The organism is Mesorhizobium sp. B2-8-9, from assembly GCF_006439475.1.
Lineage (GTDB): Bacteria > Pseudomonadota > Alphaproteobacteria > Rhizobiales > Rhizobiaceae > Mesorhizobium.
Map to the genome: position 1 here is coordinate 55,191 of NZ_VFTQ01000007.1, position 56,072 is coordinate 111,262.

53 protein-coding genes and 1 riboswitch (1 of these 54 only partly in view) are annotated in these 56,072 nt (G+C 64.1%); of the genes, 20 read left to right on the plus strand and 33 right to left on the minus strand.

Features of this window, described 5'->3' with window-relative positions:
* The 4 genes from FJ423_RS10985 to FJ423_RS11000 form a co-directional block, all read left to right on the plus strand.
* A protein-coding gene (locus FJ423_RS10985) for a helicase-related protein (RefSeq protein ID WP_140841925.1) crosses the window boundary here: on the plus strand, positions 1-2,669 show its 3' portion. Its footprint begins 631 nt before the window's first position; only the last 2,669 of its 3,300 coding nucleotides appear in the window; its start codon lies off the left edge, out of view; the stop codon is at positions 2,667-2,669.
* Positions 2,670-2,820: 151 nt separating this feature from the next.
* Positions 2,821-3,207 (plus strand): RNA-binding S4 domain-containing protein, encoded by a 387-nt coding sequence (locus FJ423_RS10990; protein ID WP_140841598.1) that lies wholly within the window; start codon positions 2,821-2,823, stop codon positions 3,205-3,207.
* 201 nt (positions 3,208-3,408) lie between these two features.
* Entirely contained in the window at positions 3,409-3,747 is a 339-nt protein-coding gene (gene fdxA / locus FJ423_RS10995) for a ferredoxin FdxA (RefSeq protein WP_095767304.1), read from the plus strand.
* 373 nt (positions 3,748-4,120) lie between these two features.
* Entirely contained in the window at positions 4,121-4,702 is a 582-nt protein-coding gene (locus FJ423_RS11000; RefSeq protein ID WP_040991750.1) for a CarD family transcriptional regulator, read from the plus strand.
* Between the two features lie 67 nt (positions 4,703-4,769).
* Here the strand turns inward: FJ423_RS11000 and FJ423_RS11005 are convergent, their stop codons facing one another.
* The 3 genes from FJ423_RS11005 to FJ423_RS11015 form a co-directional block, all read right to left on the minus strand.
* Positions 4,770-5,546, minus strand: a complete 777-nt coding sequence (locus FJ423_RS11005; protein ID WP_140841600.1) for an amino acid ABC transporter ATP-binding protein — start codon at positions 5,544-5,546, stop codon at positions 4,770-4,772.
* Entirely contained in the window at positions 5,543-6,223 is a 681-nt protein-coding gene (locus FJ423_RS11010) for an ABC transporter permease subunit (RefSeq protein WP_140841602.1), read from the minus strand. The genes FJ423_RS11005 and FJ423_RS11010 overlap by 4 nt, the downstream gene beginning before the upstream one ends.
* Before the next feature lie 160 nt (positions 6,224-6,383).
* Complete coding sequence (locus tag FJ423_RS11015) at positions 6,384-7,157, minus strand: amino acid ABC transporter substrate-binding protein (RefSeq protein WP_095767302.1); 774 nt, start codon at positions 7,155-7,157, stop codon at positions 6,384-6,386.
* A gap of 303 nt (positions 7,158-7,460) precedes the next feature.
* Here FJ423_RS11015 and FJ423_RS11020 point away from each other — a divergent pair, with 303 nt between their 5' ends.
* Both FJ423_RS11020 and FJ423_RS11025 read left to right on the plus strand, forming a co-directional pair.
* Positions 7,461-8,324 (plus strand): RNA polymerase factor sigma-32, encoded by an 864-nt coding sequence (locus tag FJ423_RS11020; RefSeq protein WP_140841604.1) that lies wholly within the window; start codon positions 7,461-7,463, stop codon positions 8,322-8,324.
* A 167-nt stretch (positions 8,325-8,491) separates the two neighbouring features.
* Entirely contained in the window at positions 8,492-10,594 is a 2,103-nt protein-coding gene (locus FJ423_RS11025) for a caspase family protein (protein ID WP_181174774.1), read from the plus strand.
* Between the two features lie 171 nt (positions 10,595-10,765).
* On the opposite strand, the gene FJ423_RS11035 is transcribed toward FJ423_RS11025, so the two are convergent.
* From FJ423_RS11035 to thiB, 4 genes are all read right to left on the minus strand, one after another.
* Positions 10,766-12,232, minus strand: a complete 1,467-nt coding sequence (locus tag FJ423_RS11035; RefSeq protein WP_140841608.1) for a M48 family metalloprotease — start codon at positions 12,230-12,232, stop codon at positions 10,766-10,768.
* A 153-nt stretch (positions 12,233-12,385) separates the two neighbouring features.
* Positions 12,386-13,174 (minus strand): thiamine ABC transporter ATP-binding protein, encoded by a 789-nt coding sequence (gene thiQ, locus FJ423_RS11040; protein WP_140841610.1) that lies wholly within the window; start codon positions 13,172-13,174, stop codon positions 12,386-12,388.
* Positions 13,171-14,781 carry a thiamine/thiamine pyrophosphate ABC transporter permease gene (gene thiP, locus FJ423_RS11045; RefSeq protein ID WP_246680139.1) on the minus strand — a complete coding sequence of 537 codons (1,611 nt, stop codon included), beginning with the start codon at positions 14,779-14,781 and terminating at the stop codon, positions 13,171-13,173. Before thiP ends, thiQ begins: the two co-directional genes overlap by 4 nt.
* A 244-nt stretch (positions 14,782-15,025) precedes the next feature.
* The gene (gene thiB, locus FJ423_RS11055; protein ID WP_140841614.1) at positions 15,026-16,036 is read right to left on the minus strand and encodes a thiamine ABC transporter substrate binding subunit; all 1,011 of its coding nucleotides are present in this window, start codon (positions 16,034-16,036) and stop codon (positions 15,026-15,028) included.
* A gap of 45 nt (positions 16,037-16,081) precedes the next feature.
* Positions 16,082-16,187, minus strand: a riboswitch (TPP riboswitch).
* A 135-nt stretch (positions 16,188-16,322) separates the two neighbouring features.
* Here thiB and FJ423_RS11060 point away from each other — a divergent pair.
* From FJ423_RS11060 to FJ423_RS11075, 4 genes are read left to right on the plus strand one after another with little or no spacing between them, the layout of a single operon-like run.
* The gene (locus FJ423_RS11060) at positions 16,323-16,967 is read left to right on the plus strand and encodes a thiamine diphosphokinase (protein WP_140841616.1); all 645 of its coding nucleotides are present in this window, start codon (positions 16,323-16,325) and stop codon (positions 16,965-16,967) included.
* A gap of 1 nt (position 16,968) precedes the next feature.
* Positions 16,969-18,783, plus strand: coding sequence for an ABC-F family ATP-binding cassette domain-containing protein (locus tag FJ423_RS11065; RefSeq protein ID WP_140841618.1), 1,815 nt, complete (start codon positions 16,969-16,971; stop codon positions 18,781-18,783).
* Positions 18,784-18,838: 55 nt separating this feature from the next.
* Complete coding sequence (locus tag FJ423_RS11070; RefSeq protein WP_095767295.1) at positions 18,839-19,081, plus strand: type II toxin-antitoxin system CcdA family antitoxin; 243 nt, start codon at positions 18,839-18,841, stop codon at positions 19,079-19,081.
* Positions 19,081-19,380, plus strand: a complete 300-nt coding sequence (locus FJ423_RS11075; RefSeq protein WP_140841620.1) for a CcdB family protein — start codon at positions 19,081-19,083, stop codon at positions 19,378-19,380. Before FJ423_RS11070 ends, FJ423_RS11075 begins: the two co-directional genes overlap by 1 nt.
* Positions 19,381-19,406: 26 nt before the next feature.
* Here FJ423_RS11075 and FJ423_RS11080 read toward each other — a convergent pair whose 3' ends face one another.
* Positions 19,407-21,239: a hypothetical protein gene (locus FJ423_RS11080; RefSeq protein WP_140841622.1), complete on the minus strand. Its 1,833-nt coding sequence runs from the start codon at positions 21,237-21,239 to the stop codon at positions 19,407-19,409.
* Positions 21,240-21,308: 69 nt separating this feature from the next.
* Positions 21,309-22,607: an adenylosuccinate synthase gene (locus tag FJ423_RS11085; protein ID WP_140841624.1), complete on the minus strand. Its 1,299-nt coding sequence runs from the start codon at positions 22,605-22,607 to the stop codon at positions 21,309-21,311.
* Positions 22,608-22,929: 322 nt separating this feature from the next.
* Between FJ423_RS11085 and FJ423_RS11090 the strand changes: the two genes are divergently transcribed.
* On the plus strand, positions 22,930-23,829 hold the full coding sequence (locus FJ423_RS11090; protein WP_140841626.1) for a DMT family transporter: 900 nt from the start codon (positions 22,930-22,932) through the stop codon (positions 23,827-23,829).
* A 94-nt stretch (positions 23,830-23,923) separates the two neighbouring features.
* Here the strand turns inward: FJ423_RS11090 and serA are convergent, their stop codons facing one another.
* From serA to glmM, 5 genes are all read right to left on the minus strand, one after another.
* Entirely contained in the window at positions 23,924-25,525 is a 1,602-nt protein-coding gene (serA, locus tag FJ423_RS11095; RefSeq protein ID WP_140841628.1) for a phosphoglycerate dehydrogenase, read from the minus strand.
* Positions 25,526-25,589: 64 nt separating this feature from the next.
* Positions 25,590-26,765: a phosphoserine transaminase gene (locus FJ423_RS11100; RefSeq protein ID WP_140841630.1), complete on the minus strand. Its 1,176-nt coding sequence runs from the start codon at positions 26,763-26,765 to the stop codon at positions 25,590-25,592.
* A 194-nt stretch (positions 26,766-26,959) separates the two neighbouring features.
* Positions 26,960-27,745 (minus strand): outer membrane protein, encoded by a 786-nt coding sequence (locus FJ423_RS11105; protein ID WP_140841632.1) that lies wholly within the window; start codon positions 27,743-27,745, stop codon positions 26,960-26,962.
* A gap of 201 nt (positions 27,746-27,946) precedes the next feature.
* Entirely contained in the window at positions 27,947-28,762 is an 816-nt protein-coding gene (locus FJ423_RS11110; RefSeq protein WP_140841634.1) for an outer membrane protein, read from the minus strand.
* 219 nt (positions 28,763-28,981) lie between these two features.
* Positions 28,982-30,334: a phosphoglucosamine mutase gene (glmM, locus tag FJ423_RS11115; protein ID WP_140841636.1), complete on the minus strand. Its 1,353-nt coding sequence runs from the start codon at positions 30,332-30,334 to the stop codon at positions 28,982-28,984.
* Positions 30,335-30,702: 368 nt separating this feature from the next.
* On the opposite strand from glmM, the gene FJ423_RS11120 reads away from it, so the two are divergent.
* Both FJ423_RS11120 and FJ423_RS11125 read left to right on the plus strand, forming a co-directional pair.
* On the plus strand, positions 30,703-31,566 hold the full coding sequence (locus tag FJ423_RS11120; RefSeq protein WP_140841638.1) for a hypothetical protein: 864 nt from the start codon (positions 30,703-30,705) through the stop codon (positions 31,564-31,566).
* A gap of 241 nt (positions 31,567-31,807) precedes the next feature.
* The gene (locus FJ423_RS11125; protein ID WP_140841640.1) at positions 31,808-32,266 is read left to right on the plus strand and encodes a hypothetical protein; all 459 of its coding nucleotides are present in this window, start codon (positions 31,808-31,810) and stop codon (positions 32,264-32,266) included.
* A gap of 186 nt (positions 32,267-32,452) precedes the next feature.
* Here FJ423_RS11125 and ftsH read toward each other — a convergent pair whose 3' ends face one another.
* The 10 genes from ftsH to ybgC all read right to left on the minus strand — a co-directional run bounded on the left by ftsH (position 32,453) and on the right by ybgC (position 42,896).
* On the minus strand, positions 32,453-34,387 hold the full coding sequence (ftsH, locus tag FJ423_RS11130; protein WP_095767284.1) for an ATP-dependent zinc metalloprotease FtsH: 1,935 nt from the start codon (positions 34,385-34,387) through the stop codon (positions 32,453-32,455).
* A gap of 122 nt (positions 34,388-34,509) precedes the next feature.
* Positions 34,510-35,868, minus strand: a complete 1,359-nt coding sequence (gene tilS, locus FJ423_RS11135; RefSeq protein ID WP_140841642.1) for a tRNA lysidine(34) synthetase TilS — start codon at positions 35,866-35,868, stop codon at positions 34,510-34,512.
* Entirely contained in the window at positions 35,862-37,016 is a 1,155-nt protein-coding gene (gene ybgF, locus FJ423_RS11140) for a tol-pal system protein YbgF (RefSeq protein ID WP_095767282.1), read from the minus strand. Before ybgF ends, tilS begins: the two co-directional genes overlap by 7 nt.
* Positions 37,017-37,248: 232 nt before the next feature.
* On the minus strand, positions 37,249-37,755 hold the full coding sequence (gene pal, locus FJ423_RS11145) for a peptidoglycan-associated lipoprotein Pal (RefSeq protein WP_095767281.1): 507 nt from the start codon (positions 37,753-37,755) through the stop codon (positions 37,249-37,251).
* Positions 37,756-37,997: 242 nt separating this feature from the next.
* Positions 37,998-38,375: a four helix bundle protein gene (locus FJ423_RS11150; RefSeq protein WP_140841666.1), complete on the minus strand. Its 378-nt coding sequence runs from the start codon at positions 38,373-38,375 to the stop codon at positions 37,998-38,000.
* A 36-nt stretch (positions 38,376-38,411) separates the two neighbouring features.
* On the minus strand, positions 38,412-39,704 hold the full coding sequence (gene tolB, locus FJ423_RS11155; RefSeq protein WP_224528395.1) for a Tol-Pal system beta propeller repeat protein TolB: 1,293 nt from the start codon (positions 39,702-39,704) through the stop codon (positions 38,412-38,414).
* A 68-nt stretch (positions 39,705-39,772) separates the two neighbouring features.
* Positions 39,773-40,927 (minus strand): energy transducer TonB, encoded by a 1,155-nt coding sequence (locus FJ423_RS11160; protein ID WP_140841668.1) that lies wholly within the window; start codon positions 40,925-40,927, stop codon positions 39,773-39,775.
* 7 nt (positions 40,928-40,934) lie between these two features.
* On the minus strand, positions 40,935-41,390 hold the full coding sequence (gene tolR, locus FJ423_RS11165) for a protein TolR (RefSeq protein ID WP_140841670.1): 456 nt from the start codon (positions 41,388-41,390) through the stop codon (positions 40,935-40,937).
* 15 nt (positions 41,391-41,405) lie between these two features.
* The gene (gene tolQ, locus FJ423_RS11170; RefSeq protein WP_095767277.1) at positions 41,406-42,116 is read right to left on the minus strand and encodes a protein TolQ; all 711 of its coding nucleotides are present in this window, start codon (positions 42,114-42,116) and stop codon (positions 41,406-41,408) included.
* 306 nt (positions 42,117-42,422) lie between these two features.
* Positions 42,423-42,896: a tol-pal system-associated acyl-CoA thioesterase gene (gene ybgC / locus FJ423_RS11175; protein WP_095767276.1), complete on the minus strand. Its 474-nt coding sequence runs from the start codon at positions 42,894-42,896 to the stop codon at positions 42,423-42,425.
* 131 nt (positions 42,897-43,027) lie between these two features.
* Between ybgC and FJ423_RS11180 the strand changes: the two genes are divergently transcribed.
* On the plus strand, positions 43,028-44,278 hold the full coding sequence (locus FJ423_RS11180) for a cellulase family glycosylhydrolase (RefSeq protein ID WP_140841673.1): 1,251 nt from the start codon (positions 43,028-43,030) through the stop codon (positions 44,276-44,278).
* A gap of 24 nt (positions 44,279-44,302) precedes the next feature.
* Here FJ423_RS11180 and FJ423_RS11185 read toward each other — a convergent pair whose 3' ends face one another.
* The 7 genes from FJ423_RS11185 to FJ423_RS11215 form a co-directional block, all read right to left on the minus strand.
* On the minus strand, positions 44,303-45,205 hold the full coding sequence (locus tag FJ423_RS11185; protein ID WP_140841675.1) for a metallophosphoesterase: 903 nt from the start codon (positions 45,203-45,205) through the stop codon (positions 44,303-44,305).
* Between the two features lie 133 nt (positions 45,206-45,338).
* Positions 45,339-46,376, minus strand: a complete 1,038-nt coding sequence (gene ruvB, locus FJ423_RS11190) for a Holliday junction branch migration DNA helicase RuvB (RefSeq protein WP_140841677.1) — start codon at positions 46,374-46,376, stop codon at positions 45,339-45,341.
* A 43-nt stretch (positions 46,377-46,419) separates the two neighbouring features.
* On the minus strand, positions 46,420-47,040 hold the full coding sequence (gene ruvA, locus FJ423_RS11195; RefSeq protein WP_140841679.1) for a Holliday junction branch migration protein RuvA: 621 nt from the start codon (positions 47,038-47,040) through the stop codon (positions 46,420-46,422).
* Positions 47,041-47,050: 10 nt separating this feature from the next.
* On the minus strand, positions 47,051-47,470 hold the full coding sequence (locus tag FJ423_RS11200; RefSeq protein ID WP_082980671.1) for a type II toxin-antitoxin system VapC family toxin: 420 nt from the start codon (positions 47,468-47,470) through the stop codon (positions 47,051-47,053).
* The gene (locus FJ423_RS11205; protein ID WP_140841681.1) at positions 47,448-47,717 is read right to left on the minus strand and encodes an AbrB/MazE/SpoVT family DNA-binding domain-containing protein; all 270 of its coding nucleotides are present in this window, start codon (positions 47,715-47,717) and stop codon (positions 47,448-47,450) included. The genes FJ423_RS11200 and FJ423_RS11205 overlap by 23 nt, the downstream gene beginning before the upstream one ends.
* 56 nt (positions 47,718-47,773) lie before the next feature.
* A complete protein-coding gene (ruvC, locus tag FJ423_RS11210) occupies positions 47,774-48,286 on the minus strand; it encodes a crossover junction endodeoxyribonuclease RuvC (RefSeq protein WP_140841683.1) in 513 nt (170 codons plus the stop codon).
* 105 nt (positions 48,287-48,391) lie between these two features.
* The gene (locus FJ423_RS11215; protein ID WP_140841685.1) at positions 48,392-49,456 is read right to left on the minus strand and encodes a glycosyltransferase family 2 protein; all 1,065 of its coding nucleotides are present in this window, start codon (positions 49,454-49,456) and stop codon (positions 48,392-48,394) included.
* Here FJ423_RS11215 and FJ423_RS11220 point away from each other — a divergent pair.
* Positions 49,444-49,662, plus strand: a complete 219-nt coding sequence (locus tag FJ423_RS11220) for a hypothetical protein (protein ID WP_140841688.1) — start codon at positions 49,444-49,446, stop codon at positions 49,660-49,662. The genes FJ423_RS11215 and FJ423_RS11220 overlap by 13 nt on opposite strands.
* Before the next feature lie 81 nt (positions 49,663-49,743).
* Here the strand turns inward: FJ423_RS11220 and FJ423_RS11225 are convergent, their stop codons facing one another.
* Positions 49,744-50,274 carry a DUF1465 family protein gene (locus FJ423_RS11225; protein WP_140841690.1) on the minus strand — a complete coding sequence of 177 codons (531 nt, stop codon included), beginning with the start codon at positions 50,272-50,274 and terminating at the stop codon, positions 49,744-49,746.
* Positions 50,275-50,851: 577 nt separating this feature from the next.
* On the opposite strand from FJ423_RS11225, the gene FJ423_RS11230 reads away from it, so the two are divergent.
* Positions 50,852-51,403 carry a DUF2269 family protein gene (locus FJ423_RS11230; RefSeq protein ID WP_140841692.1) on the plus strand — a complete coding sequence of 184 codons (552 nt, stop codon included), beginning with the start codon at positions 50,852-50,854 and terminating at the stop codon, positions 51,401-51,403.
* 160 nt (positions 51,404-51,563) lie between these two features.
* Here FJ423_RS11230 and FJ423_RS11235 read toward each other — a convergent pair whose 3' ends face one another.
* A complete protein-coding gene (locus FJ423_RS11235) occupies positions 51,564-52,334 on the minus strand; it encodes a sulfite exporter TauE/SafE family protein (protein ID WP_140841694.1) in 771 nt (256 codons plus the stop codon).
* 229 nt (positions 52,335-52,563) lie between these two features.
* Here FJ423_RS11235 and FJ423_RS11240 point away from each other — a divergent pair, with 229 nt between their 5' ends.
* The 4 genes from FJ423_RS11240 to FJ423_RS11255 all read left to right on the plus strand — a co-directional run bounded on the left by FJ423_RS11240 (position 52,564) and on the right by FJ423_RS11255 (position 55,912).
* A complete protein-coding gene (locus FJ423_RS11240) occupies positions 52,564-53,211 on the plus strand; it encodes a thiamine phosphate synthase (protein ID WP_140841696.1) in 648 nt (215 codons plus the stop codon).
* A 1-nt stretch (position 53,212) separates the two neighbouring features.
* Positions 53,213-54,391 carry a tetratricopeptide repeat protein gene (locus FJ423_RS11245; RefSeq protein ID WP_246680140.1) on the plus strand — a complete coding sequence of 393 codons (1,179 nt, stop codon included), beginning with the start codon at positions 53,213-53,215 and terminating at the stop codon, positions 54,389-54,391.
* A gap of 130 nt (positions 54,392-54,521) precedes the next feature.
* Entirely contained in the window at positions 54,522-55,088 is a 567-nt protein-coding gene (gene efp / locus FJ423_RS11250) for an elongation factor P (protein ID WP_095767538.1), read from the plus strand.
* 23 nt (positions 55,089-55,111) lie between these two features.
* Positions 55,112-55,912: an inositol monophosphatase family protein gene (locus tag FJ423_RS11255; RefSeq protein WP_140841698.1), complete on the plus strand. Its 801-nt coding sequence runs from the start codon at positions 55,112-55,114 to the stop codon at positions 55,910-55,912.
* The last annotated feature ends 160 nt before the right edge of the window (positions 55,913-56,072 follow it).

Below are 56,072 nucleotides of genomic sequence, written 5' to 3' on the forward strand. Positions count from 1 at the left end.
GCACCCGAAATGCCCAGGTGGAGATCTTCCAGTCCGGCGATGTCGACTATCTCGTCGCCACCGACGCCATCGGCATGGGCCTGAACCTCGATCTCGATCACGTCGCCTTCGCTCAGAACCGCAAGTTCGACGGCTATCAATACCGCAACCTGACCGCCGCCGAGCTTGGCCAGATCGCCGGCCGCGCCGGCCGGCACCTGCGCGACGGAACGTTCGGCGTCACCGGCCAGGTCGACCCGTTCGACGAGGATCTGGTCGCCAAGATCGAGGGACACGATTTCGATCCGGTGAAGGTGCTGCAGTGGCGCACCGCCGATTTCGACTTTTCCAGCCTCGATGCGCTGAAGCGCTCGATCGAGACCAATGCGCCTGTCGAAGGGCTGACCCGCGCGTTGCCGGCGGTGGATGCGCAGGCGCTGGAGCAGCTGTCGCGCGACGGCGACATCCGCGGCTTGGCCACCGGCAAGGAGCGCGTGGCGCTGCTTTGGGAAGCCTGCGCGCTCCCCGACTATCGCAAGATCGCGCCGGCACAGCATGCCGATCTTATCGCCTCCATCTATATGGACCTTGCGCGTCACGGCCATGTCGATGAGAATTACATGGCCGAGCAAGTGCGGCGCGCCGACACGACGGAAGGCGATATCGACACGCTGTCGCACCGGATCGCGCAGATCCGCACCTGGACTTTCGTCTCCAACCGCCCCGGCTGGCTGGCCGATCAGCTACACTGGCAGGAAAAGACGCGCGAAATCGAAGACAGATTGTCGGATGCGCTGCATGAGCGGTTGACGAAACGCTTCGTAGACCGCAGGACTTCCGTCCTCATGCGGCGCCTTAGAGAAAATACCATGCCTGAAGCCGAAATCAGCCCGTCCGGAACCGTCCTCGTCGAAGGCCATCATGTCGGCGAGTTGCAGGGATTCCGCTTCACCGCCGACCAGAGCGCCGGCGGCGAGGACGCCAAGGCGGTGCGCACCGCCGCCCAGAAGGCGCTCGCGGCCGAGTTCGAGGCGCGCGCCGAGCGCTTTGCCGCCTGCGCCAATGGCGACCTGGCATTGGGCTCGGACGGTGTCCTGCGCTGGATCGGCGCGCCGATCGGCACGCTGGTCGCCGCCGATGAGGCGCTGAAGCCGCGCCTGGTTCTGCTTGCCGACGAGCAGCTGACCGGCCCCGCCCGCGACAAGGTCGCGGCGCGCGCCGAGCGTTTCGTCAATTTCCAGATCGAAACGCTTTTGAAGCCGCTGGTCGACCTGAAGAATGCCGACCAGCTCGCCGGCATCGCGCGCGGCGTCGCCTTCCAGCTGGTCGAGCATTTCGGCCTGATCAATCGCCGCGACATCGCGGAGGAGATGAAGTCGCTCGACCAGGAAGGCCGCGCAGCGCTTCGCCGCCTCGGCGTCCGCTTCGGCGCCTACCACGTCTTCGTGCCGGCGCTGATCAAGCCGGCGCCGGCTGGCCTGGTGACGTTGCTGTGGGCGCTGAAGAACGACGGCAAGGACAAGCCCGGCTTCGGCGATGTGGTGCATGCGCTGGCTTCCGGCCGCACCTCGGTCGTTATCGACCCGACCTTCGACAAGACCTTCTACAAGCTCGCCGGCTACCGTAATCTCGGCCGCCGCGCCGTGCGCGTCGATATCCTCGAGCGGCTTGCCGACCTCATCCGCCCGGCGACCAACTGGAAGCCCGGCCTCGGCCAGCGTCCGGACGGCGCCTATGACGGTCACGCCTTCATGGTGACGCCGCCGATGATGTCGATCCTCGGCGCCACGGCCGACGACATGGAGGAGATCCTGAAAGGTCTCGGCTATCGCTCGGAGGCCAAGCCGGCTGCCGAGGTTAAGGCGAAGCTCGACGCGCTGGACGACGCCGCCCGCGAAGCGGCCGCGGCCAAGCTCGCCGCGGATAATGCCGCGCGGGAGGCAGAGGCACAAGCTGCGGCAACTGATACGGTCGCGGAGGTAACGGTCGAGGGCTCGGAGCCGGCTGCCGCCGAAGCTCCGGCTGAAGCCGCCGCGGACGTGGCGGTGGACGCTGCCACGGCAGAGCCGGCAGAAGCTGCGGCCGCGGTTACGGAAGAGGCTGCAGCGGTGGAAGACGCCGCAGCGGTGGACATTGCGGCAGCGCCCGAGTCGGCCGAAAGCGCCGACGCTCTTACCTCCCCCCACCACCAGGTGGAGGATAGTGCCGGCGGCGAGGCGCCAGCCGAAGCCGAGGAACCAAAACCTGTACTCCTGTGGCGCCAGGCGCGTTTCGACCATCAGCGTCCGCGCCATCGCCACGACAACCGTCGCGACAATCGCCCGCGCGGCGCCCAGCCCGCACGCGAGACAGGCGCCGCAAGCGGTCAGCCCGGCGATCGGCCCGCCCAGGAAGGCGGCCGCGAGCAGCGCGAAGGCGCCGGCAAGCCGCGCTTCGACCGCTCGAAGTTCAAGCCGAGGTCCGAGACGGGCGACCGGCGTGAGGGCGCTGAACGGCGCGAAGGCAAGCCGCAAGGCGAACGCCGCGAAGGCCGGCCGGACTGGAAGGGCGGCAGGCAGGACGGCAAGGGCAACGTCCCGGGCGGCAAGCCAGCCTTCCAGGGCAAGCCGCGCGAGGAACGCCCGCAGCGCTTCGATCCGGATTCGCCCTTCGCCAAGCTCGCCGCCTTGCGCGACCAACTGAAGAAATAGGTTCGAGCATGATCCCGAAAAGTGGGACCCGGTTTTCGGGCGAGATCATGCTCCATCAAAGAACCAGCATGATCTCGAACCGAAGGACCGCGTCAGCGAAAAGTGGGAACCGGTTTTCGGATAAGATCATGCTCCACCAAAGCTAGCCGCGATGGTTGGAGAAGGCCGCCAGCGCATCGACAAATGGCTGTTCTTCTCGCGCGCGGTGAAGTCGCGGTCCTTGGCGGCAAAGGTCGTCGTCGCGGGACGCGTCCGCATCAATCGCGACAAAGCAGCGCAGGCCTCGGATCTGGTCAAGCCCGGCGACGTGCTCACCATCATGCTCGAGCGCCGTATCCTCGTCTGGAAGGTGCTGAACTGTGGCGCCAGGCGCGGCCCGGCCGACGAGGCGCGGCTGCTTTACGAGGATCTGTCGCCGGCGCCGACACCCAAAGGCGAGGCGGTTCCGGACGCCGTTCCAGCCTTGCGCGAGGCCGGCAGCGGCCGCCCGACCAAACGCGAGCGGCGGCAGACCGACCGGCTGCTCGGCGACGACTGAGATATAGCCGGGCCGCGGCACGGCTGCAGCAATTCCAGGAAAACTGCGCAACGGTTGGGCTGGAGGACTTGGCCGAAGCTTTCCGGCTGGAATTCCATTCCGCGACACCGGCTCCGCCTGCAATCCCTGCCCTTGCATGCGGCGGGCAAAGGCGTTACCTCAGCCGAAAACCCAGCAAAATGGGACGTTCCGGAGCCTGCAATGACCTATGTCGTGACCGACAATTGCATCAAATGCAAATATATGGACTGCATCGAGGTCTGTCCGGTCGACTGTTTCTACGAGGGCGAGAACATGCTCGTCATCCATCCTGACGAGTGCATCGACTGCGGCGTCTGCGAGCCCGAATGCCCGGCCGACGCGATCAAGCCGGACACCGAGGGCGGCCTCGACAAATGGTTGCAGATCAATTCCGAATACGCCGAGAAGTGGCCCAATATCACCGCTAAGAAGGAGCCGCCGGCGGACGCCAAGACCTTCGACGGCGAGACCGGCAAGTTCGAGAAATATTTCTCGGCGGAGCCCGGCGAAGGCGATTGATATAGCGGCCGGGAATACCGGCATGACGCGGCGTAACCGGACCGATACAATTGCTGTCTTGACGGGCAGCGCTGCCGCTTGGCGTTAGCGAATGCAGCAAAACCTTGATTCTTCCGACTTTTTGTGTTACATCAACGAAACATGCCGGTGACACAACGTCGATTTATGGCGCTAACGCCCCAAATCACTGAAAGGTGAGCTTTTAGATCCGGACCAGAGCGATCTGGGGCAGGCGGTCGCATTCGTGCGATATGCCGGCCCTTGGCTTTTCCGGTGGGTTCATCCTGTTGCGCGGCTAACGGTCGGCTTTGCCGACCTCGTGGGTTCGAGCCGGCATGATGCCGGCTGCACAACTTAAGGAGTTCAGGGCGTAATGGCAACGATCACCCCGCAGAAGAAGTCCAACGCGGCTCGTCACGGGTTCAAGACCGGCGAATTCATCGTCTATCCGGCGCATGGCGTCGGCCAGATCGTGGCGATCGACGAGCAGGAAGTTGCGGGTCACAAGCTGGAACTGTTCGTCATCGATTTCCAGAAGGACAAGATGCGGCTGAAGGTGCCAGTCGCCAAGGCGACCTCGATCGGCATGCGCAAGCTGTCGGAAGAGGATTATGTCGACCGCGCGCTGAAGGTCGTGCAAGGCCGCGCCCGCATAAAGCGCACCATGTGGTCGCGCCGCGCCCAGGAATATGACGCCAAGATCAACTCGGGCGACCTGATCTCGATCTCGGAAGTTGTGCGCGACCTCTACCGCGCCGACAACCAGCCGGAGCAGTCCTATTCCGAGCGCCAGCTCTACGAAGCCGCGCTCGACCGCATGGCCCGCGAGATCGCCGCGGTGAACCGTATGTCGGAGACCGAGGCGGTGCGCCTCATCGAGGTCAACCTCAACAAGGGTCCGAAGCGCGGCGCCAAGGCCGACAACGAGGAAGCCGAGCAGGAAGAAGCTGCCTGAGCTTTTTCGCTTTTAAGTTTACGAAGAACCCGGCCTCGCGCCGGGTTTTTTGTTTCTGGTACCAATTCTACACCCCGCTGCCGCCTTCCCTCTGCGCCTCCTCTTGCCTGAGCGAGGCGATGAAGCGCTTGGTTCGCTCGCGCTCCGGATTGTCGAACACGACCGAAGCCGGGCCTTTCTCGACGATCGAGCCGGCGTCCAGAAACACCACCTCCTGCGCGATCTTGGAGGCGAGCCTGAGATCATGCGTGGCCATCACCATGGTCGTGCCTTCGCGTGCGAGCTGTCCGAGCACGTCTACCACTTCCTGCGCCAGTTCCGGATCGAGCGCAGAGGTAGGCTCGTCGCAGAGCAGCACGCGCGGCGACGGCGCCAGCGCCCGGGCGATCGCCACGCGCTGCTGCTGGCCGCCGGACAGCGTCGCCGGCCAGTCATCGGCCTTGTGAGCCATGCCGACCTTTTCGAGCAGCGCCATCGCCCGCTCGCGCGCCCTCGGCTCAGGCCATTTCAGCACCGTCACCAGCCCTTCCATGACATTCTCGATCGCTGTGCGATGCGGGAAAAGCTGAAAATTCTGGAACACCATGCCGGTCTGCAGGCGGATGCGCTGAATATCCTTGGCCGGCACCTTGCCACCCGGATGGAACGCAAGCGTCTCGTCGCCGATGCGCAGGGACCCGGACGTCGGGATTTCCAACAGGTTGATGCAGCGTAAGAGCGTGCTTTTGCCGCCGCCGGAAGGGCCGACCAGCGCAGTCACGCTGCCCTCGTCGAGGGTGACGGTCACGCCCTTCAGCACAAGATTGTCGCCGAAGCGCTTTTCGATGTTGCTGAGGCCGATCATGCGTTGGCCTCCAGGAACCCGCCATAGCGGTTTAGCCGCACTTCCAGCCGCGCCTGCAGCGCCGACAGAACCGAGCTCAACGCGAGATAGAGCGCGGCCGCCTCGACATAGAGGATCAGCGGCTCATAGGTGGTGGCGACGATGCGCTGCGCGGCCTGGAACATCTCGGGCACCGTGATCGCCGCCGCCAGCGAGGTATCCTTGACCAGCGAGATGAAGGTGTTGGAAAGCGGCGGCACGGCAACGCGGCCCGCCTGTGGCAGGATGGTGCGCCGCATCGCCTGGCTCCAGGTCATGCCGATCGAATAGGAAGCTTCCCATTGCCCCTTCGGCACCGAGCCGATGACGGCCCGGATGATCTCAGACGTATAGGCGCCGATGTTGAGCGTGAAGCCGATCAGCGCGGCGGGAAAGGCATCGAGCAGAATGCCGACCGACGGCAGGCCGTAGAAGATCAGGAACAACTGCACGAGCAGCGGCGTGCCGCGAAAAATCCAGACATAGAAGCGCACCATCGCGACCAGCGGCTTCGGGCCGAACAGCCGGATCAGCGCCGTCACCAGTCCGGCGATGAGCCCAAGCGCGAAGGACAGGAGCGTCAGCGGCACGGTGAAGATCAGCGCCGCCCACAACAGCGTCGGCAACGATTCCAGCATCAATTGCAGCCAGTGCGGCACGAAGCGCTTCTCCCTTCCAGATACGGCGGCGCGTCCCCCGTATGGACCGACTATCATGCAAAAACCGGCGGGCCGTCAAAGACGACCCCGATGAATGCCGTGCAAAAACAGCGGGCCGTCGAAGACGGCCCGCCGGTATCCGAGCAAGGGGACGATTGCCTTACTTCGAAACGTCCTGGCCGAAATACTTGTCGGCGATCTTCTGGTAGGTGCCGTCGGCCTTGATGTCGGCCAGCGCCTTGTTGATGGCCGCGACCAGCTCCGGATCGCCCTTGCGCACGATGACACCGGAATAATCGGCATTCTCTTCCTGCGCCGCGATCTTCACATTGGCGTCCGGCTTGTGCTTCTTGAAATCGAGGAAGGACAGGCTGTCATTGATCGTGGCGTCGGCGCGGCCGGTGAGCAGAAGCTGGATCGACTGGTCGAACCCGTCGGTGCCGACGAGCTCGGCGCCGTTCTTCTCGGCGAGCTTGCCGAAATTGGAGGTCAGCGACTGCGCCGACTTCTTGCCCTTGAGATCGGCGAAGGTCTTGATGTCGGTGTTGTCGCCACGCACGATCAGCACCGCCTTCGAGGCGATGTAGGGATCGGAGAAATCATACTTGGCCTTGCGCGCATCGGTGATGCCGACCTCGTTGATGACGGCGTCGTAGCGGTTGGCATCGAGGCCGGCGATCAGGCCGTCCCACTTGCCTTCAAGGAACTGAACCTTGACGCCGAGCTTGTCGCCGATGGCCTTGGCGATCTCGACGTCGAAGCCGACCAGCGCGTTGGACTCATCGTGATAGGTGAAGGGCGCATAGGTGCCCTCAGTGCCTACCTTGAGCACCCCGGCCTGCTTGATCTGGTCGAGATTGGCGCCGGCATAGCCGGCGGTGATCGCCAGAACCTGCAGCGTTCCGGCGAGAAGAAGCGGTTTGAGCCATTTCATTTTTCTGTGATCCCGTTTTGACCGGTGTCCCGGCGCGACTGTGCGAGCCGGAAACTGGCAGATAGAAGGCTGCAAAATAAGGAACCAGATTTCAAAAATCGGCTCTGCCAGAAATTTGATTCTCTAAACCGCCGAGAATTCACCAGAAGGCTTTCCCGGCAGATAACAGAATGCTTCCGTCGGCACCATCTACCCCCTCGGGCGGCGGAACCATCCATGCGCCTGACACGTTGCATGGCTGTTGTAGGGCGCGGCGGCATCTTTTCAACCGCTATACGCGCAATCGTCGCAAAAGGAGCCGGCATGATCGAAGACGCGGCAGGACGGACATTGGTCCGGGCGGCAATGAAGGCTCCATACCTCGAGCGCGACGAGGAGCATGTTCTTGCGCTTCGTTGGAAGGAAGAGAACGACCAGCATGCGCTGCACAGGATCACTGTCGCCCATATGCGCCTTGTGATCTCCATGGCCTCGAAATTCCGCCATTACGGCCTGCCGCTCGGCGATCTCATTCAGGAGGGGCATGTCGGCCTGCTCGAGGCGGCCGCCCGTTTCGAACCCGCGCGCGAAGTACGCTTCTCGACCTATGCCACCTGGTGGATCCGCGCCTCGATGCAGGATTACATCCTGCGCAACTGGTCGATCGTACGCGGCGGCACCAGTTCCGCGCAGAAGGCGCTGTTCTTCAATCTCAGGCGTCTGCGCGCGCGCCTCGCCAACGGCACCGAGCCGCTCTCCAACGCCTCGCTCTACCGCGAGGTCTCGGCGGCGCTGGGCGTGCCGGAGGCGGACGTGGCGATGATGGATTCGCGCCTGTCTTCCCCCGACAGCTCGCTCAACGCGCCTTTGGCCGACGAGAACGGCGCTGCCGAGCGGATGGATTTCCTGGTCTCCGAAGACCCGCTTCCCGACGAAATCGTCGGCGAGAGGATCGACGTCCAGCGCCGCGCTATCTGGCTGCGGAGCGCGCTCGGCGCGCTCAACGCCCGGGAGCTTCGCATCATCGAGGAGCGCAGGCTGAGCGATGACGGCGCCACGCTGGAATCGCTTGGCGAACAGCTCGGCATCTCCAAGGAGCGCGTCCGCCAGATCGAGGCGCGCGCCATGGAAAAGCTGAAGCTGGCGCTGGTGAAGCAAAATCCTGAATTCCTGGCGGAAGCCGCCTGAAGCTAGTCCGGGCCAAGCTCAAAGATTAAGAAATTTATTAATAAGAGCACGCCGTCATCGGGGCAATTTTTCCTCGGTAATAACTAGGATTGTGAGCTCTTTAACAGACTGTTGCGCCGCAATCGGCTTTTTGACTCCTCCAGATCACACCACATGGGGGATTTGCCATGCTGCGATGCTGCGCGCTGATTGCACTCTTGATCCTCGTGGGTCTCACGACGTTTCAAGCGCATGCCGAGCGAAGGGTTGCCCTTGTGATCGGCAATTCGCAATACCGCGAAATCCCGACGCTCAAGAACCCGGACAAGGACGCGGAGAACGTGTCGAGGACATTCCGGCTGGCCGGCTTCGAGGTGTTCGCCGCCAAGGACCTGACCAAGCTTCAGTTCGAAGAACGGTTCCGCAACTATCTGGCGGCGGCGGACGGCGCCGATCTGGCGGTCGTCTATTATTCGGGGCACGGCTTCCAGATCGGCGGAGAGAATTTCCTGATCCCGGTCGATGCGTCGCTGAAAGATGCGGCCGACATGGAGGTCCAGGCCATCAAGGTCAATGACATATTGCGGCAGCTACGCTCGAGATCGAAGGTCCAGATGATCATCCTCGACGCCTGTCGCAACGATCCTTTCCCGCGCAAGGACTATTGGCTGCGCGACCAGTTGATCGTCGCCGGCGGCAGCGGCCTTGCGCAGGTAACGGGTTCGCAGAACACGCTGATTGCCTTTGCCACCGAGCCGGGGGCGGTCGCCTATGACGGGTCGGGCGACCTCAGCCCGTTTTCGTCGTCCTTCTCCCGCCGTGCGCTGACGCCGGACCAGGAGATACGCTCGGTGATGGCGGCCGTCCGCCGCGACGTGGTCAAGGCCACCAACGGCAAGCAGGTTCCGTGGGAGAACTCCTCGCTGATCGACGACGTCGTGCTGATGCGCGGGGCGGAGCAACCGGCGCCGCCGCCGGAAGCTGAGCAGGACCAGCAGACGGCGGAACGCGGAATCCAGATCGCGGCGGCTGCCGAAGCGATGGATAATCGCGACATCCGTGTCCCGCTCGGCGTCGGTCCGGTTCCGCTGAAACTGGAGCTTCCGGCCAAGGATGCCTCTATTAGCCTCAAGCTTGCGAGCTACCCGGCGGCCGGCACGCTGTCCCTGCCCGATCGTGTGCTTTCGCCGCAATCGAGCCTGACGGCCGCCGAGATCGACAAACTGCGCTACGAGCCGCAGATCGGTTCGGTCGCGCCCGTCGAAGTCGGCTTCGATATCCGCGCGGGCAGCGCCGCGAAGCGGTCGACGATGCAACTCTCGCCGAGCGTCGACCCTTGCGACCAAGCCGCCGGCGAGCCGCTCGACCTGCAGGGCGTTGTCTCGGGCCGCTTGCCGAACGAGATCGGCGGCGGAGCTGTCGAAGCTTGCGAGGCGGCGGTGAAGTCCTATCCCGAGATTGCGCGCTTCCGCTACGAGTTGGGGCGGGCACTGCTAGCGTCGGGCCGGATCGACGAAGCGAGGAATGTGATCCAGGAGGCGGCCGATAAGGGGCACGTCCGTGCCGTGTACGAGCTCGGCTACATCGCCGCATCCGGAATGAGCGCGGCTCCGGATTTGACCAAGGCCAACAGCCTCTATGCGCAGGCGTCGGACAAGGGAGATCCCTACGGCATGACTGCCTTGGGGCGCGCTTTGTTCGACGGTGTCGGCGTCCAGCGCGACACCGGCAAGGGACTGGACCTGCTGCTCCAGGCAGCGGCGATGGGGCATGTCGATGCCACCAAGGACCTTGCGGTGATCTTCAAGGAAGGCCGCAACGGCGTGCCCGCCGATCCGGCGCGCGCCTTGGCTTTCCTCCGAGCCGGCATCGACCGGCAGGAGGCTTATTCGATGGCCATTCTCGGTCTCTCGCCCAAGCGTAGCGAAAAGACGGTCCCGGTGTGCAAGCCCAAGGTGGTGACCAAAGTGGTCACGAAGATAAAGGTGGTCCGTACCCCCGCGCCAAAAGCGCCGCCACCGGTCACCAAGATACCGGCCAAGCGCATACCGAACGGCACCGGATCCGCATCTTGGCGTGGCAATGGCGGCGATCACCCCGAGCCCCGCGGCGGCGGATCTGACAGCGGCAGCACCGACGGTGACAGCACCGGCAGCACCGACACTGGCAGCACCGGCACTGGCAGTACCGGCAGCACTGACTCCGGCAGCACCGACACTGGCAGCACCGGCAGCACTGATTCCGGCGGCACTGATACTGGCAGCACCGGCGGCTCTGACGGGATCAGATAGCAGCAGCGATGGCGTGGACGCAGCCAACCGAACGGCAGCGTCGAGAGAGCATGATCCCGATAAGTGGGAACCGGTTTCGGACGACATCATGCTCCAACAAGGATCGTGATGGCGATTCAACGAAACGCCATCACCATCAAGCGGAAGCCGCCGGAAAGCGGGACGTCGGTCTTATTTGTCGGTGACGATCTTGACCTTGTCGCCGGACGACACAGTCGCGCCCGGCGACATGGCGTTGAGCACGCGGAACAGATCGAGCTTGCGGTCGACGCCGACCATCTGCGCGGCGAGCGAGCCCATGGTCTGGCCGGCCTGGACGGTGACGACCCGGATATGCAGCGGTTTCAGCGCCGCCTTCTCGGCCGGGCTCAGCACGCGGAAGGAACCGCTGACCGAGCGCGCCACCGGGTCCAGCGAAGTGCTGGCCGAGGGCGCGGCCGTCAGCAGCCTGTAGACCTGGCCGCCGGCGCGGATCACCGCGATGTCGAACTGCCAGCCTTGCGCGCTGGCATGCGCCGTCGCCGCGTCGTTGCCGTTGATCGTGTCCTGGCGCACGCTGGCGTCTTCCAGCCCCGCGACCCAGCCGCTGCGGATGTAATCGGTGAGCGAGACGGACTTGTCGATCGCCACGCCGTCGAAGCGGATGGCGATGTCGCCCGGCCCGGTCGCGGTCACGGCGGCCGCCGAATTGTCGATGACGAAACCGTCCGGCACGGTGAACGAGACGCCGAGATTGGGATGCATGAAGGTCTGGCCGCGCACATAGCCTTCTTCCGGCGTGTCGCCGTAAAGCAGGCCGTCTATGCCGGCCAGAAATGCGTCGCGGTCGCGCGTGCCGACGCCGGGCGGGCCGAAATTGCGCGCCAGCCGCTGCGCCAATTCGATACGCTGCGGCGTGTTCGGGTGCGTCGCCAGGAAGTCGAGGCTGGCGTCGGTGGCGCCGCTCACCGAGCGGAAATCCGTATAGGCCGACATCGACTGCAGGAAGCGGCCGGCGGCATAGGGATCATAGCCCGCCTCACCGATCGACTTGATGCCGATGGCGTCGGCCTGCAGTTCCTGGTTGCGCGAGAATTGCGCGAGCCTGAGCTTGCCGCGGATCAGCGCCGCCTTGGCGGTCGGGCTGTCGCCGAGCACATCGGAGACCACCTTGGTCGCCAGGCCCTCCTCGGCTTCGAGCTGCTGCCGCTGCAGGCCGTGATTCGCGGTGACGTGGCCCATCTCATGCGCGATGACGGCGGCAAGCTCGGAGGAATCGTTGGCCAGCGCCAGCAGGCCCCGCGTCACATAGAGATAGCCGCCCGGCAGCGCAAAGGCGTTGACGTTGGGCGAGTTGAGGATGGTGATGCGATAGGTCTGGGTCGGGTTGGCCGACACCACCGTCAGATTGCCGACGACCTTGGCCACCATGCGTTCGAGCTTTGGGTCGGAATATTCGCCGCCATAGGTGGCGAGAATCCGCGGGTGCTGCGCCTTCGCCATCTCTGCGAGCTTGGCGTTGGCCACGACATTGTCGACGGTGATCGGCTTATCGGAAGGTTGGAAGCCGCTCTCCTGCACGTCCGGCGGCGTGAACATCTGGCAGCTCGCCAGCACGGCGACGCTCGCCAGCGCGAGAAATCGTGCCAGCGGCTTCATCCACACCTTCTCAGCGCCGCTCGACAGGTCGGCTTCCTTTCCAAATCTTTCGGCAAATCACGGCCCATCCGGACCAGCATGGCCGGACCTAGCCATACTCCCCCGGACAAGGCAAGGAAACGCCGGATCGCCCATTGCCGGTTTGGCCATAAATTATGTCCGCTTCCGGGCAACATGTTGTGATCCGGCAACGGTGCCGCCTCGATCGCCGATATAGCGTCTGAATGCATCCGGTCCAGACCGATCGAAGAAATCCTCGGCCGGCCCGGCTGCCGCGATCGTGCCTTCGTCGAGAAATGCCACGTCCTGCCCGATGCGGCGCGCATCTTCCGGCTGATGCGTCACGAACAACACCGTCATTTCGCGCTCGGCATGAATGCCAGCCACAAGGTCCAGCATATCGTCGCGCAGCGCCGGGCCGAGCGACGCGAAAGGTTCGTCGAGCAGCAAAACGGGCCGGTCGCGCAGCAGCACGCGCGCCAGCGCCACGCGCTGCCGCTCGCCGCCGGAAAGCTCGCGCGGCAGCCGCTTTTCCTTACCGGCAAGACCAACCCGCGCCAGCGCCTCGGCGACCCCGGCGCGATCGGCGTCGCCGAGTTTCAGCGATGGCGAGCGGCCGAGCCCGACATTGGCTTCGACGGAAAGATGCGCAAACAAATTGTTTTCCTGGAACACCATCGACACCGGCCGCGCCGAAGGCGGCGTGTTTCCGAGACCGACGCCGCCGATCAGGACCTTGCCCGCATCGGGCACTTCGAAGCCGGCTATCAGATTGAGCAGCGTCGACTTGCCGGAGCCGCTCGGCCCCATGATGGCGGTGATCCTGCCGGCTGCGAATTCGGCGTCGAAGCTGAAGGAGGATTCGCCATAGCTGAACGAGACGCCATCCAGCGCGACGGGGAGACCCTTTTGCGCGGCGATGCCGTCGATGGTCGTCGTCATGACTTTCCTTCCCGCCCCAGCCAGTCCGCGGCGACCACCAGCATCAGGCAGACGAGGCCGAGCAGCAAGGCAAGTCCCGCGGCGTCGGCTGTCCGGTAGCTGCTCATGCGCGCCAAAAGCAGATAGGGCAAGGTCTGCACGGAATCGCTGCCGAACAGCGCGATCACGCCGAGATCGCCAAGCGATAGCGCCATGGCGAAGGCAAAGCCGGTCGCCAAAGGCCGCCTGAGCGACGGCCAGTCTATCAGGCTGAGCCGGTTCCAGCCGGATATGCCGAGCGCCAGGCAAAGCCGCTCATGGCGTTCGCTCGCCGCGTCATAGGCCGGGCGAACGGCGCGGATGGCGAAGGGCATCGCCATCACCGCGTTGACGGCGACGACCATGACCGGCGCGATGGCAAAGACATCGGTGACGTGGCGCAGCGCCAGGAACCAGCCGGCGCCAAGCACGATCGGCGGCACGACGAGCACGAAGCCGGCGCCGGTGTCGGCGGCATATTCGAGCAGGCCCATGGCCCCGCCTGCCCGGCGCCGCAGGGCCAGCGCGCGCCGTGCCGCGATCAGCGCCAGCGACAGCGTCACGCTGAGAAGCGCTGCAAGCAGGGCAAGGCCCGCGCTGGTGAGGGTGGCGCGGCGCACCGCTTCCTCGCCTGCCAGCCGGCCGAGATCGGCCTCCAGGCCTGAAAGCAGCGTCGCCGCCATCGGTCCGGCGACGAACAGCAGGGCAAGCATGATGAGGCCTGCATTCAACGCGCTTTCCATTCGGCCCGCCGAAAGGTAGCGGCGCGGCGCGACCGGCAGATTGGCGTCGCCGACCGTGTTGGCGCCGAGCCGCGTGAGTGCTGCGACCACGACGAAGGTGAGCGCGATCTGAAGAAACGTCAGCGTTACGGCCCGCGCAGGATCGAAATCGAAGCGCAGCGCTTGGTAGATGGCCACTTCCAGCGTCGTCGCGGCCGGACCGCCGCCGAGCGTCAGCACGATGGTGAAGGAGGTGATGCAGAGCATGAAGACCAGCCCGGCAATCCCCGGCAGCGCCGCGCGCAGCACCGGCCATTCGATCAGCCGGAAGGCCGGCCAGGCACTCATGCCGAGTTGGCTCGCCAGCCGCCACTGGTCGGCGGGCACGGTGCCCAGCGCCTCGAGGAACAGGCGCGTCGCCAACGGCAGGTTGAAGAAGACATGCGCGACAAGGATGCCGGAGAGGCCGTAGATCCCCGGCCAATCCGCACCGCCAAGTCCGGCGAAGACGCCGGCAAAATATCCGGCCCGACCGTAGAGCGCCAGGATGCCGAGCGCGGCGACGATCGCCGGCAAGGCCAGCGGCACGGTGAACAATTGCAGGATCAGGCGGCGTCCCGGGAAACTTGGGTGCCTCGACAAAGCGCGCGCCACGAGCAGCGTCGGCGCGACCGACAGCAGCGTCGAGAGAGCCGCCTGCCACAGCGTGAAGCGGGCGACGCGCAGGAGATAATTGTCGAAGGCGGCGGCAGCGCCGGAGAGATCGTGCGCGCCTTCGACGGCGAGGCCGGCGAAGCCACCGCCGATGAGGAGGGCGATGGCTGCGAGCGCGACGACGCCGGCGGTGACGCGGGAGTCAGGGTGCACGGCGGCTTGCACGTTGCACCGTGGTGGAATTCAGCAAACGCCGCGTTCCTTCGCGCCCCCCTCTGTCCTGCCGGACATCTCCCCCACAAGGGGGGAGATCAGCAGCGCCCGCGCCTCGCTCATCACTGCAACGTTGCCAGTTGGCGAAACCGCCGATGACGGCCAATCTCCCCCCCTGTGGAGGAGATGTCCGGCAGGACAGAGGGGGGCGCCGTAGAGCGATCATCTTGCGCGAATAGCGATCCTACTTGCTCATCACCGCCAGCCACTCATCCACCCACGCCTTGCGGTTGGCGGCGACCTCCTGCGGGCTGAACAGCAAGGTCTTGGTCGGCTTCACCAGTCTGTCGAAGGCCGGGTTGAGCGGCTTGTCGGTCTTGCCGGCTGGGAACATCCAGTTGGTTTCCGGAATGACATCCTGGAATTTCGGTCCGGTCATGAAGGCGATGAACTTTTGCGCCAGCGGGTTCTTCGCGCCCGTCGTGGTGATGCCGGCAACCTCGATCTGCAGGTATTCGCCTTCCTCGAACGAGGCGGCCTGGTAGCGCTCGGTGTTCTCGGCCACCATATGGTAGGCCGGCGAGGTGGTGTAGGACAGCACCATCGGCGCCTCGCCCTTGGTGAACAGGCCATAGGCCTCGCTCCAGCCCGGCGTCACCGTCAGGACCTTGGTCTTGAGCTTTGCCCAGGCCTCCGGCGCCTTGTCGCCATAGACCGACTTCACCCACAAGAGCAGCCCGAGACCGGGCGTCGAGGTGCGCGGGTCCTGGATGACGATCTTGTCCGTGCCGGCGCCTTCGATCAGCTCCTTCAGGCTCTTCGGCGGGACTTTAAGCTTCTGCGTGTCATAGACGACGGCGAAATAGCCGTAGTCGAAAGGCACGAAAGTGTCGTCGCTCCAGCCTCCAGGCACGTCGATGGCGGAGACTTCGCCATGCGGCGCGAACAGTCCGCTCGCCTTGGCATCGGCGGTGAGATTGGTGTCGAGGCCGAGCACGATGTCGGCCTTGGTGCCGGCGCCTTCGAGCTTGACGCGGTTGAGGAGCGCCACGCCGTCGGCCACCGAGACGAATTCGAGATCGCAGCCGCATTCGGCCTCGAATTCCTTCTTCACCGCCGGGCCGGGACCCCAATCGGCGGTAAAGCTTTCATAGGTATAGACGGTGAGCTTGTCCTTCGCAGCGGCAGGCGCGACGCCCGCCAGAAGCGAAACTAAGCCGGTTGCGAGAATGAGATGGGACAGTATTGCGCGCATATCGGCGCCTCCTTCGTTCGAGTGACAAGGAATTGAGGCGCCGGATGGTCCGAAACGTCTAATCCCTCCGCCGGTACAAACCGGATCAGGTTCAGCGGGTTGGCTTGATCGCCTCTCAGCCGGATCACGTCCGGCACCCCGTTAGAGCGTTTCGACAGATAGGCCCGGCCGAAGCGGCGCGCAAGCGGAAGTTTGCCGGGCAGCTAATGTTCGCCGGTACCCTCGCAGCCGAAGCGCACGGCATCCCGCTTCCGTTTCGCCCGACGGGCTGGTAAGGGCGACGGCCATGGGCACATTCACCATCCTGCTTGGCGGCGAGCTTGTCCGCACGCCCCGGCTCGAACGCCAGATCGAAGGCTCGCGCGTCATCGCCGCCGATGCCGGCATCGGCCATGCCCGCATGCTTGGACTTGTCCCCGAACTTTGGGTCGGCGATTTCGACTCGGTGCCGGCGAACCTGCCGGATGACCTCGCCGCCGTGCCGCGAAAAGTCTTTCCGGCCGAGAAGGACATGACCGATGGCGAGCTCGCCATAGCGGAAGCGCTTCAGCGTGGCGCCACCAGCCTCGTGTTGGCCGGCGCCTTTGGCGGCAAGCGCGCCGACCATGCCTTCCTGCATCTGGCGCTGGCCGTGCGGCTGGCCGAGGCTGGCACGACCGTGCTGCTGACCAGTGGCGCGCAGGAAGGCGCTCCCATCCTGCCCAGCAAGGCCAGCTTCGACTATGACGACGGCACCTTGTTTTCGGTGCTCGGCTTTTCCGACCTGTCCGGCCTGACGGTCACCGGCGCCAAATGGCCGCTCGACCGCGTCGAGGTGGCGTTCGGTTCCTCGCTCACTATATCAAATGAGGTCAAAGGGCAGCTTGGCATCGCGCTGGAGCGCGGCCGGGCCCTGCTTCTGGCCCACCCCTATCCTCTTCCAGAAAGTTGACATGGCGCCGCCACTCCTCAACCTCGACGGCATTAAACTGACTTTCGGCGGCACCCCGCTGCTCGACGGCGCGGCGCTCAGCGCATCCGCCGGCGAGAAGATCGCGCTGGTCGGACGCAACGGCTCGGGCAAGTCGACGCTGCTCAAGATCGCCGCCGGGATGATCGAGCCGCAGGATGGCGAGGTGTTCCGCCAGCCCTCGGCCACGGTCCGCTATCTGCCGCAGATGCCGGACATGGACGGCTTCGCCGACGTGCGCGCCTATGTCGAGGCGGGCCTTGGCCCAGCCGACGATCCGCATCGCGCCACCTATCTGATGGACCATCTTGGCCTGACCGGCGAGGAGCGGCCGAACGACCTGTCCGGCGGCGAGGCGCGCCGCGCCGCCCTTGCCCGCGTCATGGCGCCGGAACCCGACATCCTGCTCCTCGACGAGCCGACCAACCATCTCGATCTTTCGGTGATTGAATGGCTGGAAGAAGAGCTCGCTCGTACCTCCTCCGCGGTGATCCTGATCTCGCATGACCGCCGGTTTCTCGAGCGCGTCACGCGCGCCACTGTCTGGCTGGACCGCGGCCAGACGCGGCGGCTGGACAAGGGCTTTGCGCATTTCGAGGAATGGCGCGACCAGGTGCTGGAAGAGGAAGAGCGCGACCAGCGCAAGCTCGGCCGCCAGATCGTGCGCGAGGAACATTGGCTGCGCTATGGCGTGACCGCCAGGCGCAAGCGCAACATGCGCCGCCTCGGCGAGTTGCAAACCATGCGCCAGCGCTTCCGCAGCCATCGCGGCGCAGAGGGCACCGCGACGATGGTGGCCAGCGACGCCGCCGAGTCCGGCAAGCTGGTGATCGAGGCCAGGAACATCGACAAGAGCTTTGGCGATCTCACCGTGGTCAAGGGGTTCTCGACCCGCATCCAGCGCGGCGACCGCGTCGGCCTGGTCGGCCCGAACGGCGCCGGCAAGACGACATTGTTGAAGATGCTGACCGGCGAGCTGGCGCCGGACGCCGGCACCGTGCGGCTTGGCGTCAATCTCGATATTGCGACGCTCGATCAGAAGCGCGAGGCCGTCGATCCGCAGGAGACGCTGGCGCATTACCTCACCGACGGACGCGGCGAGAACCTTGTCGTCAATGGCGAGCAGCGTCATGTCGTCTCCTACATGAAGGATTTCATGTTCAAGCCGGAGCAGGCCCGCACGCCGGTGCGCGAGCTTTCCGGCGGCGAACGCGCGCGGCTGCTTTTGGCCCGCGTGCTGGCGCGGCCGGCGAACCTTCTGGTGCTGGACGAACCGACCAACGATCTCGACATGGAGACGCTGGAGCTGCTGCAGGAGCTTGTCGCGGGCTTTGCCGGAACCGTGATACTGGTCAGCCACGACCGCGACTTCCTTGACCGCACCGTCACCAGCGTGATCGCGCCGGACGGCGGCGGCCGCTGGATCGAATATGCCGGCGGCTATTCCGACATGCTGGCGCAGCGCGGCGGCTCCAGGCTGGAAGACCGCAAGGCAAAGTCCAAGACCGAGGCGAGCGAGGCTGGACCGAAAGCCGAACCGGCGGCCACCAAAGGCGCCGCGAAAAAGCTCTCGTTCAAGCAGAAATTTGCACTGGATTCGCTGCCTAAGAAGATCGAAGCGGTGACGGCCTCGATCTCGCGACTGGAGAACAACATCGCCGACCCCTCCTTCTACGAGCGCGATCCCGCCTCGTTCCAGAAAACTGTCGCCGCGCTCGACAAGGAGCGCACGACGCTTGCCGCGCTCGAGGAAGAGTGGCTGGAACTGGAGATGCTGCGCGAAGAGATGGAAGGGTAGGCTTGCCTGCACGTTCTATGCGCTTATATTATGCGCATGGAATAGAGAGGCTGCCGTGCTCCAATCAACTGCGAAACCGCAACGCAAATCGGTAAACACCTCGATCGATTCGAGATTGATCGAGGAGGCCAAGGCATTGGGTATCAATATGTCCCGCGCCGCCGAGCAAGGAATCGCCAAGGCAATTTCTGCCGAGAAGATCCGGCGCTGGCAGGAGGAGAACAAGGAAGCGCTCGAAAGCTCTAACGAATACGTCAAGCGTAACGGTCTGCCTTTGGCCAAGTACCGGCTGTTTTGATGGCTCGCTACGATTTCTACCGAAGCCCGGGAAGCGACGGTTATCTCCTCGATGTCCAGTCCGACATACTAGAACAGCTCGATACCAACGTCGTCGTTCCCCTTCTGCCCCCCAACATCGCACCGCTGCCGGCACGCAGGCTGAACCCGATCTTCAGGATCGATGGCAAGGAACACGTTATGGTCACTCAGTTCATTTCGGCTGTGACGGCTTCCGAATTGCGGGCGGCAGAAGGAAACCTTGGCAGGCATCATGACGAGATCGTCGCCGCTCTCGACATGCTGTTTCAGGGCTTCTGAGCGGCGGCTTAAAACCGCCGCTGCCATCACCCCGATGTCTTCGCCGCCCAGGCCTTCAGCGCCTCGTCAAAAACCTTCTCGCCGGGGATGCCCTTTTCCATGGTGAGCAGGGCGCGGCGTCCGGTCTTGTAGACCACCGGCACGTCGATCCAGGCCTGGCCTCTCAGCAGCGTCAGGTTGGCGTCCTCGTCGGCCTTGGTGTCGTTGAGCGCGACGAGGAAGAAGCCGTCGGCGATCTTGGCCGGGATGCCGATCAGCGGGCTGCCGGCATCCTGTTCGGAGCTCTTCATGGCGATGCGCAGGATGTTGTCGACGCCGCCGCCGTCGAACCCTTCCGGCGTCAGGAAGATCATCTCGATGATGTGGCTGGCGGGCAGTGTCTGGTCGGTGTTGCGCCGGATCGTCATGCGCAGCTGGATATTCTTGCCCGGAATCGTCGCCTCGGCTCGGATCGCCGGTTCCGGCGGCAGGTCGCCGCCGGGCGATTCCTGCACAAGCGACCACACGATGCCGCCTGGCTCGGCCGTGCCCTGCTGCGTGCTGGTGCGCTCCTCATAGAAGATCGCCTTCTGCCCGACTGGCACCGTTGCCTCGGCGGTCGCAGGCGCCGGCGCAGCCGGTGTCGTGCCCGCAGGCGGCGGCGTTGTCGCTGCCGCAGGCGGCGTGGCGCCGGCCGCGGGCGGCGTTGCCGCGTTAGCCGCCGGCGGTGTGGTTCCGGCTGCGGGCGGCGTTGGATTGGCCGCGTCGGTCGCCGGCGCTCCGGTGGCAGGCGCCTCAGGCGTCGGCGTGGCCGGAGCAGGCGCGGCCGGAGCGGCCGCTGCCGGAGCAGGCGGGGTCGTCGCCGGCGTAGCCGGCGGCCGCGAGGTCAGCGCCGCGACGGATTCGCCTTCGCCGATCGTGGGCTGTCCGCCGGCCGGGCCGGGATCCGTCTCCTTGCCCTCGGGCGTCAGGCGTTGCGTGAATTTGTTGGTGTCGGCCGCCTCGCCGGCGCCGGACGCAGCCGGCGCGGCCGCCGTCTCCGTCGCCGGCTTGGCCGGAGCCGGCTTGACCAGCGGCTCTGTCGAGGCCGTCTTGCTGCCACCGCCGCCAAGGCCGAAGAGCGACCCGAACGCATTCTTGTTCAGCCATATGCCGTAGCCGCCGCCGGCCAGCACCAGGAGCGCGACGACGGCGGCGATCAAGCCGCCATAGCTGCGCTTGCGCTTTTGCTGTGGCCGCAGGCGCTGGAAGGTATCGGCCGCCGGCTGCTCGTCATTGGCAAAGACATCGCTGCCGTCATCGGCATCGTCCATGCCCGCCAGGCCTACATCGTCTTCGCGCGGCGACGGCATCGGCGGCGGCGCCTTCTGCCAGGCTGGTTCCGCCTTTGGCGCGGTCTGCCAGTTCGGCTCGGTCCTTGCCGTGTTCTGCCAGACTGGCTCGTCCTTCGCAGGGATTTGCCGCGCGGGTTCCGCCTTCGGCCCGCTTTGCCAGCTTGGTTCGGTCCTGGCGGGCGCGGGCGACGGCCTGAACGGCTCGGACTTGAACGGATCCGGCTTGGCGGGTTCCGGCGCCGCCGGCTGGCGGGAATGGCTCGGCTGGTTCTTGTTGCGGTCGATGGAGGAGAAAATATGCTCCAGCTCCGCCAGCGGATCCTCAGCCGGAACGCGTTTGACATACTCGCGCTCGACACTGGAAATGGCGTCTTCCAGCGAGCGCTTCTGCTTGCTGACGACATCGGGCGCAAGCGGCGGGGAATACTCGGCCAGTTTCTTTGCCAGCACCGCGCGGGCGCCGTCGTATATCTGCTTGCGCATCTCGAACGAAGGGTCGGCCTTCTTGTCGAGCTGCTTTTTCAGAACACTAACGAAATCTGCCATGCGTCAGGTGACCTGCATTCTTTTCCCGCCAGCCGCAAATCAGCCATAGCGCCGGGAAGGGCTGTGAAACTAGTCTTGAAACGGGTCAGTCACAAGTATTGTGTCGTCCCGCTCGGGGCTGGTGGAGAGCAACGCCACGGGGGCACCGATCAGCTCCTCGATATGGCGGACATATTTGACGGCTTGCGCCGGCAAATCGTTCCAGCTTCTGGCGCCGGCCGTGGTTCCCTTCCAGCCTTCGAGCGTCTCGTAGACGGGCTTGACCCGCGCTTGCGCGCCCTGGCTGGCCGGCAGGTAATCGATCGTCTCGCCGTCGAGGCGATAGCCCGTGCAGACCTTGATCTCGTCGAGCCCGTCGAGCACGTCGAGCTTGGTGAGAGCGATGCCCTTGATGCCGTTGACGGCGACGGCCTGGCGCACCAGCACGGCGTCGAACCAGCCGCAGCGGCGCTTGCGGCCGGTGACGACGCCGAACTCGTGGCCGCGCGTGCCGAGGAACTCGCCGATCTCGTTCTTCTGCTCGGTCGGGAACGGCCCTTCGCCGACGCGCGTCGTGTAGGCCTTGGTGATGCCGAGCACATAGCCGATGACGCCGGGGCCTACGCCCGAACCGGCGGCGGCCTGCCCGGCCACGGTGTTGGATGAGGTGACGAAGGGATAGGTGCCGTGGTCGATGTCGAGCAGCGTGCCCTGCGCGCCCTCGAACAGGATGCGTTCGCCGGCGCGGCGCCTGTCGTCGAGCACCTTCCAGACGCGGTCCATGTAAGGCAGGATCTCGGCGGCCACCGAGGTCAGTTCCTGCATGATCGCCTCATGCGTCGCTTCGGCATGACCGAGCCCGCGGCGCAGCGCATTGTGATGCGTCAGCAACCTGTCGACCTTCAAGGGCAGCGTTTCCAGATCCGCCAAATCCATCACCCGCACCGCGCGCCGGCCCACCTTGTCCTCATAGGCGGGGCCGATGCCGCGTCGTGTCGTGCCAATCTTGGTTCCTGAATTCGAGGCTGCGTCTTCGCGCAATCCGTCCAGCTCCCGGTGCAGGGACAGGATAAGCGCGGTGTTTTCGGCTATTTTCAGGCGTTCCGGCGTGACCTCCACGCCCTGCTCCTTGAGCTTCTTGGCTTCGGCGACGAAGGCATGCGGATCGAACACCACGCCGTTGCCGATGATCGAAAGCTTGCCCTGTCTGACCACGCCGGAGGGCAGCAGCGACAGCTTGTAGATCGTGCCGTCGACGACCAGCGTGTGGCCGGCATTGTGGCCGCCCTGGAAGCGCACGACCACATCGGCCCGTTCCGACAGCCAGTCGACGATCTTGCCCTTGCCTTCGTCACCCCATTGCGAGCCGACGACCACCACATTGGCCATGTTCTTTTCCCTTGAAATGCCGCGCGGGCGGCCTGAAACGACAGGCCTCTATAGCGTCAAGCGACGGCTGGCGCGACCCTTTCTTTGCCGCCGAAACCATCGTTGGAGCATGACCCGAACCGAAGGCCGGCGAACCCAAAAAGCGGGAACAGGCTTCCGCAAGTGACCACGCCCCTCAAGGACTTGGATCAAAATGACGCCAACGGTGAGACGTCAACCTGGTCCAGGCACAACAAATTCCGGCTTTCGCATCATTTACTTGGAGCCGCCGCCACTCTAGGCCGGGCCGAACCCTCGAGCACCCGCAGGGGCCGGAACCTTCATGCACCGAGCCGCCTATCTGTTCCTTCTGTCGACCATGCTCTTGTGGGGCGGCAATTCGGTGGCGGGCAAGCTTGCCGTCGGCCATGTCTCGCCGATGACGCTGGTGTTCCTGCGCTGGGTGATGGCGGTGCTGATCCTGCTGCCCATCGGCTGGCGGACGCTGCGTGAGGATTGGCCCGAAGTGCGCAGGCACTGGAGGCTGCTTGCCGGGCTCGGCGCTTGCGGCTTCACCATCTTCAACGTCATCTTCTATACGGCGCTCAACTACACGACCGCCATCAATGTCTCGATCGAGCAGGCAGCCATCCCGATCGTCATCATTCTTGCCAATTTCGTGCTGTTCAGGCTGCGCGTGAAGCCTCTGCAGATCGTCGGCGTCGTGCTCACCATCGCCGGCGTCGCGCTGACGGCAAGTCATGGCGACCTCGGCCAGTTGCTGAAGCTCGAGCTCAATTTTGGCGACGCCATCATGCTTGTGGCGGTGCTTTGCTACAGCCTCTATTCGGTGGGACTGCGCCTCAGGCCGGCAATCCGCTGGCAAAGTTTCATGCTGGCGCTGTCGATTGCCGCGCTGCTGGTTTCCCTGCCCTTCTTCGTCTGGGAGGTCGCGTCTGGCCGCGTCATCGTGCCGGATGCCCGTGGCTGGACGCTCACGCTCTACACGGCGCTTGGCGCTTCGGTCGTTTCGCAGGTCCTCTACATCAAGGGCAACGAATTGATCGGCGCCAACCGCGCCGGCCTGTTCATCAATCTGGTGCCTATCTTCGGCACGTTGCTTTCGGTGCTGATCGTCGGCGAGCAGTTTCAGGCGTATCAGGCCTTCGCGCTGGCGCTTGTCCTCGGCGGCATTGCGCTTGCCGAGTACAGCGGCAGCCGAGCAGCGCTGCAGACGGGGTGAATACCTCAACTTCCCGGCAAGCGGCCATCGGGTGACGGCCATCTCATGAATGCCCCGCCTGCTGATGCAAGCGGGGCGTTTTCACGTCCGGACGTTACTCGCCGCCGACGTCGAAGCGCAGCCGCTTCGCCGAGTCGATCGACTTGTGCGCGCGTACCTGCTCCAGCACACTTTCCGGGAAGGGCGCATCGAGATAGAGCAGCGCTATCGCATCGCCGCCCGGTCGGTTGCGGCCGAGCTGGAAGTTGGCGATGTTGACGCCGTTCTCGCCGCACACCGTGCCGAGCAGGCCGATGATGCCGGGCGCGTCGGCATTGGTGGTGTAGAGCATGTGCTGGCCGACCTCGGCATCGAGATTGATGCCCTTGATCTGGATGAAGCGCGGTTTGTGGTCGGAGAAGCAGGTGCCGGCGATCGAGCGCGTCATATGCTCGGTCTTGACGGTGAGCTTGATATAGCCGTCGAACACGCCCGACTTGTCGCGCTTGACCTCGGCGACGATGATGCCGCGCTCCTTCACCATGATCGGCGCCGACACCATGTTGACGTCGGAGACCTGCGGCCGGATGAGGCCGGCAAGGGCAGCGCTCACCAGCGCGCGCGTGTTCATCGTCGCGGTCGAGCCGTCGAACAGGATCTCGACCTCCTTGATCGGATCCTCGGTAACCTGGCCGACAAAGGCGCCGAGCACTTCGGCAAGCTTGACGAAGGGTTTCAGCCGCGGCGCCTCCTCGGCTGTGATCGAAGGCATGTTGATGGCGTTGGAGACCGCGCCCTTGATCAGGTAGTCGCTCATCTGCTCTGCAACCTGCAGCGCGACATTCTCCTGCGCCTCGGTGGTAGAGGCGCCGAGATGCGGCGTTGCCACGACATTCTCCATGCCGAACAGCGGGTTCTTCTCGGCCGGCTCGACCTCGAACACGTCGATGCCGGCCCCGGCCACCTTGCCGCTCTTCAGCGCCGCGACCAGGTCCGCCTCGACGATCAATCCGCCGCGGGCGCAATTGATGATGCGCACGCCGTCCTTCATCTTGGCGATCGCCGCCGCATCGATGATGTTGCGCGTCTTGTCGGTCAGCGGGGTGTGCAGCGTGATGAAGTCGGCGCGGGCGAAGAGCTCGTCGAGCTCGACTTTCTGAACGCCGAGCTCCTCGGCGCGGCTGTCCGACAGGAACGGGTCGAAGGCGATCACATGCATCTTCAGGCCGACGCCGCGCGTGGCGACGATCGAGCCGATATTGCCGCAGCCGATCACGCCCAGCGTCTTGCTGGTGATCTCGACACCCATGAAGCGGTTCTTTTCCCACTTGCCGGAATGGGTCGAGGCATTGGCTTCCGGTATCTGCCGCGCCAGCGCGAAGATCATCGCCACCGCATGCTCGGCCGTGGTGATCGAATTGCCGAAGGGCGTGTTCATCACGATGATGCCCTTGCGGCTGGCGGCCGGGATATCGACATTGTCGACGCCGATACCGGCGCGGCCGACGACCTTGAGCCTGGTTGCCGCATTGATCAGCTTCTCGGTGACCTTGGTCGCCGAGCGGATGGCGAGGCCGTCATACTGGCCGATCACCTCGGCGAGCTTTTCCTTGTCCTTGCCGAGATCGGGCAAATAGTCGACGTCGATGCCGCGATCCTTGAAGATCTGCACGGCGGTGGTGGAAAGTTTGTCCGAAACGAGAACGCGGGGCGCCATTGCGGCCTCCTTGACGTGGGAATGGATGTGTCGGGAACTGGCGGCCCGCGGGCCGCCATGAAACTCAGGCCGCTGCCTTGAGCGACGCCTTCTGCGTGGCGAAGGCCCAGTCGAGCCAGGGCAGCAACGCTTCGAGATCGGCGGTCTCGACGGTGGCGCCGCACCAGATGCGCAGGCCGGGCGGGGCATCGCGGTAGGAGCCGATGTCGTAGGCGACGCCTTCCTTGTCGAGCGCGGACACGATCCCCTTGGCGAAAGCCGCCTGGCTATCGGCGTCGAGCGCCGCCACTTGCGAGTCGGTGAAGGAGAGGCACACTGATGTGTTCGAGCGCGTCGCCGGATCGACGGCGAGGTGGCCGAGCCACGTCGACTTCTCAGCGAACCGGTCGAGCACCGCGGCATTCGCGTCCGCGCGGGCGATCAACGCTTCCAGGCCGCCGATCGACTTCGCCCAGCGGAGCGCATCGAGATAATCCTCCACGCACAGCATCGACGGCGTGTTGATGGTCTCGCCCTTGAAGATGCCCTCGATCAGCTTGCCGCCCGAGGTCAGGCGGAAGATTTTCGGCAGCGGCCAGGCCGGCTTGTAGGTCTCCAGCCGCTCGACGGCGCGGGGCGACAGGATCAGCATGCCATGCGCGCCCTCGCCGCCCAGCACCTTCTGCCAGGAGAAGGTGACGACATCGAGCTTCTCGAAGTCGAGCCGCTGCGCGAACGCCGCCGAGGTCGCGTCGCAGATGGTCAGACCGTTGCGGTTCGCCGGAATGAAATCGCCGTTCGGCACGCGCACGCCCGAGGTCGTGCCGTTCCAGGTGAAGACCACGTCGCGGTCGAAGTCGACCTGCGTCAGGTCGGGCAGTTGACCGTAGCCGGCCTCGAACTTGCGAACATCCGCGAGCTTGAGCTGCTTGACGACATCGGTCACCCAGCCCGAGCCGAAGCTCTCCCAGGCGACCATGTCGACGCCGCGCTCGCCTAGCAGCGACCAGAGCGCCATCTCGACCGCGCCGGTGTCCGACGCCGGCACGATGCCGATGCGATAATCTGTGGGAACCTTGAGGATTTCGCGCGTTAGCTCGATAGCCTGCTCGAGCTTCGCCTTGCCGATCTTGGCGCGGTGCGAGCGCCCGAGCGCGGCGGCTTTCAGCGCCTCGACCGACCAGCCGGGGCGTTTTGCGCAGGGACCTGAAGAGAAATTGGGGTTTGCCGGACGGAGTCCGGGCTTGCTAAGCGTCGTCATCGTGGTCTATCCTTCCAGATAGTGGCCCCTCGTTGGGGAGGGGTGGCCCACGGACGGCGATATGCGCTCAGAGCTTCGGCGTCAAGAGCAAAGTTTTTGTCGCGGACGGGATATTCGCTCCAACTCGCGCTCGATCCGAAAGGAGAACGGCGGGCCCTTAGGACCCGCCGTCGAAACCTCTCAGCCTGCGTGGCTCACCAGAGATCGTAACGCAGCCCAAGCTTGATCTGATGATTGCTGATGCCCTTGTGGACAGGGAAGGAATTCAGGCTTGCGGCCGTGACATATTCGGCCTCGGGCGCGGAGAAATACTGATAGCCAAGGTCGATCAGAACATTCTTCGAGACCTGGTAGGCAAGGCCGGCGTTCAATGTGTAGGCCAAGGAATATCTTGTTTTGCTGCTGCGCCGAGAGAAGTCGTCGCTTGCATCCCCGTTGTCGGTGAAATAATCCGCTGAAAGACTGTATTTGCTTTGAACGATACCAATACCCGCGCCGATATAGGGCGTGACGCCGACATATGTGCCAAGATCGACATAGCCGTTCAATATGCCTGAGAAGGCATAGTTCTTGAGGTTTCCATCTCCCACGGTCGCCGTTGCCGGTGCCACCACGGTTGCTGTGTCGTCATAACTGAAGCTGGCTTTGTTGCCGGGCAGGTAGCCGAGGTTGATGTCGGCGCGAAGGTAATCGTTGAAATGATATCCGAAGCCGATGCTCGCGAAATACGCGTCCTCGCTCTCGCTAAAACTTTCGCTGGCGATCGTCGACGGGAAGGTGAAATCCCCGTTCTTGAAGCTCTTGTTCGCCAGATACGAGACATCGCCGCGCAGATACCAGCCGGAGCCGACCTCGACCGGCTGGTAGTCCGGCGCCTGGTCGACATAGATCGGCGGATCGTAGTCGGCTGCGAGCGCCGGCGTCATCGGCAACAGGATGGCTGCGGCAAGCGCTGACGCGATACGCGATCTGGATATCATGGTCCCCGGCTCCTGAAATTGGCGCCAGCCGCGAACGCGGGCGCCGTTTCAAGGAGCCATTGTTAACCATAGTGGTTAAGTGGCGGTTAAGGATAACGGCCGGTTACCGAATGATTTCAATCAACATTTATCGGCGACGCATAAACGAAAGCCGCCCGGCTAGCGCCGGGCGGCTTTGAAATTCCAGGATTCAGGAAGCGATTACTTGGTGTAGATCGGTTCCGGTTCCGGCTGATAGGCGACCACCGGTGCGGCGCAGCCATTGTTGCCGCCGAACTGGTAGCGCAGGCCGCCGCGCACTTCATGCGTGTTTATGCCATGATCGAACCCCGGCCCGGAGCTGGTCGAATCGAACTCGAACATGCGGCCGCCCTGGATGTGGGTGAAGCGATAGCCTGCATCGAGGATCACCCTGTCGGTCAGGCAGTAAGAAGCGCCAGCCATGAGAGCGTAGGCAAAGCGCCAGTTGGATGACCCCGGATTGGTCTCGGTGGTGTTCGGATCGTGGACCGTGTCCCACTTGATGTGCGCGCCGCCGATGCCGGCGCCGACGTAAGGCGTGATGCCGTGCCAGGTGCCAATATCCACATAGGCGTTGGCGAGCAGCAGCAGGGCGCTCATCCTCGACACTTCGGTTGATGTCGTGGTGAGGTCCGAGGTCTGGCCGTTGAAGTTCGATTTGAACCAATAGTCGGCAGTCAGATCGGTACGGAAGTAGTCGTTGACTTTGTAGCCGACACCGCCGCCTAGCGAGAAGCCACCCTTTAGCTTGCCGAAATCGAAATCGTTGGTGCCGGGCGGTGGTCCGTACGTAATGTAGTCGATGCCACGCAAAGTCGACTTGTGATAGTCGATGTCGCCACGGATATACCAGCCGCCGACATCAATCGGCTGCGGTTCGACTACCGGCGGTGGAGCTTCTTCGATTTGCGGTTCCGCGAGATCGGCGGCGAGAGCCGGTCCGGCTATCCCCGCGAACAGCGCGGCAAGCAATGCCATTCTTGCTGTCTTGAACATTCTGTCACCCCTAAGAAGCCTCGGGACGACTCCCGCCCGAAGATGATTGACCTCGGGTTTGGATAATGAATTGCAAAGGTTAAAAGCCGTTTAACCGTACCGATTAACCACGAATCTATACAATTTTAGAGCGAACGCCGTTGTCCGATCTGCCCGCCCGGCGACAAAAAGCCCGCCTGGCGGCGGGCTTGCGGATCTAGAGGAACTGCCGGACGGCGTTCAGGCGGCGCTGCGGGTGTCCTGCAGGATGCCGACGATATCGTTGACGACCGCTTCGACCAGCTGCGGATCATCGCCCTCGGCCATGACCCGGATGAGCGGCTCGGTGCCGGAGGGACGGATCACCAGGCGGCCGGCTTTGCCAAGCCGGTTGCGCGCATCCTCGATGGCCGCCTTGACCGGAGCTTCCTCCAGCGGCTTGCCGCCGGAGATGCGGACATTCTTCAGAAGCTGCGGCACCGGCTCGAACTTCTTCGACAATTCGCTGACCGGCCGGTTCTGCCGCTTGATGCAGGCCAGCACCTGCAGCGCCGAGACCAGGCCGTCGCCGGTGGTCGAGAAATCGGACAGCACGATATGGCCGGACTGCTCGCCGCCGACATTCAGGCCATGCGCACGCATGTGCTCGACCACATAACGGTCGCCGACCTTGGTGCGGTGCAGCTGCAGCTTCATGTCGCCGAGAAAGCGCTCCAGCCCGAGATTGGACATCACGGTGGAGACGACGCCGCCGCCGGCCAGCCGCCCGCTCTGGTGCCAGGACTCGGCGATCAGGGCCATGATCTGGTCGCCGTCGACGATGGTGCCGTTCTCGTCGACGATGACGACGCGGTCGGCGTCGCCGTCGAGCGCGATGCCGATATCGGCGCGCACCTCGTGCACCTTCTTCTGCAGGCCGGCCGGATGGGTCGAGCCGCACTCCTTGTTGATGTTGAAGCCGTTCGGCTCGACATTGATCGCCACCACCTCGGCGCCGAGCTCCCACAGCGCCTCGGGCGCCACCTTGTAGGACGCGCCGTTGGCGCAGTCGACGACGATCCTCAGCCCAGAAAGCGACATTGAGCGCGGCAGCGTGCGCTTGGCGAATTCGATATAGCGGTCATGCACGCCGTCGACGCGCTTGGCGCGGCCGAGCCCGTCGGAATCGGCGAGCGCCAGCTCGATGTCCTTGTCGAGCATGCCTTCGATACGTTCCTCGATCTCGTCGGAAAGCTTGTAGCCGTCGGGACCGAACAGCTTGATGCCGTTGTCGTAGTAAGGATTGTGCGAGGCCGAGATCATCACGCCGATGTCGGCGCGCAGCGAGCGCACCAGCATGGCGACCGCGGGCGTCGGTATGGGGCCGAGCAGGAACACGTCCATGCCGGCGGCGCACAGGCCCGCCACCATGGCGTTCTCGATCATGTAGCCGGAAAGCCGCGTGTCCTTGCCGAGCACGACGCGATGGCGATGATTGCCGCGCTGGAAGGAGAGCCCGGCGGCCATGCCGACGCGCATGGCGACCTCGGCCGTCATCGGAAATTTGTTGGCGCGTCCGCGGATACCGTCGGTGCCGAAATACTGACCTGCCATGTGTCTCAAAGTCCCCGTCGGTTTTTCAGCCGCCCGTATTGCCACAAATTGGGCCGCATCCGATCATCAAATTTCGTGATTGTATATTACCAATCCTTAGAAAAACATTGTAGCGGGCGGTGCAAGCGATTCGACAGCCTGTCACCACCTTTGACGTGGCGGCGCTATACCTGCCGGTGCGAGGCTTGTCGGCGCCCTGTTCCCGGCAAAGCCTGGCTGGCGGCGAACCGGCAGGCAATTCATCACCTTATCGCGAATAACACACTTTGTGAGAGCGCCTGTGCCGGAAGCATCTGGCGCAACCGGACATTGAGAGCTATTGATTTGGCATAGGGACACTTATTGGCGGCAGCAAGGGAGAAAACGCCATGCTTATTCATAGACTTGCAGCTTTGACGGGTATCGCCGTCGCAACCTTGTTCCTGGCGGCGCCGGCCAACGCGCTGACCATGGCCGAGTGCAGCACCAAGTATAACGCGGCCAAGGATGCGGGAACGCTCGCCGGCCAGACCTGGAACCAGTTCCGCAAGGCCCAGTGCGGCAGCGACGCCACCGCGACCGACACCAAGGCCGCGACCGACACCAAGGCCGCCACCGATACGAAGGCCGCCGACACCAAGCCCGCCAAGAAGACGAAGGCGGCCGCCGCTGCCGACGACGCGGCCAAGGGCCTGAGCTCCAAGGAGTGCAGCGCCAAATACCAGGCTGCAAAATCCGCCGGCACGCTCAACGGCATGAAGTGGAACGACTTCCGCAAGGCCGAGTGCGGCCCTGGCGCAACCGCTGCGGCTGCCACCGCCCCCGCCACCAAAACCGCCACGACCAAGACCTCGACCGCCGCTGCCGATGGCGGCAAGGGCCTGACCATGGCCGAGTGCAGCACCAAGTACCAGGCTGCGAAGACCGCCAACAAGCTGAACGGCATGAAGTGGAACGACTTCCGCAAGGCCGAATGCGGCGCAAGTGCCGACGATGACGACACCGTGCCTGCGCCGACTGAGGCGACTTTCACGAAGGAACCGGCCAAGCCGACTGTGACCGCTCCGAAGGGCGTCACTTTCCCGGCCGCCATCTCGCCGAAATTCGCCAACGAGACCCCGGCCAAGGGCCGCATGCATACCTGCCTCGAGCAGTACTATGCCAACAAGGATGCCAACACGCTGAACGGCCTGAAGTGGATCCAGAAAGGCGGCGGCTTCTACAGCCTCTGCAACGCCAAGCTGAAGAGCTGATCGCCTAATTATTCGAAGGGAAAAGGCCCGCGCTTCGCAAGATGCGCGGGCCTTTTGTTGCAGGCGAAGACGCTCGCGGCCTTGCTCGCGTCTGCATATGGCGGGACTGTCGGCATCGTCAATTTGCCCACACTGCCCATCGCCAGGTTTGTCGGCAGCTCGCAAAGATTCCGGTTGAACATATAGGGAACAAACAGTATACAAAAAGATGTCAAACTTATCATCAATCAGGAGGGTCTCAATGTTCAGTTTGAAATTGGCGGCGTTGGCTGTGACGGCATTGGTCGCTTGGAACACCTCACCTGCGAGCGCGCTGACGATGAAGGAATGCAGCGAGACCTATCGGGCGGCCAAGGAAGGCGGCACTCTGAACGGCATGGACTGGGCCGCTTTCCGCAAGGAGAAATGCGCGACGTCCGCCGCGGAGAGCGTCAGCCCGGATCCGGTCACATCCGCGGAGCAGCAGAAAACGGAAACCAGCGCGGCGGTCGTCCCCACGGTAGCGCCGGCGGGCGTGACATTCCCAACCACCCTCGCCGCCGAGTTCAAGACCGAAAAGCCCGCTAAGGCCCGGATGAAGACCTGCCTGCAGGGTTACCACAACAACAAGGAAGCGGGTACGTTGAACGGCCTTCGCTGGATCCAGAAAGGCGGCGGTTACTACAGCCTCTGCAATGCGCGGCTGAAAGCTGAATCATAAAATCAAATACGGCGGATAAAGCGGTTCACCGTTTTTCCCGCAGACGTTGAGCCATCATCCTCGGGAGTATCTGTTGGGCGATATCTACGCGCCAGGACGAGGGAAGCCTTGTCTTGTCTCCAATGCAAACAAAAAACGCCGCGGAGCAAGCCGCGGCGTTTCTCGATCAGTCTTTCGCGCACCACCTCAGCTTGACGGCTGCGGCTCCATGCCGCCTTCGGGCTCGGGGCCCTTCTTGCGGCGGCCGCCGGTGCCGGCCTTCGGCACGGCCGAGCCGCGGCTGGGCGGGGTGTCGTCGCCGAGGTCGCGGGCGGGCTTGTTGCCCGCGATCAGCTGCTTGATCTCGTCGCCGGACAGCGTCTCGTATTCGAGCAGTCCTTCGGCGAGCGCGATCCATTCCTTCTTCTTCTTGGTCAGGATGGTCTTGGCGGTCGAATAGGCGTCGTCGATCAGGCGCCGCACCTCGGCATCGATAATCTGCGCCGTTTCTTCCGAGATGTTCTGGGTGCGCGCCACCGAATGGCCGAGGAAGACCTCTTCCTGGTTGTCGCCATAGGCGACGTGGCCGAGCTTGTCGGAGAAGCCCCAGCGCGTGACCATGGCGCGCGCCAGCTTGGTCGCCTGCTCGATATCGGAGGAGGCGCCCGACGTGATGTTCTCCTTGCCGAACTTGAACTCTTCGGCGACGCGGCCGCCCATCATGATCGCAAGCCGCGAGATCATGTACTTGTAGCTCATCGAATACCGGTCGCCTTCCGGCAACTGCATGACCATGCCGAGCGCGCGGCCGCGCGGGATGATGGTTGCCTTGTGCAGCGGATCGGCCGACGGCACGTTGAGCGCCAGGATCGCGTGCCCGGCCTCGTGATAGGCGGTCAGCTCCTTCTCGGCCTGCGTCATCGCCGACGAGCGGCGCTCGGCGCCCATCATGATCTTGTCCTTGGCGTCCTCGAACTCGGCCATCGTGACGAGCCGCTTGTTGCGGCGCGCCGCCATCAGCGCGGATTCGTTGACGAGGTTCATCAGATCGGCGCCGGAAAAGCCCGGGGTGCCGCGCGCAACCACCTTGAGGTCGACATTGGGCGCCAGCGGCACGTTGCGCACATGCACCTTGAGGATCTTCTCGCGGCCGACGATATCGGGGTTCGGCACCACGACCTGGCGGTCGAAACGGCCGGGCCTCAGCAGCGCCGGGTCGAGCACGTCGGGCCGGTTGGTGGCGGCGATGAGGATGATGCTCTCGTTGGACTCGAAACCGTCCATCTCGACCAGCAGCTGGTTCAGCGTCTGCTCGCGTTCGTCATTGCCGCCGCCGAGCCCGGCGCCGCGATGGCGGCCGACCGCATCGATTTCGTCGATGAAGATGATGCAGGGCGCGTTCTTCTTGGCCTGGTCGAACATGTCGCGCACGCGGCTTGCGCCTACGCCGACGAACATCTCGACGAAATCCGAGCCGGAAATGGTGAAGAACGGCACGTTGGCTTCACCGGCGACCGAGCGGGCGAGCAGCGTCTTGCCGGTGCCGGGCGGGCCGACCAGGAGCACGCCGCGCGGGATCTTGCCGCCGAGGCGCTGGAACTTCTGCGGATCGCGCAGGAACTCGACGATCTCTTCGAGATCCTCCTTGGCCTCGTCGACGCCGGCGACGTCCTGGAAGGTGACGCGGCCATGCGCCTCGGTCAAAAGCTTGGCCTTCGACTTGCCGAAGCCCATGGCGCGGCCGGAGCCCGATTGCATCTGGCGCATGAAGAATATCCACACGCCGAGGATCAGGATCATCGGCAACCACGAGATCAGATAGCCGAACAGCGAATTGGAGCCGTCGGTCTCGGGCTTGGCGGTGATGGTGACGTTCTTGTCCTGCAGCCTGGAGACCAGCGACGGGTCGCCGGGCGAATAGGTCTGAAAGCCGTTGGCGTTGTCCGTGTAGTTGCCGAAGATGCGGGCGCCGGCGATGGTCACGCTTTTGACCCGGCCCGACGCGACGTCCTGCAGGAACTGCGAATAGGCGATATCCGTGGTGGCGCCGCGCGTCTGCGGCGTTTGGAAAAGATTGAACAGGGCTATGAGCAGGACCGCTATGATCGCCCAGAGCGCGAGGTTGCGATAATTCGGATTCATCTATTGTCCCGTTGGCGTCCGCGCGCGGACCCGCGATGATGGATTAGCTCGGGCCTAACATAGGGAGAGCGCCCCCCCTTGCCAAGCAGAACAGCACGTATCGGTTAAGCTTTCGCCCACCCTCAACCACCATCATGGCGGCGGAATGGCGGTGCCGGCAACGGCGGCGCGCCAACCAGGGCCGCCACGGCGGCGGCGGGCTCGATGTCGAAGGACGGCAGGAAGCGCGCGAAAGGAGCCACCGCCGGAGCGATCGAGACCGATCGCGAGCCGGCATTGCCGCCCGCAAAACCAAGGCATTCGCCGGCGGACCACAGCGCGGGCTCCGCGGCAAGCGCGGCGCGCGAAAGGCTCGGCGGGATATCCTCGCTCAAGGGCGCTTTCCCGGCGGCGGCCGCCCCCAGCGGCGCGATCACCAAATCGCCAGGCCCGTCTTTCAAAGTGATGCGCCGCCGATTGTCCCAGAGCCGGTTGTGCTGCGGTGGCGCGGCGGCAGGCAGGTCGCGGTTCTCGCGGCGAAGGAAAATGCCGGTTCGTCGCGCATCGATAACCGTCCGCGACAATGTGGCGCGAAACGGAGCGGACCGCAGGCGCGAAAGCAGCGCAGCGCAGCGCGTCTCGTCGGCGAGAAACGAGACGCCGCCGATGGTGGCCAACAGGATGCGCAGCGCATGGATGGCGGCTTGGCCATCCTCATGTCCGGCAAACTTGCGATCGAGGCGGATGAGGCCCGGAACCGGCCTGCCGGCAAAGGCGTCGATGAGCGTGGCGGCGCGGCGGCCGATTTCCCGGCGCTCGAGAGCCGCCTGGCCCGCCCGTGCCAGCGCCTGCGCGACACGCTGTTCGCCGTCGCCCTGAGCGAGCTTCGCCCGCACGCGCGGCCGCTCGAAGCGGGCATCGGCATTGGTCGGATCCTCGATCCAGCCGATGTCGCGAGCCCGCAGCATCTCGCGCAGTGCCGCGCGCCTTGTGCCAAGCAGCGGCCGGACGATCCATGTCCGCCAGTCGAACAGCGTGGCGGGCGCCATGCCGGCGAGGCCCCGGCCCTCATCGTCGCGCGCCTGCCGCATCAGCACCGTCTCGGCCTGGTCGTCGGCGGTGTGGCCGGTCAGGATCAGCTTGATGCCTTCGGCGCCGGCAGCTTCGGCAAGCAGCCGGTAGCGCGCCTCGCGCGCGGCGGCCGCCAGACCGGTCGCGGGCTTGTCGCCGCGCCAGGCAAGAATGCGATGCGCGATGCCGCGCTCGGCGCAGAAGCGTTGAACGAGCCGCGCCTCAGTGGCCGAGTCCGGCCTCAGGCCATGATCGATGGTCACCGCGAGCAGCCTGGCGGCCGATGCCGTCCGGTCGAGGTGATCTTTGAGGAGAAGGAGAAGGGCGGTCGAGTCGCTGCCGCCGGACACGGCAGCAATGGCGCCGGTCGAAAGATCCAGGTCGGAGAAAAGGCAGTCCAAAAGGTCAGGTTTGCTGTCGGGCGTCAGCACGACGCCAGGGCCCTTTCCTGCTTGATGCGTTCCTTGAGGGCGCCGGAAACATCGGGATAGCGCTTGCCGATTTCACTGAAGGTGGCGCAGGCGACGTCGTTCTGCTTCAGGCCGACCAGCGAAACGCCGAGCTTGAGCAGCATGTCGGGCGCCTTCTTGGCCTTCGGATAGTCCTTGCTGGCGGCGAGGAAGACTTCGGCCGCGTCACGGTATTTCTGCTGCCCGAGCAGCGACTCGCCTAGCCAGTAATGCGCATCAGCCGCCTTGGCGTCCTTGGGGAAGCGGGAAATATGGTCGCGAAAACCCTGCTCGGCGGTCGGATAATCGCCCGACAGGATGAATTGGTAGGAATTGCGATAGAGCTCGTCGGGATTGTTGGTCGACGGCAGTGCCGCCACTTCGGTGCCGCCGGACTTGCTCTTCTTGGCCGGCGTTTCGGCGGAAGGAGCGTTTGCCGTGGCCGCGGGAGCTTCCGCCGGCGCGCTGGCCTGCGGGCCGGTCTCGGCATTGACCACGTTGCCGTTCTTGTCGACGGTGATGGTGCCGAAATTCTTCGGCGGCGCGCCGGTGATCAGCTTGCCGGGATCGCCGGTCTGCGATTCCACGATGACGTCGCCAACGCTTTTGCCGCCGTTTTGCGCACCGGTGCCAGCCGGCGGCTGCGTCGCCGGGGCCTGGGCGACGCTATTGTCGGCTCCGGCGTCGCCGGTGCCGGATTGACCGGTGCCGGCATCGCCGAGATTGGTGTTGCCGTTATTGTTGTCCTGGGGCGCGGCTTCCGATTTCTTCTGCCCGGCCGGCTTGGCGCCTCCTTGGCCCTCCAGCTGCTGGAAACGGAACTCATTGTCTTCCTGCTGCTTGCGGATCTGTTCCTGCATCTGCAGGATCTGGAAATTCATCTCCTCGATCTTGCCGTTCAGCTGGCGCAGTTGGTCTTCCAGACCAGTCACGCCGGCGCCGCCCTCCTGTTGTGCGACCTGCGCCTGTTCCGGCTTCTTCTTGTCGCCGAAGATGCCGAGCGTGGGCAGATGGAAGGTGAACCCGCTGTCGGCGGCCGGCCCGGCACTGTCGGCCGGCGCGGCAAGGCTTGGGAGGCTTGATACGAGCAGCAGCGCAAGCGTGCCGCTCAGGACCGTTCTGAAGTGCATTCTGTCTCTCGCGGTGGGTGTTGGCCTGATGCGCCTTTCCAAATCAAACAAGGGAGGAAGCGCCCTCGCGCTCATAGCAGGACGCGAGACTTCGGCCAAATTTTGTTTCGGTTTGTTGCAAAGGAAAAAGGCGGCCCTGAGGCCGCCTTTCATTTTTGGGATGTTGTATTTTTGTCGCCTGGGACGCCGAGCGCCGTTACCGAAAATCGACCCCGATCTTCGGTATCATGCGTCAGGAGCCGGCGCCGGAAAGCGTGGTGACGGCGCGGCGGTTCTGCGACCAGCAGGAGATGTCGTCGCAGACCGCGACCGGACGCTCCTTGCCGTAAGAAATCGTCTTCAGGCGGCCGGCGGAGACGCCCTTGGAGACAAGGAAGTCGCGGGTGGCGGCGGCGCGGCGGGCGCCCAGTGCCAGATTGTACTCACGCGTGCCGCGCTCGTCGGCATGGCCTTCGATGACGATCGCATACTGGCGGTATTGATTCAGCCACTGCGCCTGGCGGGCCAGCGTGGTCTGCGCATCGGCGCGGATCGACGAGGAATCGGTATCGAAGAAGATGCGGTCGCCGATGTTGACGGTGAAGTCCTGCGCCGAACCGGGCGTGGCGGCGCCGGCACCGTTGAGGCCGAGATCGGCCGCGCTGTTCGGGGTCTTCTTCGAGGCGCAACCGGTAATGGCGAGCGCCATCACGAGAGCGATCATCGCTGGGTTTCTGGTAAGTGCTGCGATACGGCCCATGCCGCCTCTCCTTCGCATATGAGTGATTTCGTTGATCACCCAGTAACCACGTTTGGGTTAACCGGCATTCAAGAAACACGGTTAATTTTTGGTTTCGAGCCGCCGTCCGCGACTGCTTGCCCCGCGCTTTACGAAGGGGCGACACTGCGCGCGGACCCTAGGCGGAAATGCGGCCAAAACGCGACCGGGTTGTGAAAAAGGGGAATTGAAGAATTGAGGAATTGAAGAATTGGCGAAAAGGGTCACTTCAATCTCTCCCTTAGATTCACCAGCATTCCATAGATGTGGGCATAGGCTTGCAGCCATTCGTCGCGTTGCCGCTGCGTGATGTAGCCAAGATCAAACGCGTAAGAAATCCACGTTTCCATTTCGCTGCACGATCCCAGAGCCATCGAGATGAACCGCGCGAATTCGGGCCTGGAATGGGTCTGTTTGGCGAAGCCCTCAGCCAGATTGGCGCAGATCGCCTTGCTGGATCGACGCATTTGGTCAGCCAGCGCGTATTGCTCGATTTTCGGGAAAACGAGTGTGGCTCTATGGACCTCGAGGGAAACTGCATAAGCACGCCTATAGACCTCCAGATCCTTCGCGCGCTTGATGTAGCTACCCTCTTTCTCCATTCTTCAATTCTTCAATTCCTCAGTTCCCCGCCCCCCTCACTCAAGCAACGGCGACCAAGCCGGGTCCGAAGCATAGTTCGCCGTCGGAATCTGCTGCTCGTTGCGGCCGGTGAGATCGACCGAGACCAGCTTGGGGCCGCCGGCGGAGTCGCGGAAGAACATCAGCACGCGGCCGTTCGGCGCCCAGGTCGGACCCTCCTGCTGGAAGCCGGAGGACAGGATGCGCTCGCCCGAGCCGTCGGTCTTCATGACGCCGATCTGGAACTCGCCGCCGCTCTGCTTGGTGAAAGCGATGAGATCGCCGCGCGGCGACCAGACGGGCGTCGAATAGACGCCGTCGCCGAAGGATATGCGGTGCGGATTGGAGCCGTCCGCGCCCATGACATAGATCTGCGAACGGCCGCTGCCGCCGCCGCGGTCGGAGGTGAAGACGATCTGCGAGCCGTCCGGCGAATAGGAGGGAGAAGTGTCGATCGCGGTCGAATCGGTGAGCCGCGTCGTCGAGCGGCTCCTCAGATCCATGGCGAAGATGTTGGAGTTGCCGTCGTCGCGCAGCAGGCTCATGATCACCTTCTGGCCGTCGGGCGAGAAGCGCGGTGCGAAGGTCATGCCGGGGAAATTGCCCACCAGCTCGCGCTGTCCGGTCTCGATCTGCAGCAGATACACCTTCGGCTGCCCGCTTTCATAGGACATGTAGGTGATTTCCTGCCGGTTCGGCGAAAAACGCGGCGTCAGAACGATCGCGCGGCCGTCCGACAGGTAGCGTATATTGGCACCGTCCTGGTCCATGATGGCCAGCCGCTTCTTGCGAGCGTTCTTGGCGCCGGACTCGTCGACGAAGACCACGCGCGTGTCGAAATAGCCCTTTTCGCCGGTGATCCGCTCATAGATGGCGTCGGCGATGATATGGGCGACGCGCCTGGTGTTGGCGTCGTTGGCGAAGAACTGCTCGCCCGCCATCTGCTGGCCCGCAAACGTATCCCACAACCGGTACTGGGCGCGGATGCGGCCGTCGGCTTCCTTGCCGACGCTGCCGGTGACCAGCGCCTGCGCGTTGATCACCTTCCAGTCGTCGAAGCGCGGCGTGGCGTCCGGACCGGAAATCTTTTCGATGAACGCGCTCTTATCGATCGGCGCGAACAGGCCGGAGCGCTTCAGGTCGGCGGTGACGATCTCGGTGATCTGCGCGCCCAGCGCATCATTCGACTGAAAATCCGTGATGGCGATCGGTAGCGGTTCGACATTGCCCTTGTTGACGTTGATCTCGACGAGAGCCCATGCCGGCGCGGCGGCGCCAACGATAGAACCCAGTGCAATTGTCGCGACCATCAGGAGCGGCTTGAGGGTGAATTTCATATCTTCTCGCTTCTCTTCGCTGATTGTGCGGAGGGCAGGCCTCAGAGGCCAAGCATTTCCCTCGGATCGAAAGTGACCTTGATCTGCGCCCAGATGTCCTGTTTTCCGGGAGGAACCTGCAGGCCGGCCATGTTGCATTTCTGGATAGCGCGCACCGCGCTTTCGTCGACCTGGCGGTTTCCGCTCGATTTCTCGACGACAGGCCGGCCGTCCAGCTTGCCTGAGGCGTCGAGGTTGAACGAGATCACGGCGATGAGATCGTCCGAGGCTTCCATGCCCGCCGGGAAGGTCCAGCAACCCGCAAGCTGATCGCGCAGGGCCCCTTCCTCCGACTTCGACAGCTTCTGGCCCTGGTCCTTTTCGCCGCCCAGCGAAGCCTGCTGCGTCGAGCGCTTCGCGCCGCCGCCGGACGGCTTCTGCTTGTCCAGCAGGGCGGAAATCTCATCGGCATTGAACTGCTTGTCGTCCGACTTCGGCTTGGAAGACGCTTCCTTCACCGGCTTGTCGGCGTCCTTGCGGTCCGGCGCCTTGGCGCTTTCGGCCTGGGCCGGCTGCGGCTTCGGCCGCGCTTCCGGCGCAGGCGCGGAGTCCGGAAGCTTGGCCTCGTCGGTGGGTTGCTGCTGGGCGATCGCCTCGGCGACGGCGTCGGGCTTCACCTCGTCCTTCGAAATAGCGGCGGTCGTGTCCTTCGGCGGCGTCGGTGTCGGCTGCTTGGCCGGCGCCGGCTTGGGCTCCGTCTGCTTGACCGGCTCGGGCTTGACCTCTTCCTTCGGCGTCGGCGTCGGCGCAACTTCCGTCGCCGGGGTCGGCTTCGGCTTTTCCTGCGGCTTCGGCACGTCCTCGACCGCCGGCTTCTCGGTCGGCGTCGGCGCGGGCGGCGGCGCCGCCGTCTTCTCGACCGGCTTCGGCTTGGCTTCGTCCGTCACCGGCTTGTCGGTATCGACGGTGTTCTCGCCGACCTTCTGTGCATTGGGCACGACGTCCGGCCGCTTGGTCGGCAGCGGCGCCGGTTTTTCATGCATCACCGACTTCTTGTCACCCTGCAGCGTCTGCGGCACGGCTTCCATAGGCACAATGTCGACCGCCACCGACTCCACGTCGGCCGCGGGCATGGCAGGTGGCGACGACAGCGTGAACAGCCCGAAGGCCAGCGCCACCGTATGCAAGATCACCGATGAGGTGAGGCCGGTCCGCATTTGGCGTCTACTGATCCTGTTCCTGCAGCGAGACCAGGCCGATATTCTTGTAGCCGGCCGCCGAAATGCGGGCCATCACCTTCATTGCCGTGCCGTAATCGGTCGCCTTGTCGCCGCGGATGAAGATGCGTTCGTCGTAACCGGTCTTCGAGATCGCCTGCAGCTTGGCTACCAACTCCTCGATCGGGATCTCGGTCTCCTGCAGGAAAATCTTGCCCGTCGAGTCAATCGAAACGGTGATCGGCTGCGTGTCGACATTCATCGCCTTGGCCTGCGTGTCCGGCAGGTCGATCGGAACCCCGACGGTGAGCAGCGGCGCCGCGACCATGAAGATGATCAACAGCACCAGCATCACATCGACCATCGGCGTGACGTTGATTTCGGACATCAGGGCATGGTGACGGCCGCGCCGCCTATGGCCGCGTCCGCCTCGCCCCGAGCCACTTGCGCCTGCAGCAGACATCCCCATGATCGATCCTCAGCCCTTCTGCGCTACTTTTTCATCGATTTGGCGCGAGAGTATGGCGGAGAACTCGTCCGCGAAGCCTTCCATGCGCATGCCGATCTTGTTCGCGTCCGATGACAGCTTGTTGTAGGCGATGACCGCGGGAATGGCCGCGAGCAGGCCGATCGCGGTGGCGAGCAGCGCCTCAGCGATACCGGGTGCCACCACCGAAAGGCTCGTGTTCTTCGAGGCGGCGATCGCCTGGAACGACGTCATGATGCCGATGACGGTGCCGAACAGCCCGATGAAGGGTGCGGCCGAGCCGGTGGTGGCGAGGAAGCCGAGCCTACCCTCCAGCTTCTCCATCTCGCGCGTCAGCGCCAGGTCCATCGCCTTGTCGATGCGGGTCTGCAGCGCCAGCGCCGATTTCGCGCCCTTTTCGAAACTCTTCTTCCATTCGCGCATGGCGGCGACGAAGATCGCGCCCATGCCGGTGGTCTTGCGATCGGCCAGCGTGCGGTAGAGATCCTCCAGCGACTGGCCCGACCAGAACACCTGCTCGAAGCGGTTGAGCGCCAGCCGCATGCGGCTATAGGCGACGAGCTTGTCGATGATGATCGCCCAGGTCCAGATCGAGGCGCAGAGCAGGCCGATCATGACCAGCTTGACCACCCAGCCGGCCTGCATGAATAGGGCCCAGAGCGACAGATGCGCGCCCGGTTCGGCGAGTGCGATATTTTCCATGACTTACGTCCTTAAGATTTCCGGGCATCGCTGGCGGCTGGCCCATGGGCATTCCTTTGGTCCGATCGCGCGAAGCTAGAAGCTTGCGGATAGCCCCCGAATGCACCGTTTCGCGGCCTTTTCGAGGCAAATATTGGTGAAAGGAAGGCGCACGGATTGCGCCAATCTTCGCCAATTCCTTCATGAACCGTTATGGTTAAGGATGGGTTAGGGGATCAGGCGCGGCGCATTGCCGCGCATGGCTGGGGCGGCCTGCAACCGGAGCCGTCCGGTTGAAGCCTTCAAGATGGGCCTCGCGTGGAAGCTTCAGGCTTTTGCCTTCGGCATGAAAGCCGCGATCCATTCCTTTGGGAAACGCTTTGGCCGGCCGCTTTCGCCGACGATCGCCGCTTCGACCTTGGCCTCGACCAGCACATCGCCGCCACGCTTCAATTGCTGGCCCATGAAGATGCGGGCGCCGGAAATATCGTCGGTGCGCGTGTCGATGGTGAGGATATCGTCCATACGCGCCGGCGAACGGAAGTCGATCTCCATGCGCCGCACCACCCAGACGATGCGCTCACCATGCTTGCCGTCCAGGAGTTCGGTGTGGTGGACGCCGGTCAGTCTCAGATAGTCGGAGCGCCCGCGTTCGAGGAATTCGAGATAGCGCGCATGGTAGACGACGCCGGAGAAATCCGTGTCGGCATAATAGACCCTCGCCATCAGCCGGTGGCCGAAGTCCGTTAGCGCGCCGGAAAGCCCGGCGCCGAGCGCCGCCGATTCACCATGATCGTCCATCGCGCTTTCCTTTTCAGGCCCGAACAGGCACCTAAAGCCCTCAGACTTTAGGCATTTTTCTGTGCGTGTCGTTGTCCCAAAAACCGCTGCACACTTTTGGGCGATACGCACTGTTTTCGCGCGGGAACGGGATGGCATTGTTGGGCACGATGATCAAGACCTTGATGGCGGCGCTGCTTGCGCTTGGCCCGTTGGCGTTGCCCGCCGCAGCGGCGACTTTCTCGATGAAGCGCGGCCTCAATCTCGACCAGTGGGTTACCTGGCCGGTCGAGGATAGATGGGGCGAGCGCCAGGCGATCCTGCCTTATCCGGAGTGGCGCAAATTCCTCAAGGAGGGCGACCTCAAGGCGCTCAAGGGTGCCGGTCTCGATTTCCTGCGCATGCCGGTCGATCCCTCGCCCTTTCTTTCGGACCGCACCACGGCCCTTCGCGACGACCTCTATGCCAGCGTGCTGGACTCCGCGCGCATGATCAACCGTGCCGGCCTGAAGGTGATCGTCGACCTGCATCTGATCCCCGCCGGCGGCAACCGCAAGATCGGCATGAGCGAGGTGATGCATGACCCGGCCGTCTTCGATGCCTATGCCGAGCTGGTGCGCAAGATGGCGCGGACGCTGGCCAAGGAGGATCCGAAGCTTGTCGCGCTGGAACTGATGAACGAGCCGCTGGCCGATTGCGAGGCGAACGGCACCAACCTTTGGCCCGACCGCCAGAAGCAGCTGTTCGCCGCCGCGCGCGCCTCCGCCACCAGGCTCACGCTGGTGCTGAGCGGCGGCTGCTATTCGAACGCGGAGTCGCTGGCCAGGATCGACCCCAAGACGATCGCCGATGACAACATCATCTGGACCTTCCATTCCTACGACCCGTTCCTTTTGACGCATCAGGGCGCAAGCTGGGCCGGCGACTTCATCCCCTACGTAACCGGCCTGCCCTATCCGTTGACGGCTGTCCCGAAGGCGCAACTCGACATGGCGCTGGACGCGATCCGCGACCGGATCAGGGCCGAGGCGCCCTGGGCGCGGCAAAGCGGCCTGCTTAGCTATCTCGACGAGCAGGTGGCGACGATGGACAGCTCCGAAAAGCTGCTTGGCGTGATGGATGCGCCGTTCGCGACGGTCGACGCCTGGGCGAAGGCCAACGGGATCAAGCCGCAGGACATCACGCTCGGTGAATTCGGCATGATCCGCAAGGAATACGGCAACAGCTTCGTCATGCCGGCCGCATACCGCGCGGCCTATGTGCGCGACATGATCGCCCGCGCCGAGGCGCATGGCTTTTCCTGGTCGCTGTGGAGCTATGGCGGCGCCTTCGGCATCGACGATGCGTTCGACGGCGAGAAGGCGGAACCGGACGTGATGGACGTGATCAGGTCGCTGCGCTGAGGCGGCGGGCCGGGGCGACACGCCTCAGCCCAGATCGATCTGCAGGATCTCCGGCCGCACCCCGAGACGAACCGGCAGAATGCTGAAGCCCAGCCCGCCCGACACAATCAGGTTGCGGTCATTCTCCACGACATGGCCGTAGGCGAAGCGATTGCCATAGTCCGAAGGCACGACCGGCGAATAGCCGAACAGCCGCACCTGTCCGCCATGCGTGTGGCCGGACAAGGTGAGCGATATCCGCGAGGGCACCTTCGGGAAGATGTCCGGTTCATGTGCAAGCAGGATGATCGGCTCGCTCCCCTGGATCTTGGCCAAGGTGCCCGGGAGATCGTCGAAGCCCTGGAAACTGTCGCGTCCCTTGGCCTTGTTCGGCAGCAGCGCGAGTTGATCGGCTAGCCCGGCGATCCAGAAACCATGCCCGTCCTTTTCCAGCCGCACGACGTCGTTTTCCAGCACCGGGATGCCGACATGCTCGAGCGCCTTGCGCGACTGGGTCGGGCCGGCTTCCGCTCGCTGGGCGAAGAAATCGGTCCACCAATCGTGATTGCCGAGGATCGACAGCACGCCGAGCGGCGCCTTCAGCCCCGACAATGCCTCGGCCCACTCCTCCACCCGCACCCGGCCCGTCACCAGCTTTGTCCCGGCGGTATAGTCACCGAGCAGCACGATCAGATCCGGCTGCAACGCGTTGGCCTCCTCGGCAAGCGCTGCGATCCGTTCCGGCGTCATCCAGGGCCGGCAAGAGTGGATATCGGCAAGCGCCACGACGCGCAGCTTGAGCCCGGCCGGCCAGTGCGGCGGCGTCAATGTGTAGCGCTTCACATGGGTGAGCAGCATCGGCTCGATGCCGACCGCATAGGCGCTGAGCGACACCATGGCGAAGGCCGAGCCGCCGACAAGGCGCAGGAAAGCGCGTCTGGTGATCATAGGTCGCCCCAAGCCCTAGGACTGCGTCAGATAGCCTATCTTAAAGGATGCAATTGCGCCCTCAGTCGGGCCGAGGCGCGCAGATTCTGCGCAGATGGGCCATTGCGCCGCCGAAACGGCGAACAAATCTGCGTTACTCTTCCTGAAACAGGCTGATCTGCTGCTGGGCGATGTCCTTCGGCGGGTCGAGGCCCAGATGGCGCCAGGCGTTGGCGGTCAGCACGCGACCGCGCGGCGTGCGCTGGATGAAGCCCTGCTGGATCAGGTAAGGCTCGATGATATCCTCGATCGCGTCGCGCGGCTCGGAGAGTCCGGCCGCGATTGTCTCGATGCCGACCGGCCCGCCGCCGAAATTGCGCGCGATCATCGACAGATAGCGGCGATCGAGCGCGTCGAGGCCGAGCGCATCGACCTCCAGCCTGGTCAGCGCCTCGTCGGCGATCCTCCTGTCGACATGACCGTCCCCGGCCACTGAAGCAAAATCGCGCACCCGGCGCAGCAGTCTGCCGGCAATGCGCGGCGTGCCGCGCGCGCGGCGCGCGATCTCCACCGCGCCGTCGTCGCCGAGCGGCATCGACAGGATACGGGCGCCGCGGCGCACGATCTGCTCCAGCTCCTCGACCGTGTAGAAATTGAGCCGGACCGGAATGCCGAAACGGTCGCGCAGCGGATTGGTCAGCAGGCCGAGCCTCGTCGTTGCCGCGACCAGCGTGAAACGGGCAAGGTCGATCTTGACCGAGCGCGCCGCCGGCCCCTCGCCGATGATGAGATCAAGCTGGAAATCCTCCATTGCCGGATAGAGGATTTCCTCGACCGCCGGGTTGAGGCGATGGATCTCGTCGATGAAAAGGACGTCGCGCTCCTCGAGATTGGTGAGCAGCGCGGCGAGATCGCCGGCCTTGGCGATAACCGGACCCGAGGTCGAGCGGAAATTGACGCCGAGCTCGCGCGCCATGATCTGCGCCAGCGTCGTCTTGCCGAGCCCCGGCGGCCCGACGAACAGCACATGGTCGAGCGCCTCGCCGCGGCTCTTGGCGGCATCGACGAAGACCTTGAGATTGGCGCGCACCGCCGCCTGGCCGACGAACTCGTCGAGCGACTGCGGCCGCAGCGTCTGGTCGGTATCCTCGCCACGCTTGTCGGGGGCAATGAGGCGGGGCGAAAGGGTCATGCCGCCTTCCTTGCATAGGACCGATGGCGGGACAAGCGTCGCTTCACCGCGCCAGTTCCTTCAGGCCGAAACGGATGAGCTTGGACGCATCCGCACCCTCGCCGGCTGATTTCAGCGCCGCGGCAACCGCGTTCGCGGCGATGTCGCGCGAATAGCCGAGATTGACGAGCGCCGAGACCGCATCGGTGATCGGCGCGGCCGCGACGCCTTCGCCGAGTTCCTGCTTGAGGCCGATCGTGCCGCTGGCTGCGCCCGCATAAGCCGGCGCCTTGGTGCGCAATTCAGTGACGATGCGCTCGGCCACTTTCTTGCCGACGCCTGGCGCTCTGGAAACCATGGCAATGTCGCGCAGCGCGATCGCGTTCGCGAGGTCGGCCGGCGCCAGCGTCGATAGGATGGCCAGCGCCACCTTGGCGCCGACGCCCTGCACATTGTTCATCAGAAGGCGGAACCACTCGCGCTCCAGCCCGGTCTGGAAGCCATAGAGCCGGATCATGTCCTCGCGCACATAGGTCTCGATGAACAGCACCACCGCCTCGCCGGGCGAGGGCAGCGCGGCCAGCGTCCGCACCGAGCAATGGACGACGTAGCCGACGCCATGCACGTCGATGATGCAGGAATCCTCATCGATCTCGTCCAGCGTGCCTTTCAACTTGCCGATCATGGATTGGCTTTCATGGATGCGTTTCCGGAGAGACGATTTCGAGGTCGGGGAAATAGCTGCGATAGCGAGGAGCGTCGCGCGTCAACAGGCGGTGACCGGCAACGGCCGCATGAGCGCCAATGAAAAAATCCGGCAAGGTCCGCTCTCGAACACCGCCGGCCCGCCGATAACGGGAATGCGCTACCCCGGCCAAGAACGCGGCTTCCCAAGGCAAGAACTCGCGATCCATTTCAAGTCTCTCGGCTGCTTTCCTCAGCATTGCTTCGGAAGCGACCAGCGGCGCAAGCTCGGACCAGACAATGCTGTTGATGACCAACGCGCCATCGCGTCGGCAAGAGATAATTGCGGATGAAGACCATTCCGTCAGCGGCCCGGCCGGACCCCAGACATCAATGAGCACGTTCGTGTCAATCAACGTCGAGATTTTCACATGGTCCCCTCAACCACTCCATATATTCGTCCGTCGTCATGCCGCCCAAATCCAGCGTCCCTTCCATCTTGTCGAGGACCTCCTTGAATTTGCGGGCAGCCTCCTCCTCCGAAATGTTTTCGTTGACGGCGACAAGCCGGGCGCCCTCGTCCGTAGCCACGAACTGGACCTCCGAACCCGGGCCTATGCCCAGATGGTCCCTTATCTGTTTTGGGATTGTGACTTGCCCCTTGGTGGTCACACGCATGGTAATACCTCCAAGGTATTACTTAATGCGATAACGAGAACAAGTCAAGAACAACACTACCCGGCCAGCGCGGCCATGCGGTAGGCTGTGCTCGGGCGGTGATGCGCATGGCAGATGGCGATGGCCAGAGCGTCGGCGGCGTCGTCGGTGTCGAAGACAGCCTTCGGCATCAGCACCTTCACCATCATGTGGATCTGCTTCTTCTCGCCGTGGCCGACGCCGATAACAGCCTTCTTGACCGCATTGGGCGCATATTCGGCGACCACCAGCCCGGCGCGCGCCGGCACCAGCATGGCGATGCCGCGCGCCTGGCCGAGCTTCAGCGTCGCCGTCGCATCCTTGTTGACGAAAGTCTGCTCGACCGCTGCTTCATGCGGCATGGCCTGGTGCAGCACCTCGGCCAAGCCGTCATGCAGCTGGCAGAGTCTTGTCGCCAGCGACTCCTTCTCGTCGGACCGCACCGTGCCGGAAGCGATGAAGCGCAGCGAATTGCCCACGCTGTCGATAATACCCCAGCCGGTGCGCCTCAGGCCCGGATCGATGCCGATGATGCGAATCGCTTCCCCCATGCGCCAAGTCTAGCCGTGGCGGCAAGCGATGCCAGCAAAATGTGAACAAACCGGAAACAATTGCGATCTCGGGCGATACGCCGTTTCCGTAAAACAGCGAGATGCCTAATTCGTCACGCGGCGGATGGTTTTCGACAGCCGCGTGAGAAATGCCGGCCTGGACGATGCGACCAGCTTCCACGCCAGGACTGCATTGCCCATGCGCCGCGGCAGGATTCCGATGCAAAGGAACCAGGCCGCCAGAGCAGCCCGCCGCCGCCAGGATGCGTTCATTTCCAGGCTGGCGGCGGCGCCCGCTCTTGCCAGTCCCAGCCGGGAGTCGGTGGCGACCGGATGCTGGGGCTCGTCGACGCAGAGCGAAGCCAGCCGCTCTTCCAGATGCACTGGATCGCGAAGGCCGGCATCCGGCGGCACGGTCAAGCCGATCTCGGCCGCCCGGCCGGACAAGGCCTCGAGGCGCCGGAAATCATGCTGCACGCGCCAGCGCGCTCGCTCGGCAAGCTTTTCGGCAAAGATCGAATGATTGGAGCCGTGGATGCGGTAGGCGCCAAGGCAGGTATCGATGGATTTCACCTCTCCGTGCAGCGGCGCCAGCGTTGCGAGATAGCCGTCGGCGCCTTGCCGGAAATCGCTTTCAGGCATCGGCATTATCGTTTCCAGGGCCTCGCGGTCGAACGCCAGCCCGCTTGTTACCGTCGTACGGTACCGCCCTTTGCGCAGCAATTCCGGCACGACGTCGCCTGAATCGAACGGCTGTTCCGGTGGTGGAAAGACATCCTTGATATGCTGGTCCTCATCAACGAGATGCAATCTGAATTGCGCCTGGGCGACATCCGCATCCCACTCGTCCAACACCTCTGAAACGGCGTTCGGATAGAGATAGTCGTCGGCGTCGAGGAAAAGGACGATCTCCCCGGTGCTTGCCTCGAACCCGGTATTGAACGCAGCCGCATGTCCGCCATTCCTGCGCCTCAGGCACGGACGGATTTTGTCGCCGTAGGATTCGATTACGGCCACCGATGCATCCGTCGATGCGTCGTCGACGACCACGACCTCGACATTTCGGTGGTCCTGCTCCAACGCGCTGTCGATGGCGCGTCCTAGAAACTGTTCGTAATTGTAGTTGGGGATGATGATCGATACCGGGATGCGGTCCAATGGCGAATGCACGGGATCAAGCCTCGCAATCTGCTTTGGTCACAGTGACGGTGGTTTTCTTGCAGAACCGGCTCGGGTCGACCGGCTGCGGCGAACGGCTCCAACTAGGGGCCTATCGCTTCAAGGCAAGTGTGATCTTTCCCGCGAAGGCCGGCATGGCCTTCAATACGGCGATGGCTGCCGCAGGTTCGACGAGCGGCCGGAGTCGCAAGCGTTGAACTGCAGCCAAAGCCACGGCCAAATTACCGCCCAATCAAGGATATGCCGCTACCGCTATCGTTTTTTTTGCAAACGCGGTTTCAGCCGCGCGCGAACGCCGTATTCAAAAGGCTGATCTGGTCGGACACCGGGTTGGCACGCCGACCGGGCGCGTGCGTCTCGCTGATGACGCCGCCATAGATTTCCTCGTCCATGCGCCGCACCAGCGACTGCAGGCGCAGCGAGCGCGTCACGAGGTCCAGAAAATCCTTGGGGAGCTCGTTCCAGCCAAGCGCCTCGTCATGCGCGGAGGCGGTGTCGAGACGCACCTTGGATTTCTCCGAAGCCACTTGGTCGCGCGTCATCTCGCCGGAATTCGCCGCCCGCTGCAAAAGCAGCCAGGAGGCGACCTGCATAAGCCTTGTGGTCAGCCGCATCGATTCGGCCGCATAGAGCGTCGCTGCCGTGCGCGACAATTTCTTGGCTTCGAGCCTGCCCTTGCCATCGAGATATTCGGCGGCCTGTTCGACCAGCCCCATGCCTTCCTGGTAAAGCGGCTTGAAGGATTGGGAGAAAACCCGGCGCTCCGCCAGTTTTATGGTTTTCGCGCTGCCCTTCGAAGGCTCGTTCATCGATACGCCCCTGCACTGCCGCAAGCCGATTCGGCATCCTTGCCGACGCGGCCCGCACCCTAAATGACTGAGGCTTGAAAATGCGCTTCGATGCCAATGAAGGCAAGCGCATGTTTAACAAACGGTTAACGCCGGGCCGCTTCCGGCCATCCGCAAGCGGATGGCATCAGCCAGCCGGCAGCGGATGGCATCAGCCAGCCGGCAGCGGATAAAAAAAGAGCCGCGGATAAGGCGGCTCTCAGGAGTTTAACAGGGAGGCGTCAAACAAAGTGGCTCCAACCACTCGGTAAGAATCCAGCAAAACTGGATGGGTGTAGTAAACGCCTGTAAAGCTTAATGAACCCTTAACGCGGCGGCGATTTTTTAAGCGAACGCGCGTTCCTGTGCCGGAACAGGACAGCGGCTTCGCCGCCCGGATCGTCCGAGCACCGGATTTCGGGCGCCGATCATGGCGCCGTAACATGTTTGTTGCTGCCGCGGCATCGTTCCGAAACACGCGCCACGCAAAAGGCCGCTCCACAAAGGCGGCGCGCAAATCCGTGCCGCTTGAAATCAGGCAGGACATCCGGAGCAAACCATGGATTGGTATTCGATCGTTAAATTTCTTCACGTCGTCTCGGCTATTTTGTGGGTCGGCGGCGGCTTCGTGCTGTTCCTGCTCGGCGTGCTGGCCGAGCGCGCCGGCAACATCGAGGACAAGCTGCTGGCTATACGCGCCAGCGGACAGCTCGGCGGCCGGTTCTTCGCGCCGATGTCGATGCTGACGCTGGTCTTTGGCCTCATCATGTGCGGCTTCTGGGTCGGCTTTGCCGACCTGTGGATCGTCATCGGCCTCGTCGGCTATGCCACGACCTTCTCGATCGGCATGCTGATCTTCAAGCCGACCGGCGAGCGCATGGGCGCCATGATCGCCGAGCAGGGCGTGACGCCGGCCGCCCTCTCCATCGGCCAGCGCATGATGAACTGGGCGCGCCTCGATTATGCGGTGATGCTGGTGATCATCGCCGACATGGTGCTGAAGCCCACTCTGCACGACGTCGGCATTCTTGCCGGCATGGCGATGGTGGTCGCGCTGGGCGCCGCGCTCGCCTTCGGCGGCAGCCGCCAGATGGTACCGAGCGCCGCGTGACATTAAGGCGCTCGCCCGAAGGCGCGTTGAGATTCAGGTCAGGCCGAGTCGAAAGTGGTGATTTCCGAGAACGGGAGCGGAGCGTACTTTAAGTACGTGAGCACCGGAAGCGCAGGAAATCGCCATTTGCAGGCCGGCCTCACCTGAATATCGACGCGCCTCACATCAGGCCGGCAATGCCGTCCCACAGCAGCTTGACGGCGACCATCGCGACGGTGGCGTAGGTGAACGGATAGAAGATCTCTGGCCGCATGCGGCGCACCAGCCACGCACCGGCGATGGTCGACAGCGGCGCCAGCGGCATCAGCACCGCCGAAGCGGTGAGATTGGCGGTGTCGAACTGGCCGAGCGCGAAATAGGGGATGAGCTTCAGCGCATTGGTGGCGGCAAAGAAGATCGCCGCCGTTCCCGACAGCACTTTCGGATCGAGCCGTATCGGCAGCGCATAGACCTGGAAGGGCGGGCCGCCGACATGGGCGACGAAGCTGGTGAAGCCGGCGACAGCGCCCCAGAAAGCGGCGGCAATGCGGTTCGGTTCCGCCACATGATCGGCGCCGTGACGGAACTGCAGGTAGATCCAGCGCAGCACGAACACCAGCGCGACGGCGCCGACGATCAGCCGCACCATCTCCTCTGTGACCAACGCCGCGGTCAGCCAGCCGAGCCCGATGCCGATGACGGCGCCGGGCATCATGTCAACCAGCATCCTGCGGTCGTAGACGCCCCACCAGGTCCACACTGAAACCACGTCCATCAGGCACAGGATCGGCAGCAGGATGGCGGCCGCCTGAACCGGCGGGATGGTCAGAGCCATCAACGGCACGCCGACGAAACCGACAGCGCCGCCGAAGCCGCCTTTCGACAGGCCGACAAGGATCACCGCCGGAATGGCGGCAGCATAGAACCACGGATCGCTGAGCAGGCCTGACATCGGCAAAGGAAGGTTGGAGGGGGCGGGAATTCAGCCATAGCGCAGAACGGCGCCGCCGGGATAGTCATTAATGCCGGCATCCGCTATTGCCAGCCCGATATCGACGTGCGCGACGATGCTCGACCGGTCCTCATCCGCCGCATAGCCGACTGTTCAAGCCGCTCCCTTTGCTCTATGCCGCAATGCAACCATCTTCGCCCGGCATAGGCGAAACCGGGATCGAAGGCCAATGAACGAAGCAACTCCTCCCAACCGCTGCCGCATCGTGCTGATCGCGCCGCCGCTCGTGCCGGCGGAGCAAATCTGCGCGGCGTTCGACGGTGGCGACGTCGCCTCGTTGATCCTGCCCGACAACGGCATGGACGATGCCTCCTTCCAGGCCTTCGCCGAAAGGATCGTGCCGATCGCTCAAAGTGCCGGCGTCGCCGTCATCATCGCCGGCGACAGCCGCATCGCCGGGCGCGTCCAGGCCGATGGCATCCATGTCGAAGTGAAGCCCGCGGAACTCGCCGAGACGATCGAGCGGGTGGCCGGCAAGATGATGGTCGGCGCCGGCGGCGCCAAGACGCGCGACGAGGCGCTGGAGCTCGGCGAGGAGCGGCCCGACTATATGTTCTTCGGCCGTTTCGGCTATGACAACAAGCCGGAGCCGCACCACCGCAACCTCGCCCTGGGCGAATGGTGGGCGGAGATGATTTCGATCCCCTGCATCGTCATGGCCGGCTCCGAGCTTGCCTCGGTCGAGACGGTGGCCGCGACCGGCGCCGAGTTCGTAGCGCTGTCCAGCGCCGTCTTTGCCGACGGACGCGACCCGCGCGCCGCGATCGCTGCCGCCAACGCGTTGCTCGATGAAACCGCGCCGCGTTTCGAGGACTGACATGCGCCTGCGTGGCCTTTGCCTGACGGTTCTGGCCGGCTTGTTGGCGCAGGCCGCGATGGCGGCTGAGACCGTCCCGCTGCCGCAGCCGCGGCCGGAGACGAGCGCACCGGACAAGAGCGCATCCGACGCAACCAAGCCGGATGCAAGCACGCCGGATACTGGCACGCCGGATAAGGGCATGCCGGATAAGGGCAAACTGGACACGGCCGCGCCGGACGCCGGCGAGCCGGATCCGAACAGGTTCGGCACCGGCGCGCATATCGACAAGCCGATCCAAAACACCTTGCCGCAACCGGCGACCATGACGCCGCCGTCGGCCGACGCCGTCAATCCCGACCGCTTCGGCGCCAAGCAACCGGACGCCGCCTACGGCGCCTTCCAGCGCGGGCTTTACAAGACCGCCTACAACCTCGCCATGGAGCGCGCCAAGAACGGCGATCCGGCGGCCGAGACGCTCGTGGCCGAAATCCTGTCGCGTGGGCTGGGTGTGCCGCTCAATCCGGCCGAGGCCGCGAAATGGTATGCGCTGGCCGCCGAACAGGGCGTGCCGGAGGCCCAGTTCCAATACGCGCTGGCGCTGCTGGACGGCCATTACGTGAAGAAGGACGAAAAGGCCGCTTTCGCGCTGATGCAGGCCGCGGCCGAGGCCGGCAACCGGCTTGCCCAGTTCAACTTCGCCCAGTTGCTCGTCCAGCAGGATCCCGGCGACGACGGCCTTGTGAAGGCCGCCGCCTATTACGAACGCGCCGCCGCCACCGGACTTGCCGATGCGCAATATGCGCTGGCGCAGCTCTACGCCAATGGCGTCGGCGGCAAGCCGCATGACGACGCCCAGGCGCGTCTTCTCCTGGCGCAGGCCGCAAGACAGAACTACGACACCGCGCAGATCGACCTCGCCGCCTGGATGATCGAGGGGCGCGGCGGCGGGCGCGACCTGAAATCGGGCTTTGCCTGGATGAAACGGGCGGCGGAAGGCGGCAACGTCGCCGCCCAGAACCGTCTCGCCAAGCTCTATATGAGCGGCATCGGCACCGATCCGGACCTGATCCTTGCCGGCGCCTGGTACATCATCGCCCGCCGCGCCGGGCTGATCGACCCGCAGATGGACGATTTCCTGCAGGGCCTCGACGACGATCAGACCAAGCAGGCGCTGCAGAAGGCAAATCGCCTGCCTTGACGCATGGCGTCACGGACAGCATGTCCGGGCCGCCTTGGGCTCCCTCCCTTGCCTCCCCGGGCAATTTGTGGTCTTGGAGGCGCCAAAGCGCGAGCCGCGCCAGAAAAATCTCATTCCGGATCAGTTCATCATGGCCAAGATCAGTGGCAACGAAATCCGTCCCGGCTATGTCATCGAGCATGATGGCGGGCTTTGGGTGGCGGTCAAGACCAACACCGTCAAGCCGGGCAAGGGCGGCGCATACAATCAGGTCGAGCTGAAGAACCTGATCAACGGCACCAAGCTCAACGAGCGCTTCCGCTCGGCCGAGACCGTCGAGCAGATCCGGCTCGACCTGAAGGATTTTTCGTTCCTCTACGAGCAGGGCGACGCGCTGGTCTTCATGGATACCGAAAGCTACGAGCAGCTCGAACTGGCGAAAGACTTCGTCGGCGAGCGCGCCGCCTTCCTGCAGGACGGCATGATGGTGACGGTGCAGCTTTACGAGGAGCGGCCGATCGGCATTTCGCTGCCCGACCAGGTGACGCTGGCCATCACCGAGGCCGACCCGGTGGTGCGGGGCCAGACGGCCGCCTCCTCCTACAAGCCGGCGGTGCTGGAGAACGGCATCCGCGTGCTGGTGCCGCCCTTCATCTCGGCCGGCGAGCGCATCATCGTCGACACCAACGAAATCACCTACGTGCGCCGCGCGGATTAACGGCAAGAAAGCAGGAAGAAAAAATGGCGCGTTCCGCTCTCCTCAACGTCATGGTCCAGGCCGCGATGAAGGCCGGCCGCTCGTTGTCGCGCGACTTCGGCGAGGTGCAGAACCTGCAGGTCTCGATGAAGGGCCCGGGCGACTATGTCAGCCAGGCCGACCGCAAGGCCGAAGAGATCGTCTTCGCCGAGCTTTCCAAGGCGCGGCCGGGCTATGCCTTCCTGATGGAGGAGCGCGGCGCCGTCGAAGGCGAGGACGCTCAGCACCGCTGGCTCGTCGATCCGCTCGACGGCACCACCAACTTCCTGCACGGCATTCCGCTCTTCTCGGTGTCGATCGCGCTCGAGCGCCAGGGCCAGATCGTCGCCGGTGTCGTCTACAATCCGGCGATGGACGAGCTCTACACGGCCGAGCGCGGCGGCGGCGCCTTCATGAACGACCGGCGGTTGCGTGTTGCCGGCCGCTCCAAGCTGACCGACGCGGTGATCGGCTGCGGCGTGCCGCATCTCGGCCGCGGCCAGCACGGCAATTTCCTGATCGAGCTGCGCAACGTCATGGCCGAAGTCTCCGGCGTCCGCCGCCTTGGCTCCGCCGCGCTCGACCTTGCCTATGTCGCAGCCGGACGCATGGATGGTTTCTGGGAGACCGGCCTGTCGTCCTGGGACATCGCAGCCGGCATCCTTCTGGTGCGCGAAGCCGGCGGCTTCGTCTCCGACATGGATGGCGGACAGGGCATGCTGGACAGCGGCGAGGTCGTCGCCGGTAACGAGCTCATCCAGCGCGCGTTGCTGAAAACCGTGAAGAAGCCATTGGCTGCTCGCTGACCAATGCATGTCGCCCAGAACTGTGCAGCGGTTCTGGGACAACGACATGCATCAAAACAAAAACTTAAAGCGCGTCGCCTCAATCCGGTCCAGCGCGACGCGCTTAAGGCGTTCTTTGCGTCGAAAGGACGCGCGGCTTTGGTCGCAAAACCGCAACCGA

What these genes read in the sequence shown, in the direction of transcription:
- FJ423_RS11065 (WP_140841618.1), top strand. Translation starts at nt 16,969, where the DNA reads ATGGCGCCGCCACTCCTCAACCTCGACGGCATTAAACTGACTTTCGGC.
- FJ423_RS11245 (WP_246680140.1), top strand. Translation starts at nt 53,213, where the DNA reads ATGCGCCTGCGTGGCCTTTGCCTGACGGTTCTGGCCGGCTTGTTGGCG.
- FJ423_RS11015 (WP_095767302.1), bottom strand. Translation starts at nt 7,157, where the DNA reads ATGAAATGGCTCAAACCGCTTCTTCTCGCCGGAACGCTGCAGGTTCTG.
- tolQ (WP_095767277.1), bottom strand. Translation starts at nt 42,116, where the DNA reads ATGGAAAATATCGCACTCGCCGAACCGGGCGCGCATCTGTCGCTCTGG.
- FJ423_RS11110 (WP_140841634.1), bottom strand. Translation starts at nt 28,762, where the DNA reads ATGTTCAAGACAGCAAGAATGGCATTGCTTGCCGCGCTGTTCGCGGGG.
- ftsH (WP_095767284.1), bottom strand. Translation starts at nt 34,387, where the DNA reads ATGAATCCGAATTATCGCAACCTCGCGCTCTGGGCGATCATAGCGGTC.
- thiB (WP_140841614.1), bottom strand. Translation starts at nt 16,036, where the DNA reads ATGCGCGCAATACTGTCCCATCTCATTCTCGCAACCGGCTTAGTTTCG.
- FJ423_RS11185 (WP_140841675.1), bottom strand. Translation starts at nt 45,205, where the DNA reads ATGATCACCAGACGCGCTTTCCTGCGCCTTGTCGGCGGCTCGGCCTTC.
- FJ423_RS11150 (WP_140841666.1), bottom strand. Translation starts at nt 38,375, where the DNA reads ATGGAGAAAGAGGGTAGCTACATCAAGCGCGCGAAGGATCTGGAGGTC.
- pal (WP_095767281.1), bottom strand. Translation starts at nt 37,755, where the DNA reads ATGGGCCGTATCGCAGCACTTACCAGAAACCCAGCGATGATCGCTCTC.
- thiQ (WP_140841610.1), bottom strand. Translation starts at nt 13,174, where the DNA reads ATGACGACGACCATCGACGGCATCGCCGCGCAAAAGGGTCTCCCCGTC.
- FJ423_RS11255 (WP_140841698.1), top strand. Translation starts at nt 55,112, where the DNA reads ATGGCGCGTTCCGCTCTCCTCAACGTCATGGTCCAGGCCGCGATGAAG.
- FJ423_RS11100 (WP_140841630.1), bottom strand. Translation starts at nt 26,765, where the DNA reads ATGACGACGCTTAGCAAGCCCGGACTCCGTCCGGCAAACCCCAATTTC.
- FJ423_RS11075 (WP_140841620.1), top strand. Translation starts at nt 19,081, where the DNA reads ATGGCTCGCTACGATTTCTACCGAAGCCCGGGAAGCGACGGTTATCTC.
- FJ423_RS11090 (WP_140841626.1), top strand. Translation starts at nt 22,930, where the DNA reads ATGCACCGAGCCGCCTATCTGTTCCTTCTGTCGACCATGCTCTTGTGG.
- FJ423_RS11230 (WP_140841692.1), top strand. Translation starts at nt 50,852, where the DNA reads ATGGATTGGTATTCGATCGTTAAATTTCTTCACGTCGTCTCGGCTATT.
- efp (WP_095767538.1), top strand. Translation starts at nt 54,522, where the DNA reads ATGGCCAAGATCAGTGGCAACGAAATCCGTCCCGGCTATGTCATCGAG.
- FJ423_RS11225 (WP_140841690.1), bottom strand. Translation starts at nt 50,274, where the DNA reads ATGAACGAGCCTTCGAAGGGCAGCGCGAAAACCATAAAACTGGCGGAG.
- FJ423_RS11105 (WP_140841632.1), bottom strand. Translation starts at nt 27,745, where the DNA reads ATGATATCCAGATCGCGTATCGCGTCAGCGCTTGCCGCAGCCATCCTG.
- FJ423_RS11160 (WP_140841668.1), bottom strand. Translation starts at nt 40,927, where the DNA reads ATGCGGACCGGCCTCACCTCATCGGTGATCTTGCATACGGTGGCGCTG.
- serA (WP_140841628.1), bottom strand. Translation starts at nt 25,525, where the DNA reads ATGGCGCCCCGCGTTCTCGTTTCGGACAAACTTTCCACCACCGCCGTG.
- FJ423_RS11005 (WP_140841600.1), bottom strand. Translation starts at nt 5,546, where the DNA reads ATGATCGGCCTCAGCAACATCGAAAAGCGCTTCGGCGACAATCTTGTG.
- ruvC (WP_140841683.1), bottom strand. Translation starts at nt 48,286, where the DNA reads ATGGGGGAAGCGATTCGCATCATCGGCATCGATCCGGGCCTGAGGCGC.
- FJ423_RS11180 (WP_140841673.1), top strand. Translation starts at nt 43,028, where the DNA reads ATGGCATTGTTGGGCACGATGATCAAGACCTTGATGGCGGCGCTGCTT.
- FJ423_RS11080 (WP_140841622.1), bottom strand. Translation starts at nt 21,239, where the DNA reads ATGGCAGATTTCGTTAGTGTTCTGAAAAAGCAGCTCGACAAGAAGGCC.
- FJ423_RS11220 (WP_140841688.1), top strand. Translation starts at nt 49,444, where the DNA reads ATGGCGAATGCACGGGATCAAGCCTCGCAATCTGCTTTGGTCACAGTG.
- glmM (WP_140841636.1), bottom strand. Translation starts at nt 30,334, where the DNA reads ATGGCAGGTCAGTATTTCGGCACCGACGGTATCCGCGGACGCGCCAAC.
- FJ423_RS11120 (WP_140841638.1), top strand. Translation starts at nt 30,703, where the DNA reads ATGCTTATTCATAGACTTGCAGCTTTGACGGGTATCGCCGTCGCAACC.
- FJ423_RS10990 (WP_140841598.1), top strand. Translation starts at nt 2,821, where the DNA reads ATGGTTGGAGAAGGCCGCCAGCGCATCGACAAATGGCTGTTCTTCTCG.
- FJ423_RS11060 (WP_140841616.1), top strand. Translation starts at nt 16,323, where the DNA reads ATGGGCACATTCACCATCCTGCTTGGCGGCGAGCTTGTCCGCACGCCC.
- ybgC (WP_095767276.1), bottom strand. Translation starts at nt 42,896, where the DNA reads ATGGACGATCATGGTGAATCGGCGGCGCTCGGCGCCGGGCTTTCCGGC.
- ruvA (WP_140841679.1), bottom strand. Translation starts at nt 47,040, where the DNA reads ATGATCGGCAAGTTGAAAGGCACGCTGGACGAGATCGATGAGGATTCC.
- FJ423_RS11240 (WP_140841696.1), top strand. Translation starts at nt 52,564, where the DNA reads ATGAACGAAGCAACTCCTCCCAACCGCTGCCGCATCGTGCTGATCGCG.
- fdxA (WP_095767304.1), top strand. Translation starts at nt 3,409, where the DNA reads ATGACCTATGTCGTGACCGACAATTGCATCAAATGCAAATATATGGAC.
- FJ423_RS11235 (WP_140841694.1), bottom strand. Translation starts at nt 52,334, where the DNA reads ATGTCAGGCCTGCTCAGCGATCCGTGGTTCTATGCTGCCGCCATTCCG.
- FJ423_RS11035 (WP_140841608.1), bottom strand. Translation starts at nt 12,232, where the DNA reads ATGAAGCCGCTGGCACGATTTCTCGCGCTGGCGAGCGTCGCCGTGCTG.
- FJ423_RS11000 (WP_040991750.1), top strand. Translation starts at nt 4,121, where the DNA reads ATGGCAACGATCACCCCGCAGAAGAAGTCCAACGCGGCTCGTCACGGG.
- FJ423_RS11020 (WP_140841604.1), top strand. Translation starts at nt 7,461, where the DNA reads ATGATCGAAGACGCGGCAGGACGGACATTGGTCCGGGCGGCAATGAAG.
- FJ423_RS11205 (WP_140841681.1), bottom strand. Translation starts at nt 47,717, where the DNA reads ATGCGTGTGACCACCAAGGGGCAAGTCACAATCCCAAAACAGATAAGG.
- ruvB (WP_140841677.1), bottom strand. Translation starts at nt 46,376, where the DNA reads ATGACCCTTTCGCCCCGCCTCATTGCCCCCGACAAGCGTGGCGAGGAT.
- tolB (WP_224528395.1), bottom strand. Translation starts at nt 39,704, where the DNA reads ATGGTCGCGACAATTGCACTGGGTTCTATCGTTGGCGCCGCCGCGCCG.
- FJ423_RS11085 (WP_140841624.1), bottom strand. Translation starts at nt 22,607, where the DNA reads ATGGCCAATGTGGTGGTCGTCGGCTCGCAATGGGGTGACGAAGGCAAG.
- tolR (WP_140841670.1), bottom strand. Translation starts at nt 41,390, where the DNA reads ATGTCTGCTGCAGGCGCAAGTGGCTCGGGGCGAGGCGGACGCGGCCAT.
- ybgF (WP_095767282.1), bottom strand. Translation starts at nt 37,016, where the DNA reads ATGCACTTCAGAACGGTCCTGAGCGGCACGCTTGCGCTGCTGCTCGTA.
- FJ423_RS11125 (WP_140841640.1), top strand. Translation starts at nt 31,808, where the DNA reads ATGTTCAGTTTGAAATTGGCGGCGTTGGCTGTGACGGCATTGGTCGCT.
- FJ423_RS11025 (WP_181174774.1), top strand. Translation starts at nt 8,492, where the DNA reads ATGCTGCGATGCTGCGCGCTGATTGCACTCTTGATCCTCGTGGGTCTC.